This window comes from Streptomyces axinellae (assembly GCF_039532135.1).
GTDB classification, from domain to species: Bacteria; Actinomycetota; Actinomycetes; order Streptomycetales; family Streptomycetaceae; genus Streptomyces; species Streptomyces axinellae.
On the sequence record NZ_BAAARJ010000017.1, the window covers coordinates 100,732 to 155,824 of the forward strand.

Consider the following 55,093-nt stretch of genomic DNA (forward strand, 5'->3'; position numbering starts at 1 on the left):
CGCCCACCGCGGCCGAACCGCAGACCTCCGCCGCCTGGACCTCCGCCGCCTGGACTCCTGCCGACTGGACACCTGCCTCCTGGACACCCGCCGCGCCCGAACCGCAGACAGCCACCGACTGGTCCGCTGCCGCCTGGACGCCCACTGCGGCCGAACCGCAGACAGCCGCCACCCGGACGGCTGCCGCCGAGCGGCCGGAGGCCCCGGCTAAAAGACGGAAGCGCTGACCAGCCGAGCACACCGGGACCGAGGAATATCCGGTTGCGTATCGCTCCCAAAAAACGGGCGGCTTCCCGGGAATGGGCCTCGCCGTTTTCCGTTGGGATGCCTCCCTCAGAGGTCGTTTTCTCCCAGTGCCTTATTCTGGAATCTACTGTTCCCAACGGCTAATGCAGTGAGGTGGGTTGGTCCTGATGGCCGCGCCCGGGGGCGGGAGTCGCAGTCGAAACGAGGGCAGCAACACGCCCTATGTTGGCCTGAAAATTCATACCCCCTATTCCGGTATCTGGACCAGAGGACCGTAGCCCGACCCCCCTCGTTCAGAAGCGGGTTCAAGGGGCCGGGCATCATCCGGGCACTCTCCAGTGCGGCTGCGCCGTGGGGGCACGCTGCCCCGAGCATCGGATGCGCCGTCCGGGAGCCTCGCCCCGTCCCTCCATACCGCCAGTGGCTCAGTCCGTCAGCCCGTCAGCCCGTCAGCGGCAGCTGAGCCAGCATCACGGCGAAGAGCGGCGAGTCCGGGAACGGCTGGCGCTCGCCGACCTTGCGGTACCCCCACGACTCGTACAGCGCCTGCACCTTGGGGTGGGTGACGTCCACCAGCAGCACGGCCAGCGCCTCGTCCCGCCCGCCCATCAGCGCCCGGTGCAGCCCCTCCCCCGCCCCGGTCTTGCGCCACTGCTCCCGCAGCATCAACTCGGAGAATGCGAAGGTACGGTCCCGCTCCGGCGCCGGGTCCAGATGCTCCCGCCACCACTCGCGCCCCGGCGCGGCGGGCGCCCCGTACGCGAATCCGACCGGCTCGTCCCCGTCGTAGCCGATGACGCACGAGAAGCCCGGCATCCCGCCCCAGTGGTCCACGAACCAGGGGAAGCGCTGCGTGAACTCGTCGTCCGCCAGGCGCTCGGCGTACACGTCGTCGTGCACGTCGATCAGCGTCTGGCGGATCGAGGGCAGGTCGGCGCGGGTGAAGTGGCGCAGGGCCAGGGCGGGTTGGGTCATCGGGTTCGCTCCGTTCGGACCGGCCGCAGCATTGCCGTCAGCACCGGGCCGTCCGGGGACGGCTGCTGGGTGCTGACCTCCTTGTAGCCCCACTTCTCGTACAGCGCCTGCACCTTGCCGTCCCCGGCGAGAGGGTTCACCAGCAGGGAGACCTGTTCCTCCGGCCGGGCGGCGAGGAGTTCGTCGTGGATACGCAGCGCGGTTCCCGTGCCTCGCCATGGTCCTCGCAGCAGCATCTCCTTCAGAGCGACAGTGCTCTTGTCCGCACACCCATCCGGCAAAGGTGATCTCATACGCTGCCACCACCGGTCTCCGGGCTGAAGAGTGTTGGCGTAGGCGTAGCCGACCGGCTCCCTCCTGGCGAATGCGATGACAGCCTCCCAGCCGGGTTCGGCGCCGTGCCGGGCCAACCGCTCCCCGTACCGCTCCACCGAGTAGTGCGGCTGGTGGAGCCGGTCGGCACGGACCTCCGCGTACACCTCGATCAGAGTGGTCCATACCGAATCAAGGTCGGTCGCGCGGCGCAACTCGATGACGTCGCTGGTCATAGCGGAATCCTCCGTGAATCTTGGACGAACTGATCCCAGGTTCGGGCGGGCTCGCTGGACGGTGCGATGAGGCGCAGAACGCTGCCGAAGTCCTGCAACATGGTGGAAACGCGCGGGTGTTGGCCGGTTGCGTCCCTCGGGATCGACATCGCGGCAACCACCGCGGAGTCCATCGCTCCTTGTCCGAGCTGGGCGCGGGCCAGCCGCGCCGTGGTGATCGCCCGTGTGCGCTGCATTTCGGGGCGCAGCAGCGCCAGGCTCCGGTGGGCATGGGCTTCTGCTGCCTCGTAGTCCCCCAGGGCCAAGCAAGCGGCCAACGCCAGGTTCTCCAGTTCGGCCTGGTCATAAAAGGCGGTCATCCACAGCGGTCGCCACTCGTCCGGGGCGGCTTGCCGGAGGGCGTCTTGCGCGTGCCCGATGGTGTGACGCACCGCTTTGGCGTCTCCCGTGAGTCCATGGATCGCCGCATGCCGAGCGTGACCGAGGGACGCGAACAGCGGGTCCCGGCGCGTGCAGGACAGGTTGCGGGCGACATCGTTCGCCGCCAGTGCGTCCACCGGACGCTCCATGTGGCGATACATGCTCCCGGCGTGTGACCAGATGCGGAACTGGATCGTCGGGTCGCCGGACAAGGTGGCAAGGCTGGATGCCCGCTCGAAATGCCGCTGCGCGGCATCGAACCGACGGCCGTCGATGGCAGCCCACATTGCGCTGGAGAGGAACGACGCGGCGCAGCCGTACAACGCGCCCCGTACTCGCTGGCCTGCCGCACCTCGGGCCTGGAGTGTCAGTGCCTCGCCAGCCAGGGCCACAGCTTGGGTTTCGATGGTGAGCTTGCCGCCATAACGGTGATCGCTGGCGACGACCACCGCGAACTTGGCCAGCAACCGCTCCACATCACCCATGCCCACGCGTGGCGGGGCCGCGTGGGCGGCGAACGGCGCGGCGGCGATCGCCGTACCCGTCGCGGCGGTGAGGAATCGACGGCGGTGCACAGGGTCCTCCGGTGTTGCCAGGCCCGAGGAAGGTTCTCGGGGCACAAAGCCAAGCTCCTCCGCCGGGCAGTCGAATACTGCCTCCAACGCCGCCCGTTGCCGAGGGTGCGGCCACCTCGTCCGGCCCGTCAGCCAGTGACGAACCGTCCGGTCGCTGACCGTCCCCTCGTGGCCGTGCGCGCGCAGGTGGCGGTTCACCGCTTCGGCCAACTCCACTTGCGTGAAGCCCACTTCTCTCATGGCGCCCGCGAGGCGCTCGTTCGCCTTCACACACCGACCGTAGCGAGCCGGATCGTCCGGGTGAAAATCTTTGTCGCCGAAATTTCCGGTTCGGTCCGCGTCGCCGCCCGGTGGCCTTTCCTCAATCGGCCGCGCCGACGGTCGTTGACTGGGGCACGGAGCGGGCCATCGTGCCGCGCCCCGCACGTTCTCTACGACGAGGATCCGATGACCGTGAGCGCCACACGCCACCCGGGCCCGCCGGGACGACCGAGCCGACCGGGCCTCACCTGCCGTTCCAGCGACACCGGCCACCCCGCCTACAGCGAGACCCTGCCGCGTGAGCCGGAGAGCGCGCGGGCCGCCCGCGCGCTCGTGCGGACCGCGCTGGCCGCCTGGGGGCTGGACGAACTGGCGGACGACGGCGGCGTGGTCGTCTCGGAGCTGGTGACCAACGCCGTCCGGCACACCCGGTGCCATGCCCTCCGCGTCACGGTCGCCCGGACCGGCCCCGGGACCGTCCGGATCGGGGTCGTGGACCGGTCGACGGTCCGGCCCGTCCTCCGTGCCGCCGGTCCGGAGGACACCCGCGGGCGGGGGCTCGCCCTGGTCGCGGCGCTGACCCGGCGGTGGGGCACCGACCAACTCCCGTGGGGCAAGCGGGTGTGGGGTGAGCTGCGCCGGGAGGGCGGGCCGGGTGCCCATCGGGCGAAGGCGTCCTCCGACAGCTGTTGATTTTCGATAGATAGCCATCGACAATCGATACATGCACCGTCTCTTCATCACCGCGCTCCGCGTCGCTGTCGCGGCGGCGATCCTGGTCGGCCTCTTCGGGCAGCTCCTCGTCATACCGAACACGGCGGCCAACACGGTCGAGAACTTCCCGCCCTACGCCCCCTATGAGGTGCCCTACGTGACCGTGGCGGTCCTCGGCGTCGCCTGCGTCCAAGCCGCCCTCGTCGCCACCTGGGTGCTGCTCGGCATGGTCGAGCGCGAGGCGATCTTCACCCCGCGCGCCTTCCGCTGGGTGGACGTCATCATCGGGGCCTCGGTCGTGGCGACGCTGCTGGCGTTCGGAGTCATGGCGCACCTGTTCCTGGCCTCCATCCCCTCGCCCGGCGACGGCATGGACACCATCGGCGTGATGATGGGCGCGACCACGTGCGTGGGCGTGGGGACGGCGTTCGCGATGCTGGTCGTCGTCATGCGGGGGCTGCTGCGCAAGTCGACGGAGTTGCAGACCGAGATGGCCGAGGTGGTCTGATGGCGATCGTCGTCGATCTCGACCTCCAACTCGCCAGGCGCAGGCTGTCGGTCGGCGAGTTCGCCGAGGCCGTCGGGATCACCCCGGCCAACGTCGCCGTGCTGAAGAACGGACGCGCGAAGGCCGTACGGTTCACGACGCTCGACGCGATCTGCCACGTCCTGGACTGCCAGCCCGGCGACATCCTGCGCTGGGTGCCCGACGAGGGCGCTGACCAGGTCGGCGGATGAGCCCGCGTAGCGGGGCGGCGCGTTACGGGCCGTAGGCCCCGGGCCCCGCAGGCGCGTTACACCTGCGGGGCCTGTTACGGCCGCGGGTCCGTTCGCGGGCCCGTTCGCGAGCCCGTTACGCCTGCGGCTGAGGCAGCACGCAGCGGCGCGCGTCCAGGTCGAGCTGGTTGCCGCGGCCGAAGCAGGAGTTGACCAAGTAGGTCTGCTGGCCGTAGGCGTTGAGGTAGCGGACCACCACGTGGCCCTTCTCGTTCACCTCACACGGGTTGTTCAGGGTGCACATCTCCCCGTCCTCGTTGTGGGTGTTGTTGATCCCCACGACCTTGTTCGTCCGGTTGTCGATCACCGGGGAGCCGGAGGTGCCGCCCTTGGTCTGGCAGTCCATCGTTTGACTTCCGCTCCCTGGGCAAAAGTCCGGGGATTCCTACCACGGTCGGCTGACCGTCTCGGTGGGTTCCTGTTTCGCTGCGCTGGGCCGGTAGGAGTACCGGTCTTATCTGCGCTCCGCAGGCTGAGACCGCCAGTCCGGCGGCCTTGGCGACGTTGACCGCCGCGTTGATGTCCCGGTCGAGGACGGCGGCGCAAGCTCCGCATTCCCACACGCGAATGTGCAGGGGTTTGGGGCCGTCCTTGACGCCGCACTGCGAGCAGACTTGGGAGGTCGGCTCGAATCGCCCGATGCGGAGGAAGCCGCGGCCGAACTTCGCGGCCTTGTACTCCAGCATCGTCACGAACGCGGACCATCCGGCGTCGTGGATGGACTTGGCCAGGCGCGTACGGGCGAGCCCGTTCACCGCCAGGTCCTCAACGGCAATCGCTTGGTTGTCGCGAATGATCCTCGTTGAGAGCTGGTGGTGGAATTCGCGTCGTGCGTCGGCCACCTGCGCGTGAGCGCGGGCGACCTTGATGCGGGCCTTGTCCCTGTTCCTCGATCCCCTGGCCTTGCGGGACAGGCGGCGCTGTTGCCTCTTGAGTTTCTTCTCGGCCCGGCGCAGGAAGCGCGGGGCGTCGATCTTCGTGCCGCCGAAAGTTGCCCTCTCCAAGCTGGTCAACAGCCTCAAGGGCGTCAGTTCCCGCAGGCTCCGCCAGGAGTATCCGGAACTGGTCCGACACTACTGGCGGGCACAGCGGCTGTGGTCCGGCTCGTACTTCGCCGGGTCCGCCGGCGGGCCTCCACTGTCGATCGTGAAGCAGTACATCGAGCAGCAGAACCAGCCCGTCTGAGCTGAGGCCGACAGCGCGGACCCGTGCACACAGCGCCAGTCAGAACACTTCTCAGAACCGCTTCACCACCGGGCTAAAGCCCGGTGCACTGCGATGAGACCCGGTAGCGGAGGGAGTCCTTCCAGGTCCAGTCGGCCTCCTTGAGCCGGTAGGCGAAGCCGTCCACCGCGCAGCCGAAGGTCTCCTTCCAGTACCCGGAGACGACGGTGATGTCGCGGCCCGCGCGCGGGTGCCGGGCGTCCAGCTCCAGCGCGTCGATGCCGTACTTCTTCTTGATCTCCCTGTACGTGGACGTGGACTCGTAGACCGAGATGTCCGTGTCCGTCATCGTCGCGTAGGCGATCTTGTCGGAGTGGATCTTCCCGGCGTCGCTCCGTCCGCGTTCAGGAGCGTGAAGTCGCGGCTCGTCTTCTTGTCGACGATCACCTCACCGGCGCCCGGCATGCCCTCTTGCAGGCAGTGCCCGTTGGACAGGACGAGCGCCGGATCGCTGTCCTTCGAGTTCTTCAGCTTGACGACCGAACCCGAGCAGTTGCTGAGCGCGACCGTGCCCTCGAAGGTGGGCTTCTTGTGCGCGGAGGCGGACGCGGAGGTGGGCGCCGACGCCTCGCCGGACCCGGATGTCGCGGCGGCGGAGGCGGGCGCGGCCGATATGCCGGCCAGCGCGGCGGCGCCGAACAGCGCCGCCGCGACCGTGCTGATCAGGGGCTTTCTCATGGGCGACCCTTCTGAGGAGGAATACAGCGGTACGGACGCGCCGTGCGCTGCATCTCCCACTCCACAGCGCCGCCCCAACGTCCGGGCTGGGACTACGGCTTGGGAAGCGTGCAGCCCTCACGGCTGAGGTCGATCTGGTTTCCCGCTCCCACGCACGGCGCGATGATGTAGGTCTGCTGGCCGTAGGCGATCTGGTCGTGCACGGTGACCTTGCCGCTCTCGTCCACCTCGCAGGGGTTGTTGAGCGTGCACTCCTCACCGTTCTCGTTCCGGGTGTTGTTCACCCCGACGACCTTGCCCGAGGCGTTGTCGACGACCGGGGAGCCCGACGTCCCGCCCTTGGTCTTGCAGTCGGCGGTGTAGCGGAGCGAGTCCTTCATCGTCCAGCCGTCTTCCTTCAGCCGGTACGCGAAGCCGTCGATGGCGCAGCCGTAGGTCTCCTTCCAGTACCCGGAGACCACGGTGATGTCATTGCCCTGCGTGGGGTGGGCCGCCTCCAGGTCGAGCGCCTTGATGCCGAACTTGGACTGGATGTCCTGGTAGGTGGAGCCCACCTCGTACAGGGAGATGTCCGTGTCGGTCATGGTCGCGTAAGCGATTTTGGTGGCCTTGACGGTGCCCGCGTTGCTGCCGTCGGCCTTCAGCAGGGTGAAGCTGCGGCTGGACGGCTTGTCGGTGATCACTTCACCGGGCTCGGGCATGCCCTCTTGCAGACAGTGCCCGTTGGAGAGCACCAGCGCCGGGTCATCGGGCTGGGAGTCCGGCATCTTGACCACCGAGCCGGAGCAGTTGCTCAGCGCGACGGTGCCCTCGAAGCTGGGCGCGGCGGCTTTCTCGACGTTCGGCGCGCCCATCGGGTCGGGGGCCTCGCGCCCTGCGGGGGCCTTCGCGGCCGACATGTGGGTGGGGGTGGCGTCGTCCGGCGCCGGAGTGGCCGCGGCGGCCGGGGCGGCGGCTATGCCCGCGAGGGCGGCAGCGCCGAAGAAGGCCGCTGCGAGAGAGCCGACGAGAGGTCTTTTCATTGTGGGGGTTCCTCTCTGGGTACCGAAGGTCGATTCGGTCTGACGCCGTGCATTCTTGGACCCGTTGGGTGCGGACACAAGAGTGCCCCCGGAAGCGGTGGACGCGATTCCGGGGGCTGTGGGGGGATGGGGTCTACGGGGTACGCCAACGTGGCGCGCGGGTGGGCGGGGGCGAGGCCGGGTGGCCGGGGCCGTCGGCGCCTCACCGCGTGCGCCTCAGCGGCCCGCGCCGCCGCTTCCCCTTCCGCGGCCCCGCGGATTTGCTCCCATCCCCGTATTCTGGCCGTACCGCACTGCCCGGGCCCGGCTCAGCCCCCGTGTGACGGAGTCCTCCGGTTGGGCTGTCCCGTCCCTGCCCCCACCCGCCTGCCGTGAGCTTTCTCTGGCCTGCGCGGCCAATGGGTTTTGAGACGGGACCCCCGTGTACGCCTGGAACTGGCCCTCGTGCTGTGGGACGGGAAGGGACCATGCGCCCTCGTAGGTTTGACGCGCGTGGTGCTGAGGCTGCGCGTCACTCTGAGGCTGCGGCGCAGGGGCCTGGCCCTGGCCCTGCGATCCCATCTGGGACTGAATCCACGCGATCTGCTGCGGACTGAGCGTCGACTCGTCGATCCAGGGAGCGTTGGAAGCGCTCGGAGCCGTCGGAGCCAGAGGCGCTGGTGCCGGGGGCCGAGTCGGGGACATCGGCGACTGAGCCGCCTGGAACCCCGGGTGGAACTCCGGGAGCGCCGCAGCAGCTAGTTCGTCCGGTTCAAACTCGTCTCCCGAGTGCGACGAGGACTGGCCCGCCTGCTGGGCGTAATACGCGACCTGTTCCGGACTGAGCGTCGGGCCCCCGTACTGCTGGACCTGGGGCGGCTGGGGGTTGCCCGCATGCCCCTGGTACGGAGACTGCTGGGGGTTCGCCGAGTATCCCTGCGAGGGCCCCGCATATGTCTGGTAATCCGGAGGCGCGGCGGACGGGTAGCCTGCCGCCGGGTACTGGGTCGGCTGGTATTGCGGCTCCATCGATTCCGCTGCCGCTGCCGCTGCCGCAGCCGCGTTCGGGTCCAGGGTTCTTTCGGCCCATTGGCTCTGGTCACGCTGCCACTGTGCCCACTGCTGCTGGTCGATTCCAGCCCTGACGGTGTCCGTTACCTGCGGCGCTCCAGAAGGGGGGAGCGTTTGGTAGGGAGGCGCCGCTGTCTGCCCCGGCTCCTCTTCCACCACCGGCCCATGTCGTTCCACGTGCGCCCTGCCCACAGCTTCAAGCCGCTCGAGCATCCGCCGCTGACGCTCCTGATCTTGCCGTGCTGCCTCCACCTCCGCCCAGTGTTGCTGAGCCTGAGCCCCATAAGGGTTGTTCGAGCCAAGACCCTGGCCCTGGCGCCGCCGCCCATCCTCATCTGCCATGCTGCTACCTCCCCCTCATCGATCGGGTCGCCATCAAGACCAGCAACGTGTGACCGGGGCGGTCGTTCACCGGTCCGTTGTTGCCCGTGCGCTCCGCTCGCCCAAACCGGTCAGGCCGGACACTTCCTCAACGGGCGGGGCCCGCACATGGTTCAGCTCTCGGCCGCATCGTCCGGGCACCGCGCCCATTTGCCAGGCACCACGGCCCGGGGAAGCCCTCCCCGGGCCGCCCTGTGCCCACCCCCGGGGGCCGCCCCGCCCAGGGGCTCCGCTCAACCACCCACACCCCGGCGAGGCGCAGCCACCCGCCACGCGATCAGCAGCGCGGAGGCGAGCAACACCGCGCCGGAGACGGTGAATACGGTCAGGACGCCGCCAACGCCGAAGAGCACGCCGCCCGCCGCGGCACCGCCCGCGATCGCGGACTGGACGCCCACCACCACGAGGCCGCCCGCGCTCTCCGCCTGGTCGGGCACCATGCGGGTGGCCCAGTTCGACCAGGCCACCGATACGCCGCCGAAAGCCAGGCCCCAGAGGATCACCAGCGCCACATAGCCGATCTGACCGGCAGGGAAGAGCGCGACGCCCAGGGCCGCGAGGCCCATCAGCGCCGGGGTCAGCGCCAGCGTCAGGCGGAGGCTGTATTCCAGGAGGCGGCCGGCCGCCAGCGTGCCGGCGAAGTTGGCCACTCCGAAGACGAACAGCACCAGGGTCAGCTTGCCGGTATCGACCTGCACCACGCTTTCCAGGGCAGGCCGGATGTAGGTGAACAGTGCGTAGTGCCCGATGTGGACCAGCAGCATCCCGGCGATGCCCAGCCCGAATCCCGGGCGGCGCAGCACCTCCCACAGCGTGCCCAGCCGGGCCGTGTTCCGGGGTTTCATCGTGGGCAGCGCGAAGAACTGGAACACCAGCGTCAGGACTCCGAGCCCGGCCGCCGCGAGGAAGGTGCTGCGCCAGCCGGCCAGGTCGCCGAGGTAGCTGCCGAGCGGTACCGCCACGATGGTGGCCACCGCGATGCCGCTGAAGATGACCGATACCGCACGCGGCACCAGCGCCGCGGGCACCAGGCGCATCGCCACCGCCGCCGCCATGCTCCAGAAGCCGCCGAGCGCGATGCCCAGGAGTATGCGCATCAGCATCAGTACGGTCATGGTGGTGGCCGTGGCCACCAGCAGGTTGGAGACGATCAGCAAGGCGGTGAAGCCGAGCAGCACGAACCGCCGGTCGAGCTTCCTCGTCAGGCTCGCGGTGAGCAGTCCGGACAGCATCGCTGCGACCGCCGTGACGGTCACCGCCTGTCCTGCCATGGCCTCCGAGACTCCCAGGTCGGAGGCCATCGGGGTCAGCAGGCTGGCCGGCAGGTACTCCGCCGTCAGCAGCCCGAAGACGCCCACCGCCAGCGAGAACACCGCTGCCCAGGAGGACCGGACCGGTTCGGGTGGCGCCGGTACCGCGCCGGAGGATTCACCAGGGCCGGTGTCGGTCACCGTGCCGCGCACATCACTGCTCAACTTCTTTACTTCCCCTGAGTCGCGTGAAAGGTTCGAGTCAAGCCTGCACGCGCGATTCAGGATGAGCTATGACAGTAAGTCCGCGATATTTGACCGAAACCCCGGCCGGGCACTCCGAAGACTCCTCGGACGGCTCCCGGGGCGGGGCCCCGGAGAGCGCCCCCGGCGCAGGGACCGCAGACGCAGGGACCGCGGAGCACTACGCGCTGTCGTCGGACCTCATCAGCGAGCTGCTGACAAGCATGCGGCTGCGCGGGGTCCGGTACCGCCGCGTCCAGGTCGGCCCGCGGTTCGGCCTCCGTTTCGAGGCCAAGCCCGGACGCGCCTCCTTCCACTTCCTCGCCGTCGGCTCGGCCGTCCTGCGCACCGAGGACGGGACGTGCCACGAACTCACGGCCGGAAACGCCGTGTTCATGCCGCAGGGGGAGGCCCACCAACTGCTGTCCGGCCCGGACATTCCCGCCCGGGCCATCGAGAGTTTCGACGCGACCCCCCTCGGTGACGCGGTGAGCGGCGTGGACACCTGCCCGAGCACCCACCCGGACCCCAGCGCGATCCTCTTCACCGGCTGCATGGACTTCGACCTCGGCGGAATGCGGGGCCTGAGTGCGCTGATGCCCGACGTCATGCCGGCCGACGCTACGGGAACGCGGTATTCCGGGCTCATGCCGATCCTCGCGTCCATGAAGCGGGAGGTCTGCTCGGGGCGGGTGGGCTTCGCCGGGGTGCTCGCCCGGCTGGCCGAGGTGGCGGCGGCGATGATCGTGCGGGGCTGGGTCGAATGCGGCTGCGACAACTCGGCGGGGCTGGTGGCCGCGCTGCGCGACCCGCGCCTGGCCCGCGCGATCCTGGCCCTGCACCGGCGCCCTGAACACCCGTGGACCGTGGCCGAGTTGGCGGCGGAGTGCCATGTCTCCCGGTCCGTGTTCGCGGACCGGTTCCAGGCCACGATCGGTATGCCGCCCCTCCGTTACGCCACGGAGCTGCGGATGCTCCTCGCCGACCAGTGGCTGGCCCAGGGCACGCTGCCGATCCAGTCCGTGGCCGGGCGCCTCGGCTACACCTCGCAGGCCGCCTTCAGCCGCGCCTTCAAACGCGTCACCGGGCGACCGCCGGGTGCCAGCCGGACCGCTCCGCGTTCGTAGGTCCCCGTCCACCGGCGCCGGTGCACGCGCGTTGTCGCCCCGGGGCGGGAGACCATCCCGGGGCGACAGCGCTCACGCGCGACGCGTAACCCGCAACGCACGCCTAGACGACGATGCTCACCAGCGCCGCCACCGCGAACCCGGCGACGGAGAGCACCGACTCCAGCACCGTCCAGGACTTGAGGGTGTCCCGTTCGGAGATGCCGAAGTACTTCGAGACCATCCAGAAGCCGCCGTCGTTGACGTGCGAGGCGAAGATCGAGCCCGCCGAGATGGCCATGATGACCAGGGCGAGGTGCGCCTGGGAGGGGTCGCTCTCGGCCAGCAGCGGGGCGACGATGCCCGCCGTCGTCACGATGGCGACCGTCGCCGAGCCCTGTGCCACCCGCAGCACCAGCGAGATCAGGTAGGCCAGCACGATCACCGGCAGGCCCGCGTCCCCGAACACGTCGGCGAGCGCCTTGGCGACGCCCGAACCTTGCAGGACGGCGCCGAAGATGCCGCCCGCGCCGACGACCAGCAGGATGTTGCCGACCGGCTTGAGGGAGGCGGTGGAGACCGTCTCCAGCGACTTGCGGCTCCAGCCCCTGCGCAGGCCCAGCAGGTAGTAGGACAGCAGCAGCGCGACGGTCAGCGCCACGAAGGGGTGGCCGATGAACTCGATGACCGAGCGGCCGGTGGAGGGGTCCAGGGCGATGGAGGAGAACGTCGCGGCCAGGATCAGCAGCAGCGGGGTGCCGATGATGGCCAGTACGGTGCCGACGCCGACCGGCTTTTCCTCGGCCGTGGCCCCGCCTGCCCGCCGCTCCTCGGAGACGGCCCGCCGGGCTTCCTCGGCGGCCTCCAGCATGTCCTGCGGTACGGGGACGAAGACCTTTTCGCCGATCCACGCCGCGTACGCCCAGGCGGCCAGCACGGCGGGGATGCCGCAGACGACGCCCATGAGGATGATCCAGCCCAGGTCCACGTCCAGCAGTCCGGCGGCGGCCACCGGGCCGGGGTGCGGGGGCAGGAACGCGTGGGTCATGGACAGGCCCGCCAGCATCGGCATGCAGTACAGGAGCACCGATTTGCCGCTGCGCTTGGCGGCGGCGTAGACGATCGGCGCCAGCACGAAGATGCCGACGTCGAAGAAGACGGGGATGCCGAAGATCAGGCCGGTCAGGCCCATGGCGAGCGGGGCGCGCTTCTCGCCGAAGAGTCCCAGCAGCCGCGCCGAGAGCGCCTCGGCGCCGCCGCTGACCTCCAGGATCGCGCCGAGCATGGTGCCGAGACCGATGATGATGGCGACGTGCCCGAGGATGCCGCCCATGCCGGACTCGATCATGGAGACGGCGTCGGACTTCTGGACGGTGCCGAACAGTTCGGTGACGGAGAGGCCCGCACCCAGGCCGACGGCTATGGACACCGTCAGCAGCGCCACGAAGGGCTGGATGCGGACCTTGATGATCAGTACGAGCAGCAGGACGATCCCGAGGGCGGCGACGGTCAGCAGGCCCCCGGTCCCGGGTATGAGCGCGAGCAGGCCGCCCGTGTGGGGCGGGGTGTCAGCGGCGAGCAGCATGGGGAACTCCATTGTTCAGAGCTGTTTTCCGGGGGGCCTCCGCCCCAGGGCCCCGAACCCCTCAAGCGCCCGGGACATTCGAGGGGGCGCTTGAGGGGGCGGGGCAGGCGCTCAGCCGAGGACGGCGAGCGTGTCCACCTCGACGAGAAGACCGGCGGGCAGGCCGACGTACACCGTCGTACGCGCGGCCGGGGCCTCTTGGAGCGAGGCGAAGTACTCGTTGTAGATCTCGTTGAACTCCGCGAAGTGCGCGGTGTCCGTCAGGTACACCCGCACCATCACCGCGTCGTCCCAACTGGCGCCGCCCTCTTTGAGGATGGCCTCGACGTTGGCGAAGGTCTGGAGGGTCTGCTCGCGCAGTCCGGGCCCCACGGGGGTGGGTGCCTGGCCCTCAGCTGCCGGGCCGAAGCCGACCTGCCCGGCGACCTGGAGGATGTTGCCCTTGCGCACGCCGTGCGAGAACTTCGCGGGCGGCGTGGTGTGCGTGGCCGGGGTGAGGGCGGTCTTGGGAAGCTTCTCGCTCATGGCGCTGCTCTCTTGTCTCGTTGCGGATTGGTGCCTCGTTGCGGATTGGTGTCCCGTCGCGGGGTGCTGTCCCGTCGCGGGGTGCTGTCCCGTCGCGGGGTGCTGTCCCGTTGCGGGGTGAGGGGCCGGCCCACGTACTCGGCGCTGATGGCGTCAGCGGTGCGGCGTACGCGCGGCAGGAGGGTGAGGAGTTCGTCCGCCGAGACGACGACGTTCGGCGCGGACACCGACATCGCCGCCACCGCCCGCCCCTCGGCGCCCCGGATGGGCGCCGCGACGCAGTTGATGGACTCCTCGTGGCCACCGAGGTCGGTGGCCCAGCCCTGTTCGCGCACCGTGGCCAGCTCGTTGAGGAAGGCCGCGGCGTCGGGTGTCGAACGGGCCGTGTAGCGGGGGTAGTCCAGCCGTTCGGCGACGGCGCGCCGCTCCGGCTCGGGCAGGTCCGCGATCAGCAGCTTGGCGACGGCGGCGACGGTGATCGGCACTGTCTTGCCGATGCGCGAGTACATCCGCACCGGGTAGCGGCTCTCGACCTTGTCGATGTAGAGCACCTCGTCCTCCTCGTAGACGGCGAGGTGGACGGTGTGCCCGCAGGCGGCGTTCAGCTCGGCGAGGTGCGGGTGGGCGATCTCGCGCACGTCGAGGTTCTCCATCGCCTCCTGCGCGAGCGCGAACAGCCGCGCCCCCAGCCGGTAGCGCTGGTCGGGCTGGCGGTAGACGATGCCGTGCTCGTGCAGGGTGCGCAGCAGCCGCAGCGCGGTGGACTTGTGCACCTCCAGCCTGGTGGCGACCTGCTCCAGGTTGGCGGGCCCCTCGGCGAGCAGGGGCAGAATGCTCAGCGCCCGGTCCACGGTCTGGCTCATGCGGAACGTACCTCCGGCTCGTCCTTCTCGGGGTTCTCGGGCCCCCGCGCGGTCCAGCCGGGGCCCAGCCGAAGTCTGTCCCACGCCTCGGCGTCCAGGGCGACAAGCGCGTCGGCCCGCTCCCGCGCTGCCGGGGGCGCCAGGTCCCCGGCGGCGGTCAGCGCGGCGGCGGCCATCAGGTGGCCGTGCCGCAGCCGCTCGCGTACGGGCAGCCCGCGCAGCGTCCCGGCGAGGAACCCGGCCGCGAAGGCGTCCCCCGCACCCACGGGCGAGACGACGTCCACGCGCAGCGCGGGCGCGAAGACGCCGGGCTCGTCGCCGACGAACGCGGTGGCCCCGGCGCTGCCCTGCTTGACGACGAGCACGGCCGGCTCGGGCAGCGCGGCGCGGACGGCCTCGGGCCCGCCGTGCATGCCCCAGGCGGCTGCCGCCTCGTCCTCGCCGACGAAGACGAGATCGCTGTGGCGGGCGAGTTCGAGCAGCACGCGGGGGCCGGGCCGGTCCCCGTGCCCGCTCCCGTGCCCGTGCCCGTGCCCGTGCCCGTGTCCGTTTCCGTGTCCGTGTCCGGCGCGCCACAGGCTGACGCGGTAGTTGACGTCGAAGGAGACCAGCGGCCCCCGCCTGCTGCCGCCGCGCGCCTCGGTCAGTGCCCGCATCAGGGCGAGGCAGTCGGCGGAGAGCGCGGCGGTGATCCCGGTCAGGTGCAGCACCCGGCCCGAACCGAGCGCGGCCGGTGCGACGTTGGTGGGCGACATCGCGGAGGCGGCCGATCCGGCGCGGTAGTAGAGCACTTCGGACAGGGCGGGGGGCTCGGTGCGGGGGTCGGTGCCGGGCTCGGTGCGGGGATCGGTGCGGGGGTCGGTGCCGGGCTCGGTGCCGGGCTCGGTGCGGGGTCCGGTGCCGGGTCCGTCTTCCGTCCCGCCGCCCGCGGGGGTGTGGCCCGTGGGCCGCTCGGCGTCGGTGCGGAAGTAGATGCCGGTGGGCCGCACCGGGTCGCGCTCGACGGCGGTCGTATCGACCCCGTGTCCGGCTATCGTCCGCACCAGATGATCGCCGAAGCCGTCGTCGCCGACCCTGCTGACCCAGCGGGTCCGGTATCCGGCGTGGGCCAGGGCGCAGGCCACATTGGACTCGGCCCCGCCGATCGACCGGTCGAAGGAGGGCACATCGGCGAGCGGCCCGGGGCGGGAGGGCAGGAAGGTGACCATGGACTCGCCCAGGCAGACGACATCGACGTCGGGGGTGGTGGTCACGATCCGAACCGCTCCTTGAGACGAGGGGGTGGGGGCGAGGGGCTGGCGGTGGCTGCTGCCGGTTCCGCTACCGGCGGACGGTCTCCGCTGACCGGCGGCGGCCGGCGACCGGTTTCCATTGACCGGCCGTTCGGCGGGATGCTAGACAGCGACAAGCGTCATACGCAATGGTCGTTGCAAGATCTGCAACATAATCTTCTACGGAGTCCGCATGGCCGCCGCCGACAACGCCGTCACCCGCCCCGCCGACGCCCGTCCCGCCGCATCCGACGCCCGTCCGGCCGCGTCCGACGCCCGTCTTGCCGAGGCCGTCGCGCGTCTCGCCGACGAGCCCGCGGACCACCGGTTCAAGGCGCTGCCGCCGGACACCGCCGCATCCGGCACCACCCTGGGCGAACTGGCGGCCGAGCGGCGCTCCCTGTTCACCGGCGGCTTCACCACGCCCGTGCTCGCCCTCTCCGCCGAGCGCCTGGAGCACAACCTGGCGCTCCTCGCCGACTACACGCGGCGGCACGGCCTGACCTTCGCCCCGCACAGCAAGACCCACATGGCCCCGCAGGTCATCGCCCGCCAGCGGGCGCACGGCTCCTGGGGCATCACGCTCGCGGTCCCCCACCAGGTGCGGGTGGCCCGCGCCTTCGGCGTGCGGCGGATCTTCCTCGCCAACGAACTGGTGGACGCGGCGGCCCTGCGCTGGCTCGCCGCCGAGCTGGACGCCGATCCGGACTTCCGCTTCCTGTGCTACGTGGACTCCCCGCAGGGCGTCGCCCTCATGGACGAGGCCCTGCGCGCGGCGGGTGCGCGCCGCCCGCTGGACGTGGTGGTGGAGCTGGGCGCGGGGGACGGCGCGCGCAGCGGCGCCCGTACGGAGGCCGAGTGCGCGGCGCTCGCGGACGCGGTGGCCGCCACCGGCACCCTGCGCCTGGTCGGCGTCGCCGGGTACGAGGGCGAGGTGCCGGACGCCACTTTGGAGTCCGTCGCAGCCTGGCTGGAGCGGCTGACCGCGCTGGCGGTGGCCTTCGATACGGCGGGGCGGTTCGCCGGGCTGGACGAGATCGTGGTGAGCGCGGGCGGCAGCGCCTGGTTCGACGCGGTCGCCGACGCCTTCGCCCGCCTCCCCACGCTGTCGGCACCGGCGTTGAAGCTGCTGCGCTCCGGCGCGTACGTCTCGCACGACGACGGCCACTACCGGGACGTGACCCCCTTCAACCGGCACCCGGAGGAGGGCGGCCTCCAGGCCGCCTTCACCCTGTGGACCCAGGTCGTCTCACGGCCCGAGGCCGGGCTGGCGTTCGCCAACGCGGGCAAGCGGGACGCGCCCTACGACCTGGCGCTGCCGGTGCCGCGTGTGGTGCGGGGCGCGGACGGAACGGAGCGTTCCGCGCAGGGCGTCACCCTCACCGCGCTGAGCGACCAGCACACCTGGCTGCGCGTCGAGGAGGGCGTCACCCTCGAAGTCGGCGAGTGGATCGGGCTGGCGCTGTCCCACCCCTGCACGACGTTCGACAAGTGGCAGGCCATCCCTGTCGCGGACGCCGACGGCACGGTGGTCGAGGTGATCCGCACCTTCTTCTGACCCGCCTTCGGTCATTTGCCCCTACGTGTGGCTTCCAGAGAGGAGCCGGCAGTCATGGACCTGGTCATCCGCGACACCCGCGTCATCGACGGCACGGGCGCGCCCGCCTACCGGGCGGACATCGCCGTCCGGGACGGCCGCATCGCCGCCATCGCCCGCGAGGGCGACCCGCGCCCCACGGCACCGGACACCATCGAAGCGGACGGCCAGGCGCTGGCGCCCGGCTTCATCGACATGCACGCCCACTCGGACCTGGCGATCCTCCGCGACCCCGACCACTCGGCGAAGGCCGCCCAGGGCGTGACCCTCGAAGTGCTGGGCCAGGACGGCCTGTCCTACGCGCCCACCGACGACACCACCCTGGCCGCGGTCCGCGAGGCCGTCACCGGCTGGAACGGTGACGGCACCGATATCGACTTCGACTGGCGCACCGTCGGCGGCTACCTGGACCGCATCGACCGCCAGGGCGCCGCCGTGAACGCCGCGTACCTCATCCCGCAGGGCAGCGTGCGCATGCTGGCGGCCGGCTGGGACGACCGCCCCGCCACCCCCGGCGAACTGGCCACCATGAAGCGCCTGGTCGCCGAGGGCATGGAACAGGGCGCCTTCGGCATGTCCTCGGGGCTGACGTACACCCCGGGCATGTACGCCTCGGACGCCGAACTGACCGAGCTGTGCCGCGTGGTGGCCTCCTACGGCGGCTACTACTGCCCCCACCACCGCTCCTACGGCGCGGGCGCGCTGGAGGCGTACGAGGAGATGGTCGCGCTCACCCGCGAGGCCGGCTGCGCGCTGCACCTGGCGCACGCCACCATGAACTTCGGCGTCAACAAGGGCCGGGGCCACGAACTGCTCGCGCTGCTGGACAGGGCGCTGGCCGAAGGCGCCGACATCACGCTCGACACCTATCCCTACACCCCGGGCTGCACGACGCTCGTGGCGATGCTGCCGAGCTGGGCCAACGAGGGCGGCCCCGAGGCGACACTGGCCCGGCTGCGCGACCCGGCGGCCACCGCGCGCATCCGGCACGTCATGGAGGTGGAGGGCGCCGACGGCTGCCACGGGGTGCCCATCGAGTGGGACGCGATCGAGATCTCCGGCGTCAGCAACCCGGCGCTGGGCGCGTATGTGGGCCATACGGTCGCCGAGTCGGCCGCCGCGCGCGACGAGGACCCGTGGACGACGGCACACCGGCTGCTGACCGAGGACCGGCTCGGCTCGACGATCCTCCAGCACGTGGGCCACGAGGAGAACGTCCGGACGATCATGCGGCACCGCGTGCACACCGGCGGCAGCGACGGCATCCTCCAGGGCGCGAAGCCGCACCCGCGCGCCTATGGCACCTTCCCGCAGTATCTGGGCCGCTACGTCCGCGAGTTGGGCGTGCTCTCGCTGGAGGAGTGCGTCGCGCACCTGACCGGCCGCCCGGCGGCCCGGCTGCGGCTCCCGGACCGGGGCCTGGTGCGCGAGGGGTACGTCGCCGACTTGGTCGTCTTCGACCCCGCGACGGTCGCCGCGGGCGCCACCTTCGAGCGGCCCCGCACGCTGCCCGTCGGCATCCCGCACGTCCTGGTCGCGGGCCGCCCGGTCATCCAGGACGGCCGCCGCACGGATGTCCTGGCCGGACGGGCGCTGCGGCGTACGTGAGCCTGGCTGCCGGGCGGTGGCACCTGGCTGCCGGGCGCTGAGCAGGGGGTGCCCCTGCTTGCGCTGTGCAGAGTGCGGGTGCGCTTGTGGCTGGTCGCGCAGTTCCCCGCGCCCCTTTGGGGCGCCCCTGCCCGTGCTGTGCAGAGTGCGGGCGCGTGCGCTGGCCGCGCCCACGCGGCGGAGCCGCATATCGACGCAGTCCCGCGCCCCTACGGGGCGCCCCGCTCAGGAGGCGGCCGACCGCTCCGCCGCGTGGGCGGCGAGGCCGTCGGCCATCCGCTGCATGACATCGCGCAGCGTGCGCTCCATCAGCGGGCCCATCCCCCAGCGGGTGGCGAAGGTGCCGTGCCAGTGGATGTCGGTGCCTCCGGCGTTGGTGGGGGCGAGGTCGATGACCGCCCGGTAGTCGTGGAGGTACGGGTTGAAGGCGTCCTCGTAGGTCAACTGCTTCTCCTCGACGAGCCCGGTCAGCCGCTCCCCGGTCACCGTCCGCCCGGTACGGAACGCGCGCACGGCCCCGACCGGGTCCCGGCCCTCCGGATCGAGCCCGCTGGAGCGTTCGGTATCCAGACTGTCAACGGTCGACCACTCGGGCCAGGTCCGCGCGTCGAGGAGCAGGCTCCAGACCACGGCTGGAGGCGCTGTCGAGGTCGCGGTCACATCGTAGGTGCGCATGTTCTGCATCCCGTTCCTTCGTTCTCCGCCACGTAGTCCGCCGCACGGCTCCGTCCGACGCTAGGCGGCCGGGACCGCCCGCGGCCATGCGCGGAATTGCCGCTCAGCGGTTCGTTCTTGCGGTACGGGTCAGTTCGTGCGGTAGACCGACGGCCGGACCCCGACCTGGCTCAGGAACGCGGCGGACAGCGCACCCGGACTCGCGAAACCGCAGCGCGCGGCGATCTGGGCCACGGTGAGGGTGGTGCCGGACAGCAGCCGCCGCGCCCGCTCGATCCGCAGCCGGGTGAGGAAGCGGTGCGGCGTCTCGCCCGTCGCCGCCTTGAAGACGCGGATGAACTGGTAGACGCTCAAGTGCGCTTCGGCGGCGATGTCGGCCAGCGTCAGCGGCTCGGCCAGCCGCTCGCGCATAACGGCGATCCCGACGCGGACCGCCGCGTGCTCGGGCCCGGGCGGTCTCTCGTGCCGCCCCCGGGCCAGCAGATGCGTGGCGAGGAAAGCCGCGGCCGACTCCGCGTACACGTCACCCGCTCCGGCGGCGTCGGGCAGCGCGCGTATCAGTTGCTCGACGACCGGATCGCCCGCCTCCCCGGCCGCCGCCAGCGCTTCGAAGTCCGGCTCCGGCCCGCCGAGATGGGCCGCGGCGCGCTCCACAGCCGCCGAGGGGATGTGCACCTGGACGGTGCGCAGCACGGAGGCCGTCCGGTAGTCGCGCTCACTCGCCCTGCCGGGAACCATCAACTCCAGCGTGCCGGGCAGCCAGCGCCGGCGCACCGCCCGCCCGCCGCCGGTCCGCGTCCTGAGGTCCACGTCCCCCGCCACGCAGAGCACCAGGTGCAGGTCCCGGACCCCGGGCAGCCGGAACTGCTCGACCTCGGGCGCGTGGTCGAAGCACTGCACGAGCAGTGACCGCCACCCGGCGTCGTTCCAGCTGCAATAGGTGCGCCGCGCTGTGGGAGTCCCCGGCTCCGCGGCCGGGTCCGACTCCGCGTACGGGGCCAGGTCGAAATCGGGCGAGTCGAACACGCCACCAGGCTAATGCCGGGGCGGCACTCCGCGGGGCGACGCCCGTGATCAAGAACCGCCCCTGTGCGGAGCGTTGGCATGTGAACTACCTGGACGCCGGATACGTATGACCTCTCGTCTGCAAGACGGACCGACCCCCATAGCGGTCCGAAGTGCGTACCACCCGCAGGAGAAGCCATGCCACTGGATCAGGCCACGTATGAGTGGAAAAGCGCGCTGGCGGAAATCCGCCAGGTCGCGGTGCGAAATCTCGACATCGTCCCCCCACTGCTGAATCGATGGGGCGATAAGCAGGCTAATGCCGAGTTCCAGAGCGCCCGCAACAATCTCTACTACCTGGACCATCATCGACTGAACAAAACCTTCGAGCAAGCACAGGTGGACCCTGAGTACGTGCGGCTCGACAGCACGGAAAGGGCGAGCCAGGACAGGTTCATCGCGCAGATCGATAATGTCATCGAAAAATGCGGAGCTCGCGAGCTCGAGCAGCAAGCGTTCGCCCTGGAGGCATTCAAAAAATTCTTCCAGAAACAAGCGCAGAAGATCAATACAGTCCCCACCCCCCTGGCACTGCCTCCGGCCGACCCTCTTATCGCCGCTCACGCGCAGAATACGCGGCCTGTGCAGAACATGCAGTCCTCGCAGCCGAGTTCGATGCCACCTGGCCAATACAGCCAATATCAGATGCCACGCGCCGTGGGCAACCAGCCAAACACCCCGGGCGCCCAGAGGCCCGGAAGAAAGTAGCGGCATACATCGCGACTGAGCACCGGGCCCTGGCAGGCCCCCGCGAATTCGTCACCCCCCAGACCGGTGACGTTCTCGCAGGGCGACCTCAAAGGGCCCGGCGCCGTACCGCACCACGCCCGGAAGGGGCACCGGCTACGTACGCACCGGGAAGTCCGAGGTGTCGATCTCGACCCGCTCACCGGTGACGAGCCGCAGGGTGACGGGCTCCCCGTACGGAACCTCCTCCACCTTGGCGTACCCGGTCGCATGCGACTCGGTCATCACGGTGCAGACCTGCTTGAAGGGGTCGGCGATCAGGTAGCAGTCGATGCCGAACCGGCCGTACTTGCGGACGTTGCGGACATAGTCCTTCTCATCGTCCGGCCGCGAGGGGACCTCGACGACGGCGAGGACATCGAGGCAGTCGTAGCTGTTGCCGTGGCGCGCGGCCCCGTCGGCGACGATGGTCAAATCCGGCGCCGCCTCGTTCTCGCCGGGAAACCTCACCAACACGTCACCCAAGAGGCGCTCCCGGGGAATGTGTGCCGCCCTGGCCGCAGCCTGTACCTCTGAAACGGTCCAGAACTGCTCCGGACTCCGCGGGGTCATGATCACTTCCCCGTCGAAGATCGCGACCTTGTACCCCTTGGGGACAGCGTCACGTGCGAGCAGATCGTCCATCGCCGTCACGTCGGTCCACCTCCTGGTCACATTATGCGTGCACCGGGCCCGCCCGGCGGGCCTACGTGTGCTGGTACGCCACGATCGAGATGCCCACGTAGTGCACGACGAACGCGGCCAGCGTCAGCGAGTGGAAGACCTCGTGGAAGCCGAACCAGCGGGGTGACGGGTTGGGGCGTTTGATGCCGTAGATCACGCCGCCGACGCTGTAGAGGATGCCGCCGACGATCACGCAGACGAGCACCGCGATGCCGCCCTGCCGCATGAAGTCGGGCAGGAAGAAGACCGCCGCCCAGCCCATCGCGATGTAGCAGGGGGTGTAGAGCCAGCGGGGGGCGCCGACCCACAGGACGCGGAAGCCGATGCCGAGCGCCGCCGCGACCCAGATCCCCCACAGCAGCAGGTCGCCTCTGCCGTCGGGCAGCAGCAGGATCGCCAGCGGCGTGTAGGTGCCCGCGATGATCAGGAAGATGTTCGCGTGATCGAGGCGCCGCAGCACGGCGTTGACCCGCGGGCTCCAGTTGCCTCTGTGGTAGAGGGCGCTGATGCCGAACAGCAGACAGGCCGTGAGCGTGTACACGGCGCACGCGACGCGCCCTCGGGTACTGCCGGCGAGGGCGGTCAGGAACATTCCGGAGACCAGCGCAGCGGGGAACATGCCGGCGTGCAGCCAGCCGCGCAGCTTGGGCTTGATCACCTGCGCGGCGGAGGCCGCTGACGCTGACAGCCGTTGGGCTGCCGCCGAGGATGACGACGGGGGCGTCGTGGCGGCCGGCTCCGGGGACGGGGACGCGGAGTCGTTCATCAAGCCATCGTACCCACGGCCTACTCAACCGTAGGTTTCGGGCGGCCTCCTCCCCGTATGACGGCACGTGGCCACGGACACACAGCTCCCATCTGGACAAGCTCCCTCCTGGCTCGCATGATCAGATGAGCTCAAGCGGCACCGGATGAGCGAAGACAAGAACGACCGCCACGAAAGCATCCGGGTCGCGGCCCCCAAGGGGCGCGCTGATAGTCGAACAAAACCCTCAAAACGTCTGGAGCGATCGTGGCGCGCAGTTCTGCGGCTCCCACCACCTCACCCTCGGCCGTCCCCACCCGACACCAGGAGCTGATCTCCTGGGTCGAGGGGATCGCCGCCCTCACCGAACCGGACCAGATCGTGTGGTGCGACGGCTCCGAGTCGGAGTACGACCGCCTGTGCGAGGAGCTGGTGGCCAAGGGCACGTTCAGGAAACTCGACCCCGTCAAGCGCCCCAACTCCTACTACGCGGCCTCCGACCCGTCCGACGTCGCACGGGTCGAGGACCGCACCTTCATCTGCTCACAGCGAGAAGAGGACGCGGGTCCGACGAACCACTGGAAGGACCCCGCGGAGATGAAGGCCCTCTTCGTGGGAGAAGAGGGGGGCGCCGGGGACGCCGGACAACAGGGCATCTTCCGCGGCTCGATGCGCGGGCGCACGATGTACGTCGTCCCGTTCTGCATGGGCCCGCTCGGCTCCCCGCTCTCCGCGCTCGGCGTGGAGATCACCGACTCCGCCTACGTCGCCGTCTCCATGCGCACCATGACCCGGATGGGACAGGCGGTCCTGGACGAGCTGGGCGAGGACGGCTTCTTCGTCAAGGCCGTGCACACCCTGGGCGCCCCGCTGGCCCCGGGCGAGCAGGACGTGCCGTGGCCCTGCAACTCCACCAAGTACATCTCGCACTTCCCCGAGACCCGCGAGATCTGGTCCTACGGCTCCGGCTACGGCGGCAACGCGCTGCTCGGCAAGAAGTGCTACGCGCTGCGCATCGCCTCCGTGATGGCGCGCGACGAGGGCTGGCTGGCCGAGCACATGCTCATCCTGAAGCTGACGCCGCCGCGCGGCGGCACCGAGGCCGTCAAGTACGTCGCCGCCGCCTTCCCCTCGGCCTGCGGCAAGACCAACCTGGCCATGCTCCAGCCCACCGTGCCGGGCTGGACGGTCGAGACCATCGGTGACGACATCGCCTGGATGCGCTTCGGCGAGGACGGCCGTCTCTACGCGATCAACCCGGAGGCGGGCTTCTTCGGCGTCGCGCCCGGCACCGGCGAGGACACCAACGCCAACGCCATGAAGACCCTGTGGGGCAACTCGGTCTTCACCAACGTCGCCCTCACCGAGGACGACGACGTGTGGTGGGAGGGCATGACCGAGGAGAAGCCGGCCCGCCTGACCGACTGGAAGGGCAACGCCTGGACACCCGAGTCCGGCACCCCCGCCGCACACCCCAACGCGCGCTTCACCGTCCCTGCCGGACAGTGCCCGATCATCGCCCCCGAGTGGGAGGACCCGCGCGGCGTCCCGATCTCCGCGATCCTCTTCGGCGGCCGGCGCGCCACGGCCGTACCGCTGGTGACCGAGTCCTTCGACTGGCAGCACGGCGTCTTCCTCGGCGCGAACGTCGCCAGCGAGAAGACGGCCGCCGCCGAGGGCAAGGTCGGCGAGCTGCGCCGCGACCCGTTCGCGATGCTGCCGTTCTGCGGCTACAACATGGGCGACTACTTCGCCCACTGGCTGGAGGTCGGGGAGGGCGCCGACGCGGCCAAGCTCCCCAAGATCTACTACGTCAACTGGTTCAAGAAGGACGAGAGCGGAAAGTTCGTCTGGCCCGGCTTCGGCGAGAACAGCCGCGTCCTGAAGTGGATCGTCGAGCGCCTCAACGGCGAGACGGAGGGCGTCGAGACACCCATCGGCATCCTGCCGCGCAAGGAGGACCTCGACACCGAGGGCCTCGGCCTCTCGGACGCCGACCTCGACTTCCTCCTGGCCGTCGACAAGGACGTCTGGCGCGAGGAGGCCGCGCTGATCCCCGAGCACCTCAACACCTTCGGCGACCACACCCCGAAGGCCCTGTGGGACGAGTACCGCGCCCTGGTCAAGCGCCTGGGCTGACCCCTGAAAGAGCCGCAGGGCGCCCCCGAAGGGGCGCGGGGAACTGCGCGACCAGCCACGAATCAGCCGCAGCCAAAAGCGCTCCGAAAGCCGCACGGCGCTGGTCCAAGAGCCCAACGGCGCTGATTCAGGGCGCAGCGCGCTCTTACACCGGTACCGCCACAGCCGAGGCATGGTCCTCAAGGCGCTCCGTCGCCACCGCGGTGGCGACCTCGTCCCCACGCGAGGTCGCCACGGCGAGGGCGTTCCCCGCAAGCGTGCGGGCCCGCGCGTGAAGCGAGGCGACATGCGCGGCGTCAGCCCGCAGGGCGGAGGGCTCGGCACGCAAGGGGGCCCGCCCCCCGGACAGCCGGGTCACCAGCGCGGCCAGCTCCCCCGCGGCGCGGTCGAGCGAGGCATCCGGGGCGAGAACCCGCAGCTCGTCGGTCACGGTGAGCAGCGCGGTCAGCTGCCCCGCGAGACGGATGTCCAGCTCTTCCTCGCGGGTGCGCTGCGGCAGCGGCCCCCGCAGCGCGTCGTCGGCCAGGCTGTGGACCGACTTGGTGCGGATCGGTTCGTACATGGTGGGCCTCCTGGCAATGCGTTCAGGAACCCATCCTAACTTGGACTCCGTCTAAACTTGTCCCGCATTCACCGCTCTCCCGGACGGGCCCGCGGCCACCCGCAACCCCGGGGCCGCGCTCACCAAGGCGTCGGCCCGCCCCTCACATCTGGCTGTAGCCCTCCAGGAAGCGGCCGATGCGCGTCACGGCATCGGTCAGCTCGCTCACCCCGGGCAGGTTCACGATGCGGAAGTGGTCGGGCTCGGGCCAGTTGAACCCCGTCCCGTGCACGATCATGATCTTCTCGGCCCGCAGCAGGTCGATGACCATCTGCCGGTCGTCCTTGATCTTGTAGACCTTCGGATCGAGCCGGGGAAACGCGTAGATGGCCCCCTTGGGCCGCACGCATGTCACCCCCGGAATCCCCGTCAGCAGCTCGTACGCGGTGTCGCGCTGCTGCCGCAGCCGCCCGCCCGGCAGCACCAGGTCCTCGATCGACTGCCGTCCCCCCAGCGCGGCGGCGACCGCGTGCTGGGCCGGCATGTTCGCGCACAGCCGCATGTTGGCGAGGATGGTCAGGCCCTCGATGTAGCTGGCGGCGTGCGCCTTGGGACCGCAGACCGCGAGCCAGCCGCTGCGGTATCCGGCCACGCGGTAGGACTTGGAGAGCCCGTTGAAGGTGAGGGTCAGCAGGTCGGGTGCGATGAGCGTGCTGGGGGTGTGGGTCACCCCGTCGTAGAGGATCTTGTCGTAGATCTCGTCGGAGCAGACGATCAGATTGTGGCGGCGCGCGATGTCGGTGAGGCCGCGCAGCATCTCGTCGTCGTAGACCGCGCCCGTGGGGTTGTTGGGGTTGATGATGACGAGCGCCTTGGTGCGGTCGGTGACCTTGCGCTCGACGTCGGCCAGGTCGGGCATCCAGTCGGACTGCTCGTCGCAGCGGTAGTGCACGGCCGTGCCGCCGGCCAGCGAGACCGACGCGGTCCACAGCGGGTAGTCCGGGGCGGGGACCAGCACCTCGTCCCCGTCGTCCAGCAGGGCCTGCATGGACATCTGGATCAGCTCGGAGACGCCGTTGCCGAGGTAGACGTCCTCGACGGACAGCTCTATGCCCTGCTTCTGGTAGTGGTTCGTCACCGCGCGGCGGGCCGAGAGCAGGCCCTTGGCGTCGCCGTAGCCGTGGGCCGTGCCCACGTTGCGGAGCATGTCCTCCAGGATCTCCGGCGGGCAGTCGAAGCCGAACGCCGCGGGGTTGCCCGTGTTGAGCTTCAGAATCCGGTTGCCTGCCGCCTCCAGCCGCGTCGCCTCCTCCAGGACCGGGCCCCGGATCTCGTAACAGACATTGGCGAGCTTCGTCGACTGGATCACCTGCATAGCGCCAGCCTAAGCGCGCCCTCCACAGGGCGCCCCGTGTTTTCCCTCACCCCGGTGACGGGCCGGCGACCCTGCGGTACCACCGGGCGGAGCGGGCCCGCCGAACCCCCATGTACCGGGGATACCGAACCCACGGGTAACGGGGGTGGCACAACCATTGACACGAACATGGCCCGGCCGGGGCCCATACCCGAGAATGAGGTCCATGGCCCCCGCACCTACAGACTCCGCCCACGCCACCGGCGCGCCCGCGGATCTCCCCACAGCCACAGGTCTCCCCACGCCCGCGGATCTCCCCACAGCCGCAGGTCTCCCCACGCCCACAGGTCTTCCCACGGCCAAGCTCGGTCTGCGCGAGCGCAAGAAGATCCAGACCCGCCAGGCCATCCGGCGGACCGCCTACCGCCTCTTCAAGGAACAGGGCTACGACGCGACGCCCGTCGATCAGATCGCCGACGAGGCGGAGGTCTCCCCCAGCACCGTCTTCCGCTACTTCCCCACCAAGGAAGACATCGTGCTCACCGACGAGTACAACCTCCTCATCGAGAGCGCCCTGCGCGAGCGTCCGCCCGGCGAGCCGCCCGTAGCCGCGCTGCGCGAGGCGCTGTTCGACTCCCTCGCGCGCATCTGCACCAGCGACGCCAACGAGACCTGCCAGCGCATCCGGCTCATCCGCGAAGTCCCCGCGCTGCGCGGCCGAATGAGCGAACACTCGGCCGAGACGATGCGGCTGCTGCTGAGCGCACTGGCCGAGCGGACGGGCAGACCGGGCGACGATCTCGAACTGCGCATCGTCACCGGGGCGATGCTCGGAGCCCTCACCGAGGCCATGTACGCCTGGGTGGACGCCGGGCTGACCGGCGACCTCGACGCCCTCCGCGACCTGGTCACCCGCTCCTTGGCCGTACTGGAGCGGGGCCTCACCCTGTAGGGCGCGCGGTGCGAGGCGGCAGCGCACCCGGGCGCCTCCCGGGCGGGCCCGCACCGGGCCCGCCCGACGCGGGACTCACTCCCGCAGCGCCGCCTCCAACGCGTCCGGCTCCGTCACCGGCGCCGCGCACACGAAGCCGCGGCACACATACGCGGCAGGCCGCCCGTCCACCAGCCCCCGCCCCGCCAGCAGCGGAACGCCCCCGGGCTCCGGAGAGCCGGGGCCCTCCGAGGACATCGACGTCCCGGCCGAGGACGTTGGCGTTCCGGCCGAGGACGTTGGCGTTCCGGCCGAGGACGTTGGCGTTCCGGCCGAGCCCGGCGCCCCGGCCGGGCCGGACGTCGCTGCCGAGCCGAACGTCCCGGAGGGGCCGGGCTCACCCACGGCGACCACCGCACCCGGCGCCGGAGCCAGCAGCGCCGTCCGGTGCAGCGCCTCCCCCACCGGCCCCACGACGGCGACCTCCCGGGGCCCGTCGAGCAGCGCCTCTCCCACGGCCAGCCCCCATCCCACGAACCGCGGCACCCGCCCGGCCAGCTCGCGTACGACGCCCAGCGCCCGCGAGGCCGCCTCACGGTAGCGGTGGTCACCGGTATAGGCGCCGTAGGACAGCAGCGCCCCGGCCGCCGCGTTCCACCCCGACGGCACCGCGTTGTCCGTGGGGTCCTGCGGACGCCGGATCAGCCGCTCCGCGTCGTCGGCCGTGTCGTACAGCGTGCCGTCCTCGGCCGCGAACCGCTCCAGCACCGTGCCGAGCAGCGCGCCCGCGTGCTCCAGCCACTCGCCCTCGCCGGTCACGGCATACAGCGTCAGATAGCCCTCGGCCACATCGGCGTAGTCCTCCAGCACACCGGCACCGGAACCGGGCACCCCCGCGCGGGAGGTGCGCACCAGGCGGCGGCCCTCGTCGCGGGTGTGCGTCCCGGCCAGCAGCCGCGCCGCGCGGCGGGCGGCCTCCACCAGGTCGGGGCGCTCGAAATAGGCGCCGGTCTCGGCGAGCGCGGCGACGGCCAGCCCGTTCCAGGCGGACACGATCTTGTCGTCCCGCGCGGGCCGGGGCCGCTTCGCACGCGCCTCGAACAAGCGGCGCCGTACGTCCTCGAAACGCGCGTCGGCACCGGCGTCGTCCGGCCGGGAGCCGGCCTCGTCCGCAAGTCCGGCAGGCCCCGTAGCTCCCGAAGGCCCCGAAGGCCCCGAAGGCCCCGAAGGCCCCCTTTCCGCCGAAGGCTCCTCCGTCTCCGGGAGCCGCAGCACGGAGGCACCGCCCTCGAACGTGCCGGCTTCGGTGACCCCGAACCAGCGTGCGGCCAGCGCCCCGTCCTCCTCGCCGAGCACCTGCGCGAGCTGCGCGGGCGTCCACACATAGAAGGCGCCCTCGGCGTGGCCGCCCGCCGCCTCCTGCGGGTCCTCGCTGTCGGCGTCCAGCGCGGAGGCGAAGCCGCCCTCGGCGGTGCCGAGTTCGCGCACCATGAAGTCGGCCGTCTCCAGCGCGACCGCGCGCGCCTGCGCGGCGCCGGTGCTGCGCCACAGGTGGGCGTAGACGCGGCACAGCAGGGCGTTGTCGTAGAGCATCTTCTCGAAGTGCGGAACGACCCATTCCGCATCGACGGAGTAGCGGGCGAAACCGCCCCCCAACTGGTCGTAGATACCGCCCCGCCGCATCGCCTCGCAGGTGGCCCGCACCATCTCCAGCGCCCCGTCCGACCCGGTACGGGCGTGGTGGCGCAGCAGGAACTCCAGCACCATCGACGGCGGGAACTTGGGCGCACCGCCGAAGCCCCCGCGCACGGCGTCGAAGTCCCGCGTGAGCCCGAGCAGCGCGGCCCCCATCTCCTCGGCCCCCGGCGGCTGCGGCGCATCGACGCTGATGGTGCGCGCGGCCAGGTCACGCGCAATCCGCCCCGCCACCTCGTCAACCTCCCCGCGCCGCTCCCCCCACGCACTGCGCACCCCCTCCAGCACCTGCCGGAAGGAGGGCATACCGTGCCGGGGGGCGGGCGGAAAATAGGTACCGAAGTAGAAGGGCCGTGCTTCAGGCGTCAGAAACACCGTCATCGGCCAGCCCCCCTGCCCGGTGGCCGCCTGCACAGCCTCCATGTAGACGGCGTCCACATCGGGCCGCTCCTCGCGGTCCACTTTGACGGACACGAAGTGCTCGTTCAGGTACGCGGCAGTGTCCTCGTCCTCGAACGACTCGTGCGCCATGACATGACACCAGTGGCACGCCGCATAACCGACCGACAGCAGTACGGGTACATCACGCCGCCGAGCCTCCTCGAACGCGGCAGGCTCCCAGGGCCACCAGTGGACGGGGTTGCCGGCGTGCTGGAGGAGGTAGGGCGACTGGGAGTCGGCCAGACGATTCATACCGGCATCGTCGCATGACGAGGATCGCGGCGCGTGATCACCTGCGCACGAAGCACGACCGCCGCGAGCGCCCCCGCGATCGGCCCGCTCCAGGCCGACAACGGTGGTCTGAAGGGTGCGCGGGTGCGCGGGCAACGGGCCGGCTCGGAGCCGTCGGTGCCGACTTTCAGCGGTTCTCGGCGGTCTCCCCCGTCTCGGCCCTGCGTACGTCCGCCACAGAACGGCCGCCGTCGTCATTCCACCGCTCCACCCCGTTGATGCTGTACCCGGCCAGCACGCCGGCAGCTGGGGGTGGGTGAGTGAAGGTGTACGCCTGTGCGATGTAATAGTGCTTGTCATACACTTTGGACATGAAGCCGACCCGAGCAGGAACCACCGAGAACATCTCCGTATCCATGCCCGCCGAGCTGGTCAGCGAGCTCCGCTCCCGGGCCGGTCGTCGTGGACTGTCCGGTTACGTGACAGAGGCCGTCAGGCACCAGCTCGCCATGGACGGGCTCGCTGAGATCGTCGCGTCCCACGAGGAGGAGCACGGCGCGCTCACGGAGCAGGAGGTCGAAGCGGCTCGCCGTGAGCTGTTCGGAGAAGAGAACGCCGACGCCGTGGAACGGGGCGCTGCGTGAAGGGGCAGCCGGCCCGCTCGCTGGTGCTCGACTCCGAGGCACTCTCCCTGCTCCTGCGCGACGACCGCAGGACGGCGGCTCGCATCGAGGCATCCCGGCAGGTCGGGATCCCCGTCCTCGTGTCCGCGCTGACCATCGTCGAGGCTGTGCAGGGAAAGACCGATCTGGCGCGTTTGAGGTGGCTGCTCTCCCGGCTGCGGGTGGAACCGGTCAGCCAGGAGGACTCCCTGACCGCGGTGGCGCTGCTTCGGGACGCAGGCGGGCCGCACGGACACAAGTACGCGATCGACGCTCTCGTCGCCGCGCTCGCACTCCGCGTCCCGGCTCCCGTGATCGTCCTGACCTCCGACCGCGACGACTGGTCGAAGCTCTGCGGGAGCCGCGTGATCACCAAGGAGGCGTGAGCACCGCCGACTACCGGGTCCGCGAGTTCACCGGCACCAGTGGCAGGCCGCGCAACCGACCGACAGCAGCACGGGTACGCCGCGCCGCCGAGCCTCCTCGAACGCGGCGGGCTCCCAGGGCCACCACCGGACCGGTACAGCTCACTTCCCCCCGAGCGGCGATCTGGGCCGCGCCGATGCCGGTCCGCCTTGCCTACCGGGCGCTCCCCGCACGGCGTGCGGCACCTGTGGGGGCACGGCGCCGGGAGCCTGGGGCTGCGCCCCCTGGGCGGGCCGAGCGGGCGCGAACTGCCGCAGCGACTGCCGGGCGGCCTTCGCGATGGACTCCTGTCCAGCGCCCTGAGACCCATATGCCTGGGTATAGGTCGCCAGAAGACGCTGGGCGTTGATGTAGAGTTCGAGGAATTTTGGGCGATTTTCCGCCTCGTCCCAGGTCCGAATGGGCTTCTGCCTCGCGTCGGCCCTCGTCAGCAACATATTCACCCGCTCCCACGCATTCATCACCTCTTTGGCGTGGCCCCTGCGTTCGGAGAGCGGACTCGCCCCGTGTGCCTTACTACTCTGGGGACCGCCACCTCGTTGAGATTCCGCATGCTGTTTGTCGAGGCCCGAGAATTCCTTGCGGGTCCAGTCCAAGGCGACTCTCACTGCCACCCGGGGTTCCTGGCGACGGTAGAACTGCTGCTGCTCAAGCTCCTGCTCGGTGGGGGGTCGGCCGTTGGGCGCCGGATCGGGTACCAGTTCAGGCATCGATGCCGCGGAAGGCTCACTTTCGGCACCCCCGTGCTGTCGGGCGTTTCGCAGCATCGCATTCTTCCGCAGCTCTTCGGAAGGATCACCGCCGTTCGGCATTCTCTCTCCCCTTCTCCATATCGAGCTCGCTGCGGTAAAGGACGTCGCCGAACCGGCTTTCAGGAGTACGGGTCACCGCTTGCGCGGCGGGGGAGAAAGCCTCCCGCCCGGCTCGCTGTTGTTCGGGCGCTTCGCCGGCACGGTGCCGGTCGGCTTCGCCTGCGCGGCACCGGGGCTCACAGGCTTCTGCCCGGGCTGGTCAAGGGTGAGCTGACGGGAAGCACGGGCGGCCTGCACGACGGACTCGGGTGCGGATGCTACGGGCTGCTGAGTCCCGTAAACCCGCAGGTAATTCCGCTGAAGTTCACGAGCCTTCTCGTAGGATTCACGCATGTCCTCGTCGGCCCGCACCTCTTCCCATGTCGAGAACGGGATCGAGCTCATTTCAGAAGCCTCATAGGCAGCGACATCAGCAGCCACCTCACGAGTTTCCCGGATATATTCCTTCAACTGACTCCACGCTTTCGCCACCTCTCCGGCCCGATCCGCCCGGATGTTCGCCGCGTCCTCGGCCGGATTGTGCTGACCATCACTCAAAGGGGAGTCAAGAAGTTTGTCGCAAATATCCAGTGCAACATCCTCTTCCTTGCGAGCCATTATTTCGGCCTCCTCCAGGGCCTTCATAGGCTCTTTCTCCTCCATCGTCCTGAGGAAATCCTGCGGGGAGATGTCTTGAGCGGCAGCACTTTTCTGCGTCTCCCCCTGCCGCTCGGCACGAAGTCTTGCGAGATGGTTCTGGACTTCAGTTTCATTCCGCGCGACCCGTTCCCTCTCCTCATGTTCCTGTGCGGCCCGGGCCTGGTCGGCTTGGGCCTGCGCAGCCTCATGGGCTGCAGGATCCCTCGCGTAAGACTTCTGGTAAGCGTTCCGGTTCACAGCTTCGCGCAGCAGATTTTTATCATCCGGCATGACAATGACTTCCTTTCCAGCCGCAGGACGTCGCCCCGGGCGCACCGCATCCAGGACCGCCCTGACCGTTTCGGCTGTTTCCGACCTGAGCTGACGAATAGGGATGCGGCGCTGAATCAAATTCTCCGACAAGCCACAACGGGCCCGCAGCGCGTCCGGTTCATCGGGAATCCCGGCACGTCTTCTTCCTCAGACCCGGCCCGTGAGCTCGCGTAGACCCGGCCCGTGCCCTCGCCTGTGTACCGGTTCCCGCCCCTCGCGCTCGGCGCCACCGGCGCCCCCGTCGCCGCTGCCCTGAGCCCCATCAGGCCCGCCCAGCAGGATCAGGGAGGCCCCCGTGGGCGCGGAGATGATCGTCCGCGAGTGATGCACGCCCGGGTGGCTGCCGAGCAGTACAGCTCCTGGAGCGAAGAGCAGTGTGCGGGCATCGAGACTGGCGGGTCGAGCAGGGCGCCACCGGCGTCCCCCCGTCCACACCTGTCTCCTGGATCAGGCCGCACACGCCTACCGGGAGGGTGACGTGTACGCGCGGGCACGGTGAAGGCGGTCGCCCCCTTCTCCGTGGAGATCGACCTCACGGTTTTGCGACCTGGCGGCCGACCGCGCCCGGCGCCGCGTACTGCAGCTCGTCCACAGCTGCCAGGTCGATGTCGATGTCGATGTCGAACGGTTCGTCAAGCGTCAGCCGCCCGCGGAAGATGCCGCGCGGGGTGTAGCCCCTGGCCACCGGGTCGAGTTCGTAGACGCGGACGACCGGGTGCGGGCTCTCCCCCGCGCGCTCCACCAGCCAGAAGTGCGGGACGCCGACTGCCGCGTACTTGCGGGGCTTGGTGTCGCGGTCGCGCTCCTCGGAGTCGGGCGAGACGACCTCGACGGCGAGCAGGACGTCGGCGGCCTGGTACGCCGTCTGGCCGGGGCCCCGGACGGACTCGGCCCGGACGGCGAGCACGCCCGGCTCCGGGCCGTTGCGCCGGTTCAGGACGACGGTCATCTCCCGCCTGACGCGTACTCGGTCACGAGGCGCGGCGGCCCGCAGCCCGCTCAACAGCATGTCGATCACGTCCGCGTGCAAGAGGCGTTGCGGGCTCGCGAAGACCAGGCCCCCGTCGATCAGCTCGGTGTGCGGCGGGAGGTCCGGCAGGGTCAGCAGGTCGTCCACGGTGTAGCCGTTCGGCGGCGGCACCGGCCAGGTGATCGTGTTGATCTCGGGAGCCGGTTCAGCGGTCGTGGTCCCTCCCATGGACGGGATCCCGCGCGCCACTCGACGTGACCGGGCGGGATGCCGGGAGCGGGTACCCGAAAGAGCGAGCGACGGCCCTCAGTGCGGGGTGCGGGCGCCGCCCGTGGACTCGTAGCCGGCGACCGCCAGGGCGCGGTACGCGGCGTAGGCGGCGGCGGGGTCGCCCTCGTCCACCCAGGGGACGGCGCCCACGTGGCCGTCAACCGCCGCCAGGGCCTCCAGCGCCTCGGCGTAGCGCTCGGCGCGGACGAGGAACCACACCAGCAGGTGCAGGACGTGCGGGCGGACCGGATGGTCGTCCTCGACCTGATCGACGGCGAACTCGGCGGCCTCGATGGCCTGGGCGATCTCCTCGCTCTGGTAGAGGCCACGGACCATGTTGACCTCGGGCAGATGGTCGTAGGCCGCGAAGAGCGGAAGGGCGGGCAGCAAGGTGCCCTCGGGGGCGTGGGAGGCGGCCGTGCGGGCGAAGGCGTCGGCCTGTTCCTTGGAGCCGGCCCACTTCGCCGACCAGTAGGGCAGCGCCGCCAGGTGGGCGCCCATGTGGTCGGGGGCCAGGCGGCGCACGCTCGACCAGAGGGACTCGAAGTCGGCCTCGCGGTATTCCAGGTGGCGGGCGATGAACAGCTCGGTCAGGTGCGGTGTCGGGTCGGCGGGGTCGAGCTCGGCCGCGTCGTGGGCGACGTTGCGGGCCTCTTCCAGGATGATGCGGCGGTCATCGGAGCCGCCGGGCTCGGCCAGGGCCTGGAAGACGAGGAACTGCGCGTACACCTGGGCGCCTCCCGGGTCGCGGGGCTGCTGGGCGCGCCAGTCCCGCAGCCAGCGCGCGTCCTGCTGCGGCGAGGGCTCCTGCCGGCTGAAGTCCTTGCTGAAGGAGACCGCGTCCCGCGCCCCGCCGGGCCCGGAGGCGCCAGGTCCGGACGCATCCGCTCCGAAGGTGCCCGTCCCGGGCGCGCCCAGTTCGCGGGAGCGGGCCGGCTCACGGGAGCGCGCCAGCTCCATCGCGGCGGCGCCCGCCAGCGACTGCACACGCTGCCAGCGCAGCTCGTACTCGTCACCGGTAAAGGCCAGCAGCCGCGCCACCGGCTCCCACTCCTGGCCGCGCTGGGTCTCCTCCAGTGCTTCCACCAGCTCGCGGTCGGGCCCCGGCAGGCGAACGTCCAGCTGGTCGGAGGGCACGAAGCCGTAGCCGGCCGACGGGTCGAGGGCCTGCGTGAACCCGCGCACCCCGTCCCGGTGGCCTTGGCCCAGCCGCCTGCGGCGCATCGCGGGGTAGGCCACCGCGCCGAAGACGGCGGCGAGGGCGATGAGGAGAAACAGGGCTTCCATGGCGTCGGGTCTCCACACTCGGTGACCTCCCGGCCAGTGGCTGGGGGGTCGGTCGTCGGCTCGGCGGGGCGGCCTCGCTGAGTACGCCCTGACTCCACCGTACGGCCCACTAGTCTCGCTCTCATGAGTGAGCAGCGCGACAACGGCATCAAGGGCATCAAGAACAGCAGCGGCGAACCCGGCGAGACCGGAGCCGCCGGGCAGCACCCCGGGGGCTTCGAGACCCTGGCCATCCACGCGGGCCAGGCGGCCGACCCCACGACAGGGGCGGTCGTGCCGCCCATCCACCAGGTTTCCACGTACAAGCAGGACGGCGTCGGCGGGCTGCGCGGCGGCTACGAGTACAGCCGCTCGGCGAACCCGACCCGCACCGCGCTGGAGGAGAACCTCGCGGCGCTGGAGGGCGGCAGGCGCGGTCTGGCCTTCGCCTCGGGTCTGGCCGCCGAGGACTGCCTGCTGCGCACGCTGCTGACGCCCGGTGACCACGTCGTCATCCCCGACGACGCGTACGGCGGCACCTTCCGCCTCTTCGCGCGGGTCGCCGAGCGGTGGGGGGTGCGCTGGTCGGTGGCCGACTCCTCGGATCCGGCCGCCGTACGGGACGCGCTGTGCGAGCGCACCAAGGTGGTGTGGGTGGAGACGCCCTCCAACCCGCTGCTGGGCATCACCGACATCGAGGCCGTCGCGGAGGTGGCGCACAGCGCCGGGGCGCGGCTGGTCGTGGACAACACCTTCGCCAGCCCCTACCTGCAACAGCCGCTGGCGCTGGGCGCGGACGCCGTCGTGCACTCGACGACGAAGTACATGGGCGGCCACTCGGACGTGGTGGGCGGCGCGCTCGTCGTCTCCGACCCGGCGCTCGGCGACGAACTGGCCTTCCACCAGAACGCGATGGGCGCCATCGCCGGCCCCTTCGACTCGTGGCTGGTCATGCGCGGCATCAAGACACTCGCCGTCCGCATGGACCGGCACGGCGCGAACGCGGCCCGCGTCGCCCAGCTTCTGGAGGCGCACCCGAAGGTGAGCGAGGTCTTCTACCCGGGCCTGCCCACCCACCCCGGGCACGAGATCGCGGCCAAGCAGATGCGGGGCTTCGGCGGGATGGTGTCCTTCCGGGTGGCGGACGGCGAGGAGGCGGCGGTCCGGGTGTGCGACCGGGCGCGGCTGTTCACGCTGGGTGAGTCCCTCGGCGGCGTCGAGTCCCTCATCGAGCACCCGGGCCGCATGACGCACGCCTCGGCGGCGGGCTCGGCGCTGGAGGTCCCCGCGGACCTGGTGCGGCTGTCGGTGGGCATCGAGTCGGCGGACGACCTGCTGGCGGACCTGACCCAGGCCCTGGACTAACGGACCCCGGCGGGGCGGGAGGGGCTCGGCGGCGCGGTCGCCCCTCCCGCCCTGTGCGCCCGCTTCCTCTGTTACCAAGCGCGGACAGAACCCGGTGAACAACTTCCGCCCGGGGGCCATCTCACAGGGTGCAGCGAACAGCAGACCCGGCCGGCCGCCCTGCGGATGAAGGCGGGGGCACCGCAACCTGAGAGCCCATTGGGGGACTTCCATCATGACCGCTCGCCGTATCCGCCGTACCCGCCGTACCGTCCGCTCCGCCACCTTGGTGGCCGTGGCCGCCGCTGCCGCGTTCTCCCTGACCGCCTGCCAGAGCGGCAGCGACGACGCCGCCGGCTCCCAGAAGAAGGACTCCGCCTCCGCCTCCCACGCCACCGGCGGCGGCGCGGACAGCGGCGAGACCTCGCGCGCCGGCTCGGGCAAGAACCAGACCGATGTGCGGACCCAGGCACAGGGCGACAACGCCTCCTCCGCCACGTCCACGTCGGCGGCGTCCCGGGCCCGCTCCGAGACCCTGGTGGACGGCAGCACGGCCAAGATCTACAAGCTCGGCAGCCAGCACTACCGGGCCAAGATCGTCAATGATGGCGACGTCCTGGCCACCCTGGAGACGAAGCAGAGCGATGCCGGGCTCGACGCCAACGGCATGTTCGTCACGCTCACGCTGGACGGCCAGATCCACTCCTGGATGGGCGGCGACCAGCAGGGCCCCGGCACCTTCGACCTTGAGGGCGGCTGGACGGCCAAGGTCACCAAGGCCGGCGAGAACCACTACCGCGCCAAGATCATCGGCCATGACGGTGTGGCCGCCACGCTCAACGCGAACCAGCACGACGTCGGGCTCAACGCCAACGGCGTCTACATCGTGCTCAGCGCCGGGGGCGTCATCAGCGCCCACGCGTAGCGCCCGTACCGGGCGCGGGGGATCGCGCCAGCAGACCTGAGGCGCCCGCGGACGGCGCCGTCCGCCTGCCGCCCACGGCTCCCCGCCGCCCGGGCTCGGCTCGTGTCCCGCCTGCCGCCCTCAGGTGGCTGAGCGCGCAGTTCCCCGCGCCCCTGAAGGGGCACCCCCGCAGGAGGCGACGGATGCCAGGGCCCAGGGCGGCTCCCCGCCCCCAGGCCCAGCCCGCCTCCCGCCTGCGGCCGTCAAGTGGCTGAGCGCGCAGTTCCCCGTGCCCCTGACGGGGCCGGGGCCGCTACCACCCCACCGTCGGCGAGGTGGCGGGCGGTGGCTGGGACCAGGGCCGGTCGGCGAGCAGCCACCCGGCCAAGGCGGCCAGGCAGAGCAGCGCGCACAGCCAGGTGACGGTCCGCAGTACCCGGCGGCGCCTCAGCAGCCGGGCCCCCCGCCGCAGCGCCCGCTCGGCCAGGTCGGCGGGGACGGGCTCCCCAGGGAGCTGCGCCAGCAGCTTGCGCACCTCGGCCTCCTTGCGGTCCGGCAGGCTCACCTCGGCGCCGCGCTCTCGACAGGGCGGCTCAGGAGCGTCGCCATGGCGCGGGTGTGCAGTGCGCGCACCCGCTCGACCGGCAGGCCGAGGGACGCGGCGACCTGCTCGTCCGCCACACCTTCGAACAGCCGCAGCACCAGCACCAGCCGTTCTTGCGGCGGCAGTACGCCCAGCAGGCCGCCGCGTGGGCGGCGGTGGCGCCATCCGGTGTGGGCGAAGCGCCTGGTGAGTTCCTGCCGGGTGCGCTCGTAGGGGTCCTCGCCGCGCAGCCGTGACCAGTCGGCGCGCGTGTGGGCGAGGGCGCCCACCAGGAGCCGCTGTGCTTCGGGCGCGGCTCCTGGCGGCTCGGCCGTCAGCAACGTGGCGGCATGCAGCAGCCGGCCGCCCGCGCCCGCGACGAACGCCTCGAACTCCCGGGCGCGGAGGCTGTGTTGATTACGTTGATTGCGTTGATCGCGTTGGCTGCCTTGGATGCGTTGACTGCTGCGGCCGTCCTGGCGGCCTTGGCCGCGCCGACCGCATCGGCTGCCTCGGCCGTCTTGCCGTGCCTGTGGCTCGCGCACGCCGCCTCCCGCCGCCTATGGGACGGCAGGCGCCCTGATCAAATCAAGAGGCGGGCGTGCCCTGGCCGCCCTCGGCGGGCGGCTGCGGGGACGGGGCGAGGCTGGCGGGGTTCAAGTCGAGCATCGCGGTGTTGAACCGGGTCAGCAGCTTGCAGAAGACGCCGCGTTCCTCCGCCGTCCAGTCCTGGGTGATCAGCTCCATCAGCCTGCGCCGCGAGGAGCGGACCTCCTCCAGCCTGGAGTGGCCGCGCGGCGAGAGCTGGAGGACGACGGCGCGGCCGTCTTCCGGGTGGGAGGTCCGCTTGACCAGGCCCGACTCGACCAGCGGTGCGACCTGCCTGGTCACCGTCGAGGAGTCGATGCCCATGCCTGCGGCGAGCGCCTTGACGCCCATCGGGCCTTCCTGGTCCAGCCGGTTGAGCAGCAGGTAGGCGGCCCGGTCCATGGAGTTGCGGGCCTGGCCGAGTCCGCCGAGCCGGGTCTGTTCGGCGCGGCGCGCGTACACGGCGAGCTGGTGCTGGAGCGCGTCGAGCACCGGGGCCGCGGCGGGGCCGGGTTCTGAGAGGGCACTGCCTTCGGCAGGCACCGCGCGGTGGTCGTCTGTGGTGTCTGTCGTCATGTCCGGGGGCGTGGGCATGGCCGGTGTGCTCACTTCGTCGGTCTGCGGGAGGTTTCGAGTGTTCGGGTCTTCCGTGAGGAACGGAATCCGGGGTGTGGTGCGGACAGGGTACGCGCAGCGGGAGCAGGACGTACCTTCAGTGCACAAACCAGTGACCTGAGCTACCCGAAGTCAGCGGCGGAACCGGCGTACGGGCCTTACATGTCCGGCGCGGACCCGCGCACGGCTGCGAGACTGGAGCACATGGTCACCAGCACAGCAGGGGACACCACGGCGTCGCTTCCGGTGTCTTTGGACGAGGTACGCCTCGCGTACAAGACGCTCTCGGGCGTCGCCCGGACGACCGCGCTGGAAGGCAGCAGACACCTGTCCGCGCTGGTGGGTGCGCCCGTGCACCTCAAGTGTGAAAACCTCCAGCGCACGGGCTCGTTCAAGCTGCGCGGCGCCTATGTGCGCATCGCGGGCCTCTCCCCCGAGGAGCGGCGGCGCGGGGTGGTGGCGGCGAGCGCGGGCAACCACGCGCAGGGGGTCGCGCTGGCGGCGTCCTTGCTGGGGGTGACCTCGACGGTCTTCATGCCGGTGGGCGCCCCGCTGCCCAAGGTGGCGGCCACCCGGGAGTACGGGGCGCGGGTGCGGACGCACGGCCAGGTCGTGGACGAGACGCTGGAGGCCGCGCGGGAGTACGCGCACGCCACGGGTGCGGTCTTCATCCACCCCTTCGACCACGCGGATGTGGTGGCGGGCCAGGGCACCGTGGGGCTGGAGTTGCTGGAGCAGTGCCCCGAGGTGCGCACGATCGTGGTGGGCATGGGCGGTGGCGGGCTGATCGCGGGGATCGCGGTGGCGGTCAAGGCGCTGCGCCCCGACATCCGGCTGGTGGGCGTGCAGGCCGAGGGCGCGGCGGCGTATCCCCCGTCACTGGCCGCCGGGGAGCCGGTGGCGCTGGAGTCGGTCTCGACCATGGCCGACGGGATCAAGGTGGGCCGGCCCGGGGACATCCCGTTCGGCATCATCCGCACCCTGGTCGACGAGGTGCGCACGGTGTCCGAAGACGCCCTCTCCAGCGCGCTGTTGCTGTGCCTTGAGCGGGCGAAGCTGGTGGTGGAGCCGGCCGGGGCGAGCCCGGTGGCGGCGCTGCTCTCGGAGCCGGGCGCGTTCCCGGGCCCGGTGGCGGCGGTGCTGTCCGGGGGGAACGTCGATCCGCTGGTGCTCCAGCGGACGCTGCGGCACGGGATGGCGGCGGCCGGGCGCTATCTGTCGCTGCGGCTGCGGGTCTCTGACCGGCCGGGCGCGCTCGCCGCGCTGATGAGCGCGTTGTCGGCGGCCGACGCCAACGTCCTGGACGTGAGCCATGTCCGCACCGATCCCCGGCTCGGGCTGGACGAGGTGGAGGTGGAGTTGCACCTGGAGACGAAGGGGCCCGAGCACTGCGTCGAGGTCGCCTCTTCGCTGCGCGCGGCGGGCTACCGCGTCATGAGCTGACGTCCGCGCACACGAACGCGGACGCGGACGCGGTCCGTCGTCCGTCCCCCCTCCGTCCCTCCGTGACGCGGCGCGCGGACGCGGCCCTTCCGTAACGCGAGCTATCGCGTATTACTTGACGCGATACATCGCGTCGCTCATACTGCTGTGCGCCGGGCCCGGCGGTCCGGTGCCACCTCGCATACCTGCCGTACGTGCCGGAACTGCCCGGCGGACCTAGCATCTTCACAGGTCCAGAGTTCTCATCCGATTTCGCAGCATCCACTCTCCACACCACTGGGAGACCACCAATGCCGGGTGCCATCTACGCCGAGGGTCTGGTGAAGACGTTCGGCGACGTCACGGCTCTGGACGGCGTCGATCTCGACGTTCCCGAAAGCACCGTGCTGGGCCTGCTGGGGCCGAACGGCGCGGGCAAGACCACCGCGGTCCGGGTACTGACCACGCTCCTCCAGCCCGACAGCGGCCGGGCCGTCGTCGCGGGCATCGACGTGCTCAAGAACCCCACGGCGGTCCGCAGGTCCATCGGCCTGTCCGGCCAATTCGCCGCCGTGGACGAGTATCTGACGGGCCGTGAGAACCTTCAGATGGTCGGCCGCCTCTACCAGATGTCCGGGCGCGACGCGAAGAAGCGCGCGAACGAGCTGCTGGAGCGCTTCAACCTGGCCGACGCGGGTGACCGTACGGCCAAGACGTACTCGGGCGGCATGCGCCGCCGTCTCGACCTCGCCGCCGCGCTCGTGGTCAGCCCGCCCGTGATGTTCATGGACGAGCCCACCACCGGGCTGGACCCGCGCAACCGGCAGCAACTGTGGGAGGTCATCGAGGAACTGGTCGCCGGCGGTACGACGTTGCTGCTGACCACCCAGTACCTGGAGGAGGCCGACCGGCTCGCACACGACATCGCGGTCGTCGATCACGGCAAGGTCATCGCCCGCGGCACCTCCGACCAGCTCAAGGACCGGACCGGCGGCGAGCGCATCGAGGTCGTCGTCCACGAGCGCGCGCACATCGACGCCGCCCGCGAGATCCTCGACCGCCACGGCCTGCGCGGGACGACCCAGGAGGGCTGCACCGTCGAGTCGCACACCCGCAAGCTGACCGTCCCCGTGGCCGGCGGCGCCAAGCTGCTGGCCGAGGTGATCAGGGAACTGGACAGCCGGGGCATCGAGATCGACGACATCGGACTGCGCCGCCCCACCCTCGACGACGTCTTCATCTCCCTGACGGGCCACGCGGCCGAGGACGAGCCGGAGTTGAAGTCCGGGACCGCGGCGACGCAACAGGACGGCACCGAGACCGAGGAGAGGGCCAAGTGAGCGGCACCACCAGCACAGCAGCGTCGAGCGCGGCACCCAGCGGACGCGGCGGCTTCGCCCAGTCCGTCACCGACTCCCTGGTGATGGCCAAGCGCAATCTCATCCGTATGGTGCGCATCCCCGAGGTCGTCATCTTCGGCCTCATCCAGCCGATCATGTTCGTGGTGCTGTTCAGCTATGTCTTCGGCGGCTCCATCAAGGTCCCGGGCGCGGGCACCGACGCCGGGACCTACCGCCAGTTCCTGATGGCGGGCATCTTCGCGCAGACCGTCACCTTCGCCACGGCGGGCGCGGGAGCGGGCATCGCCGAGGACATGCACAAGGGCCTCATCGACCGCTTCCGGTCCCTGCCCATGGCCCGCGGCGCGGTCCTGACCGGCCGCACACTCGCCGACCTCGTGCAGACGGCGCTGACACTGGTCGTCCTCGCCATCGTCGCCGCGATCGTCGGCTGGCGGGCCCACGACGGCATCCTCAACGCGCTGGCCGGCTTCGGCCTGCTGTTGCTGCTCGGCTACGCCTTCACCTGGATCGGCGCGCTGATCGGTCTGACCGTGCGCACACCCGAGGCGGCCACCTCCGGCGGGCTCATCTGGCTCTTCCCGCTGACGTTCATCTCCGTCGCGTTCGTGCCCTCGCAGAACATGCCGGCGTTCCTGCGGCACATCGCCGAGTGGAACCCCTTCAGCGCGACGGTGGTCGCCTGCCGCGACCTGTTCGGCAACTTTCCGCCCCACTACCCGGTGCCGGACGCCTGGCCCATGCAGCACCCGGTGCTGGCTTCGCTGATCTGGTCCGTGGTGATCGTGCTGGTCTTCCGCACCCTGGCGGTGCGCAAGTACCGCTCGGCGGCGGTCTGACGCCTGCCGGGCGGAACCGGCGCCCCCGGAAGCGGACGCTCCGGACGGGCTCTGTCCGAGCCCGTCCGGAGCGGAGGGCGGAGTGAGGCCGAGGGCGGGGCCGGAAGCTCAGCGCAGCCGCAGGGCGCGGGTCACGGTGCCGAAGAGGTCGGTCTGGTCGGTGACACCCGTGACGCGGTCGGAGGAGGGGCCCATCGCCGCGATGCGAACCTGCGTACCGGTGTGCTCCTGGTCCTCGGCGGGGTCGTTGTCGGAGTAGCTGACCTGGAGCGGCTGCCCCTCGTCGGTCACGAGCGTGGAGGACAGCCCCGCCGGCTTCGCGTCCACCGGCACGATCTGGCTGGCGTGCGCGTGGTCGGCGGTGGTCACCACGAGCGTGTCGGGGTGCTTCTTCGCGTACTCCTGAGCCACCCGCACGGCGCGGTCGAACGCCGCCGTCTCCCCTATCTGACCGCAGGGGTCGGCCGCGTGGTCCTGCTTGTCGATCGAGGCGCCCTCGACCTGGAGGAAGAAGCCCTTGCCGGACTTCTTGGCCCGCTGCCTGGCCTCCAGCAGGTCGATGGCCTTGCTGGTCTGCTGGGCCAGGGCCGGTGTGGTGGCGGGGCGTGCGGGGTTGCCGGTGGTGCAGCGCTGCGGGTCGGTGCCGCCCTTGGCGGCCTTCTTGCCGGTCCACTCGACGGGCACGGTGCCCGGTGCGAACAGCCCGAGCAGCGGGGTGCCCGGCTTGGCCGAGGCGAGCCCCTTCTTGTCCGTCACCAGCCGGTAGCCGGCCTTACGGGCCTGCTCGGTGACGGTCTTGCCCTTGTACCGGCCCTCGCTGATCTTCTGGTCGAAGCGGGCCTTGCCGCCGCCCATGAGGACATCGGCGCCGGTGGTGACCGTCTGTTCCGCGATGGAGCCCTCACCGCCCTTGCCGATCGTGTCGGCCGGGCACTTCTTCATGTCCTCGGGGCCCTGGCAGTCGCGGTCGGTGACGTGCGCGTTCTGCACGGCGGGCGTGGCGTCGGTCAGTTCGGCGGTGGTGACGTCGCCGGTCGCCATGCCCTTCTTCTTGGCCAGCTCCAGCATGGAGGGCACCGGCTTGCCGGTGTGGGTCTTGGAGATGCGGCCGTTGACCGTCTTGTTCCCGGTGGCCCAGCCGGTGCCGCTGGCGGCCGAGTCGGTGACGTAGTCCGGCTTGCCCTTCTCATCGACCGAGTAGGTGGTGTAGGCGCCGGTGGCGGGGAATCTGTCCATGTTCAGCCGCCCGCCCGCGCCCACGGTGTAGTCGCGGGCGAGCGTGATCTCCGAGTCGCCCATACCGTCGCCGATGAGCACGATGACGTTCTTGGCACGGTGACCGCTCTTGGCCGCTGCGGAGCCCTGGCCGCCGCTGGGCCCGGCGTAGGCGAAGCTCGGCACGGCGACGCCCGCGGCCAGGACGGCGGCGGTGCCCCAGGCCAGCCTGCGGCGCGTGGTACGGGAGAGGCGCTGAGCGCGTGGCGTGGACATGTGCGGTTCCTCCGGTGCGAGCGATGGTCTCTCGTGTCGGAGCCAGCCGAACAGGTTGTCCTTTACACCTAATGCTGTGCGGGTGTACGCCCGGTGCTGCGCGGGTGTACGGCCAGTGCGGTACGGGCGCGGGCCGCGCGCCGCCCCGCGACGACGCGCCAACGGCGGGCGGCGCCGCGCCGGAGCGCGGGCCGCCCGCCGTTGGCGGAAGTGGGGCTTGCTCAGCCCTGGTAGGGCTTGGCCTTGAGGATCCGTACGGACGCCATCTTGCCGTTCGGCAGCTCGTACTCCGCGTCCTGGCCGACCTTCTTGCCCATCACACCGACGCCCAGCGGCGACTGCGGAGAGTAGGTCTCGACCTCGGCGCTGGCGTATTCGCGGGACGCCAGGAGGAAGGTGATGGTGTCGTCCTCGTCGCCGTCGAAGGCGATCGTGACGACCATGCCGGGCTCCACCACACCGTCGTCCGCCGGGGCCTCGCCGACCTTGGCGTTTTCCAGGAGTTGCTGGAGCTGGCGGATCCGCAGCTCCTGCTTGCCCTGCTCCTCCTTGGCCGCGTGGTACCCGCCGTTCTCGCGGAGGTCACCCTCTTCGCGAGCCGCCTCGATCTTCTTGGAGATCTCGGTGCGTGCAGGACCCGACAGGTACTCCAGCTCGGCCTTGAGCTGGTGATACGCCTCCTGGGTCAGCCAGGTGACGTTGTCGCTGGTCTGGGTCACAGGTGCTCCTCGTCGGTACTGGGAATCAACAGCAAATGCAGGAAACGCCCTACCAGGAAGGCTGCGCCTTCACAGGTGGGCGAAACCACGAGCTTAACAATTCCGGCGGAAAAGGGAAGAAGCCGGTGGCGCCACTCCTGGTCAGAGCCCCGCGCACCCCGAACGCGACACCGCCGCCCCTCTCTCACAACCGTCACCGGTTCAACCGGTGACGACACGGAACCGGCACCCGGGCGCGGATCCGGCGCGGCATGATGCTGCCATGCCGATACCGCAGGGAACGACGCAAGAGCCCGAGCCCCAGGAGCAAGGGCAGCCCGCCGATCGCACCCAGCAGCAATTACGGAAAGCGTCGGGACAGCTGCGAAAAGTGCTGGCGCAGCGCGAGAACCTGCTGGAGTTGCGCGCGGCGCAGCCGACGCGGACGGCGCTCTCCCCGGCCGAGACGCAGGAGGAGCAGCTCCAGCGGCTGCTCGCGCAACGGCAGGAACGCGGACGGCGGCAGAAGCTGCAAGCGCTGGGCGACCGGCTCTTGAAACTGGCCGGGACACTGCGGCCAGGCCCCGATGACCAGCGGTGGCTACAGGAGACCGAGGAGCGGTTCCAGGAGCTGGCCGGGCGCGAGGGCCTGCGGCAGCGCGAGGAAGAGCTGTCGGAACAGCCCCTGGAGGACCTGCTGCTGGAGCGGGAGCGAGGGCAGCCGCTGCCCCGGGTGCAGCAGCGGATGCAGGAGGTGGGAGACCGAGTTCAGCGAGTGACCAGCGAACTGGAGCGGCTCCCGGGGCAGTCGGCCCCCGGGCCCCCGGAATCTCTCGCCGCGGCCGTGCACCGCTGGCAGCCCCCGGGAGCGCCGGACAGGGCCGCGGCGGCGACCGCTGCGGCGACACCACCGCTGGGCGAGGCCCGCCAGGCCGCCGTACCCGGCCCGCCCGGTACCGCCCCGTCCCCCCGCAGGGGGAACCGGCGTTCGCTCTGAGCGCCGGCGGCCCACGCGGCGGCGCGCACGGCGCTCCCGCTCAGGCGGGTGCGATGCCCACGGGGCAGGAGACGCCCGTGCCGCCGATGCCGCAGTACCCGGCGGGGTTCTTGTCGAGGTACTGCTGGTGGTACCCCTCGGCGGCGTAGAACGGGCGGCCCTCGGCGGGGAGGATCTCGGTGGTGATGGTGCCGTGGCCGGAGCCGGTCAGTACCCGCTGGTAGGCGTCGCGGGACGCCTCCGCCGTGGCGGCCTGGGCGGCGGAGTGGGTGTAGACGGCGGAGCGGTACTGGGTGCCCGTGTCGTTGCCCTGGCGGAAGCCCTGGGTGGGGTCGTGCGCCTCCCAGAAGCGCTTGAGCAGCTCCTCGTACGACACCTTCGCGGGGTCGTACACGACGCGCACCGCCTCCGTGTGGCCGGTGAGGCCCGAGCAGACCTCCTCGTACGAGGGGTTCGGGGTGGAGCCGCCCTGGTAGCCGACCAGGGTCGTCCAGACCCCGTCCGCCTGCCAGAAGACGCGCTCGGCGCCCCAGAAGCAGCCCATGCCGAAGTCCGCGGTCTCCAGACCTTCCGGGTACGGGCCCTGGAGGGGCGTGCCGAGGACGGTGTGGCGCTCGGGCACCGAGTAGGCGGGCTCCGGGCGGCCCGGGAGGGCCTCCTCGGGAGCGGGGATCTGGTTCTTGAACCTGCCGAACAGCATGAGTGCTCCTGTCCGAGGGGATTCCGGAAGATCCGGGAGGGTTCCGGAAGACCGGAAGAGGGTGCCCCTCAGCCGGTTGTCTTGGGCTTGGGCGCGGAGGGCGCCGCCGTTGCGGCCCGCTCCTTCTTGGCCGCCGGCTCCGCCCCGTCACCGAGGGTGCCGGACGTGCCGGGGCCGGCGGAACCGGCGGGACCGGTGGACACGGACTTGTCCTCGAAGTCCACCCGGTTCATGTGCTTGTTCATCGACTTCATCAGCATCCACACCGCGATGCCGATCGCCGCGAAGACGAGGAATCCGAGGACGCCGGGGGTGACCTTGTTCTCGTCCAGGTCCTTCGCCGCGAGGGGGAGGACCTGGACCAGCGTTGTCTGCGTCGGGCTCATACCGTCAATTCTCGCGGATGCCCGCGAAGAGGTCGCGCTCGGGGAGGGAGGTGTCCACGAGCGACTTCGCCAGCTCGTACTCCTCGGTCGGCCAGACCTCCCGCTGGATGTCCAGCGGGACCCGGAACCAGCCCCCGTCGGGGTCGATCTGGGTGGCGTGCGCGATCAGCGCCTTGTCGCGGATCTCGAAGAAGTCGCCGCAGGGGATGTACGTGGTGATCTCCCGCGCCTTGATCCCCATCTTCTCCCAGCGCTCCAGCCACTCCGTGTACGGGGACTCCAGGTCCCGCTCCAGCATGGCGTTGTGCATGGCGAGGGTGCGCTCGCGGTTGAAGCCCTGGTTGTAGTACACCTTCTGCGGCTGCCAGGCGGGGCCGAACTCCGCCTCCGGGTACCTCTCGGTGTCCGCCGCGTGCTCGAAGGCCAGCATCGTGATCTTGTGGGTCATGATGTGGTCCGGGTGCGGGTAGCCGCCGTTCTCGTCGTAGGTCGTCAGGACCTGCGGCCGGAACTCGCGGATGAGCCGCACCAGCGCGCCCGCCGCCACGTCCTCGTCCTGGAGCGCGAAACAGCCCTCCGGGAGCGGGGGCAGCGGATCGCCCTCGGGCAGACCGGAATCGACGAAGCCGAGCCACGCCTGCTTGACGCCGAGGATCTCCCGCGCCTCGTCCATCTCCTTCTTGCGCACCTCGTGGATGTGCTCCTCGACGTACGTGTCCCCCTGGAGCTTTGGATTGAGGATGGAGCCCCGCTCTCCGCCAGTGCATGTCACGACCAGTACGTCCACCCCCTCGTCGACGTACTTCGCCATGGTCGCCGCGCCCTTGCTCGACTCGTCGTCGGGGTGCGCGTGCACGGCCATCAGTCGCAGTTGCTCAGTCAAGACTCAATCCTCGTAAGGTCACAGCGGCCCCGCCTCAGCCCGCCCTCAGCGGCCCGCCCTCGGGACTTTCCCGTGCGGCTTCTATAGTGACCGAATCAGCCCCCCGATTATTCCCGGTATCGCCGGACCGCCCCGGCCCCGGGCCCCGCTGAGAGGAACGGACCATGGCCGACCTGCGCCAGGACGTACCAGAGGTCCCGAAGGCCCCGAAGGCGCCGGAGACCCCGGGCACTCCGGGGGCCACGAAGGTTCCGGAGGGGCGCTACGGCCGCACCCCCAGCACACGGAACACAGCGCGCGGCGGCAGCGGCGGCAGCACCGACACGGACCGCGGGCTCAAGATCACCGGCGGGGTGCTGGGCGTCCTGATGCTGGCCCTGATCGCCTGGCTCGGCTCCTCCTACATCGCGGGCCAGGAAGTCAGCGGCGAGATGATCAAGTTCAAGGTCGTCTCGGACAGCGCCGTAGAGGTCCACCTGGAGGTCCGCAAGGACGCGGGCACGGCGGGCGTGTGCACGCTGCGCACCCAGGCGGAGAGCGGCAACGAGGTCGGCCGCAAGAACGCGGCGATCCCCGCGGCCAAGTCCCGCGTGGACACGGTGATCACCGTCCGCACGACCGCCCGCGCGACCAGCGCGGAGCTGGTGGGCTGCGAGAAGAAGTGACGCGCCCGCAAGCGCCCTGACCCGGGAGACCCCAGACGTCCTGACCCGGGAGACCTGAGTCAGAGGTTCGTCGGGCTTCCGCACCAACGCCGTGGGCCCCCTCCGCTTTCACGGAGGGGGCCCACGGCGTTGGTGTGCGGTGTGGCACGGTGCGGGAGCGGATCAGACCGCGGAGCCCGCCTTCCACTTCGCCCAGTCCATGTTCCAGCCGTTGAGGCCGTTGTCGGGCTGGATGGTCTTGTCCGGCGAGCCCTTGACGACGACCACGTCGCCGATCAGGGACCCCTTGAAGAACCAGCCACCGTCCGTGCTGGTGCTGCCGGCGCCCTGGGTGTCCTTCAGGCCGACGCAGCCGTGGCTGGTGTTGCCGGTGCCGAAGGGCGCGCCCCAGTAGTTGCCGTGGATGAAGGTGCCGGAGGTGGACAGCCGCATGGCGTGCGGGACGTCCTTGATGTCGTAGCCCTCGGAGCCCTTGCGGCCGAAGCCGACGGTGTTGCCGTCCATCCGGGTCTCCGTGTGCTTCTCGGAGATCACCATCTTGCCGTTGTACGTGGGGTTGGACGCGCTGCCCGCGGAGATCGGCACGTTCTTGAGGGTCTTGCCGTCGCGCTCGACCTTCATCGTGTGGTTCGTGACGTCCACCGTGCTGATCTGCTGGCGGCCGATGTTGAAGGTGACCTTCTTGTCCTGGACGCCGGTGTTGCCGTTGCCCGCGTCCACGCCGTCGAGCTTGAGGTCGAGGGTGACCTTCGAGTTCGGCTTCCAGTACTCCTCGGGACGGAAGTCGAGGCGGTCGTTGCCGAACCAGTGGCCGACGACTTCCTGGCCGCTGGTCGAGCTGACCTTGATCGCGGACTGGACGGCCTTCTTGTTGGCGATCTGCTTGTCGAACGTGAGGGAGACCGGCATGCCCACACCGACGGTGGCGCCGTCCTCACCGGCATAGGTGCCGATGAAGCTCTTGTCGGGGGCGACCGTGGTGAAGGTGGCGTTCTCGACCGCCTTGCGGCCGTCGCTGTCCTTCGCCTTCGCCGTGATCTCGTACTTGGTGGCCCGCTCCAGCGGCTTGGTGGGCTTCCAGCTCGTGCCGTCGTCGGCGAGCGTGCCCTCGACAGTGGTACCGCTCTGCGCCGCCTTCATGGTGACGCCGGTGAGCTTGCCCTTGCTGACGGAGACATCGCCGCCGCGGTTGATGCTGGCCCTGTCGGAGCCGTCTTTGGAAGAGAGCTTTATTCGTGCGGCCGAAGTGTTCTTTTCGGCGGATATGTCGGACTTCGCCGAGGACTTCTCCGTACCCCCGTCGTCCCCGCCGCATCCACTCAGCGTCAAAACTCCGCCCAGCAGCGCAGCTGTCACCGCAAGTCCCTTGCGGCGCTTCCCCACCGTTATCACTGGCTTCTCCATATACCTTCGGAACCCATGTCTCCCCGGTTTCAGCTGCGTACGCCCCCACAGCGCCCGAAAACGGACATGTGCGCCCCAGCTCTCTGCATCAGAACGCAAATCTGACTATGACCGGTTCCACACGGGGCGAAACTGTGGGCTAGGACACGTAGGGCGTCCTCGCGTCCTTGCCGGGTGCCCGCGGACGGGCCTGTTCACACCCGTCCGCACCTCAACCATGCACCCCCTCCCGGCTCCGCTCGCACCCGCGTACGGGAACGCGAGCGGAAGCACGGCTTCCCCCTGGCCCTGGGATCTCAGTAACATCAGCCCGCGTGCGGGCAGTTCGCGTTCCCCGACGAGAGCCGCACGCCATATCCGCGCGCACCCACGGAGGGGCCTTCAACGTGTCCGGAGCCGGACTCTCCAAGCTGTCAGCCCACCGGCGCCCCCTGGCCACCGCAGCGGCGGCCGGAGGTGTCCTGTGTGCCTTGTGGTTCGTCCCCACGGCCAACGCCACCGCCGACAGACCGGACGGCCCCGCCCCCCGGCAGGGCGCGGTGACCCAGCAGGACCAGCAGCACGGCGGCAACGAGGAGAGCGGCCACAACGGGGGCGCGCCGAACGGGGAATGAGCCCGCGCACCGCCCGTACCGCCCGCACCGTGCACGGCGTCCGCGCCGCCCGTACCCCGCCAGGCGCCGCTACGCCAGCGGGCCGGTGGCCTTCTCCGCCGCGGCGACCAGCGCGCCCGAGCGGACGAACTCCTCGGCGGCGGCCAGGTCGGGGGCCAGGAAGCGGTCCTCGCCCGGACCCTGCGCCCCGGCCTCCCGCAGCCCGGCGACGACGGCCCGCGCCGCGCCGCCGGGGGTCAGCCCCCCGGCGGAGGCGCGCAGTTCCACCGCGCGCGCCGCCGTGTACAGCTCGACGGCGACGACGCGGGTGAGCCCGTCCAGCGCGGTGCGCAGCTTGCGCGCCGCCGACCAGCCCATGGAGACGTGGTCCTCCTGCATGGCCGAGGAGGGGATGGAGTCGGCCGAGGCGGGCACCGCCAGCCGCTTCAGTTCGCTGACGAGGGCCGCCTGCGTGTACTGGGCGATCATCAGCCCCGAATCGACGCCCGCGTCGTGCGCGAGGAACGGCGGCAGTCCGTGCGAGCGGTTCTTGTCGAGCAGCCGGTCGGTGCGGCGTTCGGCGATGGAGGCGAGGTCGGCGACGGCGACGGCGAGGAAGTCGAGGACGTAGGCCACGGGCGCGCCGTGGAAGTTGCCGTTGGACTCCACCCGCCCGTCGGGCAGCACCACCGGGTTGTCCACGGCGGCGGCCAGCTCGCGTTCGGCGACGGTGCGCGCGTGGGCCAGGGTGTCGCGTCCGGCACCCGCCACCTGTGGGGCGCAGCGCACGGAGTAGGCGTCCTGGACGCGGGGCGCGTCGTCCTGGTGGTGGCCGGTGAGGCCCGAACCGTCCAGGACTTTCAGCATGTTGGCGGCGCTGGCGGCCTGGCCCGGGTGCGGGCGGATGGCGTGCAGCTCGGGGGCGAGCACCCGGTCGGTGCCCAGCAGCGCCTCCAGGGAGAGGGCCGCGGCGATGTCGGCGGAGGTGAACAGCCGCGCGAGGTCGGCGCAGGCCATCAGCAGCATGCCGAGCATCCCGTCGGTGCCGTTGAGGAGCGCCAGCCCCTCCTTCTCGCGCAGTTCGACGGGTGTGATGCCGTGCGCGGCCAGCAGTTCGCCGGAGGGCGCCAGGGTGCCGTCGGGGCCTTCGGCCTCGCCCTCGCCCATGAGCGTGAGGGCGCAGTGCGAGAGGGGCGCGAGGTCTCCGGAGCAGCCGAGGGAGCCGTACTCGTGCACGACCGGGGTGATGCCCGCGTTGAGCACGTCGGCGATGGTCTGCGCGACCTCGGGGCGTACCCCGGTGCGGCCCGAGGCGAGGGTCTTCAGCCGCAGGAACATCAGCGCGCGCACCACTTCGCGCTCCACGCGCGGGCCCATTCCGGCGGCGTGCGAGCGGACGATGTTGCGCTGGAGCTGGGCGCGCAGGCCGGGCCCGATGTGGCGGACGGCCAGGGCGCCGAAGCCGGTGGAGACGCCGTAGACGGGCTCGGGCTTGGCCGCGAGGTCGTCGATGAAGCCGCGTGCGGTGCGCAGCGCCCGTACCGCGTCCTCGTGCAGTTCGACGCGGGCCCCGTCGCGGGCGACGGCGAGGACGTCCTCCGGTGTGGTCCCCTCGTCCTTGACCAGCACCGTCTTCACCGCCGCAGTGTGCATATTCATATTCACGCACCCTAATGAGTGAATTGCGATCTGTCACGATCGACCCCTCGCCCCCCAGGACAAGCGGCCCCTCATGACAAGCAGGACCTACCGGTTCCGGAAGCGGCGGCGCTCCGGGGGCCGGGGCGGGGCCTCGGCCGCCGCCAGGCGGAGGGTGGGGTCCGCCTCGGGCGGGCCCTCGCGCCCGGCCACCACGGGCCCGGCCGACCGGAGGCTCTTCGCGCGGTACTGGGCCGCGTCGGCGAGACGGAAGAGGCGGCGGGCCGAGCGCACCTCCCCCACCGGGTCCCCGGTGGAGGCCACCCCGCAGGCGACGCCCTCGCCCAGCTCCAGCCCGGCCGCCCGGCCGCACAGCTCGTCGGCGGCGCGCACCACCTCGTCGGCCGTGGGCCCGACGGCCAGCAGGCAGAACTCGTCGCCGCCCAGCCGCCCGGCCAGCGCCCCGCTCAGCATCGCGCCGCACAGGGACAGGATGTCGCCGAACCGCTCCAGCAGCCGGTCTCCGGCGTCGTGGCCGTGTGCGTCGTTGACGCGTTTGAGGCCGTTGATGTCGCACACGGCGAGGCTGACGACGGTGCCCAGCTCGCGGTGGACCTCCAGCGCCTCCTCCAGCCGGGCGTCGATCGCCCGGCGGTTGGCGAGCCCGGTGAGGGGGTCGGTGAAAGCCAGGCGGCGCGCCTCTTCCAGGTGCTCGTTCTGGGCGATGCCCGCCGCGATGATCGCCGCCAGCACGGTGGCGAAACCGGCGTCGCCGGAGTCGAAGACGGGCCCGGCGACACCGCGTGCCACATACAGCTCGCCCCAGGGCCGCCCGTGCAGCACGATCGGCGCGACCACGCACGAGCCCCGGCCCCGGCGGCGCAGTGCTTCGGCCCGCCGGTGGCCGGGGCCCTCGCTGGTCCCGATCCAGGCGGGCGGTATGCCGCCGCCGGCCCACTCCTCGTGCGGGAGCCCGGCGATCTCGGGAAAGGCGTGCACGGGATAGGACTCGTCCTCGGGGAACTCCGCCTCCTCCGGCGCCCGCTCCCCCACGTTCGCCAGCACCCGCAGCATCCCCCGGTCGCGCTCCCAGACCGATATCGCGGCGAAGGAGCCGCCCATCGCCTCGCAGGCGCCCAGCGCGGCAGCGTGCGCGAGGTCCCGGTGCGGCAGCGGCCCGGCGGCCTCGTGGGGGCGCGGGACCGAGGCCGCGGGCGACGAGGTCTGGGCCGCCGCCATGGCCTGGGACAGCCCGACGACCGCGCCCAGCCGCGCGTCCGCGTCCTCTCCCATTCGGCCCATATCGCCAAGGTTAGGAGGATTCGCCCTGTTCTGCCGCACGGATCTCAGGGGTTCACCTCACTCCCCGTACCAACCGGAGGCCCGGACTCTGCCTCATCGCCGCACCGGACCTCCCGGGTACCACCTCGGACGCCCGCCCACCGCGCCGGAAATCCGGCCGCCGCCTCGCACGCCCGCCCACCGGAGCGTCGGACGGCCGCCGGGGATCAGACGCCCGGCCACCGGGGTGCGCGCTTCTCGTTGAACGCCGCGACCCCCTCGGCCCGGTCACCGGAGAAGGCGACCGTGCGCCAGGCGGCCTCCTCGACCTCCAGGCCCGCGCGCAGATCCATGCCCCAACCGGTGCGCAGCGCGCGCTTGGCGGCCCGCAGCCCCACCGGGGAGTTCGCGGCGATCCGGCCCGCCAGCGCCAGCGCCTCGGCGCGGTCCTCACCCGGCCCCACGAGCTGATCGACCAGGCCCAGCGCGTGCGCCTCGGCCGCCTCCACCCGGCGGGCGCTGAAGATCAGCTCGGCGGCCCGCGCCGCCCCCACCCGGCGCGGCAGCAGCTGCGTGCCGCCCCCGCCGGGCACGACCCCCACGGACACCTCGGGCAGGCCGACGACCGCCGTCGGGTCGGCGACGATCAGGTCGCAGGAGAGGGCGAGTTCGTAGCCGCCGCCCAGCGCGAAGCCGTGCACGGCGGCGATCGTGGGCATCGGCAGCTCCAGCACACCCCCGTAGGCGGCGCGGGAGCGCGGGCGCCGGGCACCCAGCTCGGCGTCGCTGAGCGTGTTGCGCTCCTTCAGATCGGCGCCGACACAGAAGGCCCGCTCGTGCGTGGAGGTGAGCACCGTGGCCCGCACCCCGTCATCGCCGGCCAGCGCGGCGCACGCCTCGGCGAGCGCGTCGCCGAACGCGGTCGAGACCGCGTTCATCGCCCCCTTCCGGTCCATCACCAGCTCCGCCACGGGCCCGTCCCTGCGGACCCGCACCCACTCCCCGAACGCCTGCTCGCTGTGATCCATGGGGCTCACGATACGGCCGGAGGGCGCCCTTCAGGAGGCCGGAAGACGCCCTTCAGGAAGCGGGACGGCGGCGCAGCAGCCAGGGTTCGACGACGCCCAGGCCGCGCACCGGACGCTGGTAGAGCGGCTGGAGCGCGAAGCGGTACCCGGACAGGTCCTCGCTCTCCTTC

Annotated in this window: 54 protein-coding genes and 5 pseudogenes (1 of these 59 cut by a window edge); 21 read left to right on the top strand and 38 right to left on the bottom strand. The window is 71.0% G+C overall.

Annotated elements, in window-relative coordinates:
- Positions 1-227: pseudogene (locus ABD339_RS24135) on the top strand (2-oxoglutarate dehydrogenase, E2 component, dihydrolipoamide succinyltransferase); the annotation flags it as partial.
- A 460-nt stretch (positions 228-687) separates the two neighbouring features.
- Here ABD339_RS24135 and ABD339_RS24140 read toward each other — a convergent pair.
- From ABD339_RS24140 to ABD339_RS24150, 3 genes are read right to left on the bottom strand one after another with little or no spacing between them, the layout of a single operon-like run.
- Positions 688-1,221, bottom strand: a complete 534-nt coding sequence (locus ABD339_RS24140) for a GNAT family N-acetyltransferase (RefSeq protein WP_344568588.1) — start codon at positions 1,219-1,221, stop codon at positions 688-690.
- A complete protein-coding gene (locus ABD339_RS24145) occupies positions 1,218-1,769 on the bottom strand; it encodes a GNAT family N-acetyltransferase (protein WP_344568589.1) in 552 nt (183 codons plus the stop codon). The genes ABD339_RS24140 and ABD339_RS24145 overlap by 4 nt, the downstream gene beginning before the upstream one ends.
- Positions 1,766-3,034 (bottom strand): NsdA family TPR-like regulatory protein, encoded by a 1,269-nt coding sequence (locus tag ABD339_RS24150; protein WP_344568590.1) that lies wholly within the window; start codon positions 3,032-3,034, stop codon positions 1,766-1,768. Before ABD339_RS24150 ends, ABD339_RS24145 begins: the two co-directional genes overlap by 4 nt.
- 183 nt (positions 3,035-3,217) lie before the next feature.
- Between ABD339_RS24150 and ABD339_RS24155 the strand changes: the two genes are divergently transcribed.
- From ABD339_RS24155 to ABD339_RS24165, 3 genes are read left to right on the top strand one after another with little or no spacing between them, the layout of a single operon-like run.
- Positions 3,218-3,718: an ATP-binding protein gene (locus ABD339_RS24155; RefSeq protein ID WP_425576078.1), complete on the top strand. Its 501-nt coding sequence runs from the start codon at positions 3,218-3,220 to the stop codon at positions 3,716-3,718.
- Between the two features lie 31 nt (positions 3,719-3,749).
- Positions 3,750-4,247: a DUF2975 domain-containing protein gene (locus ABD339_RS24160; RefSeq protein WP_344568591.1), complete on the top strand. Its 498-nt coding sequence runs from the start codon at positions 3,750-3,752 to the stop codon at positions 4,245-4,247.
- Positions 4,247-4,477: a helix-turn-helix domain-containing protein gene (locus tag ABD339_RS24165; RefSeq protein ID WP_344568592.1), complete on the top strand. Its 231-nt coding sequence runs from the start codon at positions 4,247-4,249 to the stop codon at positions 4,475-4,477. Before ABD339_RS24160 ends, ABD339_RS24165 begins: the two co-directional genes overlap by 1 nt.
- Before the next feature lie 115 nt (positions 4,478-4,592).
- On the opposite strand, the pseudogene ABD339_RS24170 reads toward ABD339_RS24165, so the two are convergent.
- Positions 4,593-4,865 (bottom strand): annotated as a pseudogene (locus tag ABD339_RS24170) (serine protease); the annotation flags it as partial.
- A gap of 34 nt (positions 4,866-4,899) precedes the next feature.
- Positions 4,900-5,499, bottom strand: a pseudogene (locus ABD339_RS24175) (RNA-guided endonuclease TnpB family protein); the annotation flags it as partial.
- Between ABD339_RS24175 and tnpA the strand changes: the two are divergent.
- Positions 5,498-5,701, top strand: a pseudogene (tnpA, locus tag ABD339_RS24180) (IS200/IS605 family transposase); the annotation flags it as partial. The pseudogenes ABD339_RS24175 and tnpA sit on opposite strands and share 2 nt — an antisense overlap.
- A 73-nt stretch (positions 5,702-5,774) precedes the next feature.
- On the opposite strand, the gene ABD339_RS24185 reads toward tnpA, so the two are convergent.
- From ABD339_RS24185 to ABD339_RS24200, 4 genes are all read right to left on the bottom strand, one after another.
- On the bottom strand, positions 5,775-6,029 hold the full coding sequence (locus tag ABD339_RS24185) for a hypothetical protein (protein ID WP_344568593.1): 255 nt from the start codon (positions 6,027-6,029) through the stop codon (positions 5,775-5,777).
- Positions 6,026-6,418 carry a hypothetical protein gene (locus tag ABD339_RS24190; RefSeq protein ID WP_344568594.1) on the bottom strand — a complete coding sequence of 131 codons (393 nt, stop codon included), beginning with the start codon at positions 6,416-6,418 and terminating at the stop codon, positions 6,026-6,028. Before ABD339_RS24190 ends, ABD339_RS24185 begins: the two co-directional genes overlap by 4 nt.
- A gap of 92 nt (positions 6,419-6,510) precedes the next feature.
- The gene (locus ABD339_RS24195; protein WP_344568596.1) at positions 6,511-7,440 is read right to left on the bottom strand and encodes a S1 family peptidase; all 930 of its coding nucleotides are present in this window, start codon (positions 7,438-7,440) and stop codon (positions 6,511-6,513) included.
- 1,664 nt (positions 7,441-9,104) lie between these two features.
- A complete protein-coding gene (locus ABD339_RS24200; protein WP_344568597.1) occupies positions 9,105-10,346 on the bottom strand; it encodes an MFS transporter in 1,242 nt (413 codons plus the stop codon).
- 68 nt (positions 10,347-10,414) lie between these two features.
- Between ABD339_RS24200 and ABD339_RS24205 the strand changes: the two genes are divergently transcribed.
- Positions 10,415-11,491: an AraC family transcriptional regulator gene (locus tag ABD339_RS24205; RefSeq protein WP_344568598.1), complete on the top strand. Its 1,077-nt coding sequence runs from the start codon at positions 10,415-10,417 to the stop codon at positions 11,489-11,491.
- 103 nt (positions 11,492-11,594) lie between these two features.
- Here ABD339_RS24205 and ABD339_RS24210 read toward each other — a convergent pair whose 3' ends face one another.
- From ABD339_RS24210 to ABD339_RS24225, 4 genes are all read right to left on the bottom strand, one after another.
- Positions 11,595-13,055: a GntP family permease gene (locus ABD339_RS24210; protein WP_344568600.1), complete on the bottom strand. Its 1,461-nt coding sequence runs from the start codon at positions 13,053-13,055 to the stop codon at positions 11,595-11,597.
- 111 nt (positions 13,056-13,166) lie between these two features.
- Complete coding sequence (locus ABD339_RS24215; RefSeq protein WP_344568602.1) at positions 13,167-13,580, bottom strand: RidA family protein; 414 nt, start codon at positions 13,578-13,580, stop codon at positions 13,167-13,169.
- Positions 13,577-14,443 carry an IclR family transcriptional regulator gene (locus ABD339_RS24220; RefSeq protein ID WP_344568603.1) on the bottom strand — a complete coding sequence of 289 codons (867 nt, stop codon included), beginning with the start codon at positions 14,441-14,443 and terminating at the stop codon, positions 13,577-13,579. Before ABD339_RS24220 ends, ABD339_RS24215 begins: the two co-directional genes overlap by 4 nt.
- Entirely contained in the window at positions 14,440-15,696 is a 1,257-nt protein-coding gene (locus tag ABD339_RS24225; protein WP_344568604.1) for a sugar kinase, read from the bottom strand. The genes ABD339_RS24220 and ABD339_RS24225 overlap by 4 nt, the downstream gene beginning before the upstream one ends.
- A gap of 211 nt (positions 15,697-15,907) precedes the next feature.
- On the opposite strand from ABD339_RS24225, the gene ABD339_RS24230 reads away from it, so the two are divergent.
- Both ABD339_RS24230 and ABD339_RS24235 read left to right on the top strand, forming a co-directional pair.
- On the top strand, positions 15,908-17,272 hold the full coding sequence (locus ABD339_RS24230; protein ID WP_344568605.1) for an alanine racemase: 1,365 nt from the start codon (positions 15,908-15,910) through the stop codon (positions 17,270-17,272).
- Between the two features lie 27 nt (positions 17,273-17,299).
- Positions 17,300-18,919: an N-acyl-D-amino-acid deacylase family protein gene (locus tag ABD339_RS24235; RefSeq protein ID WP_344568606.1), complete on the top strand. Its 1,620-nt coding sequence runs from the start codon at positions 17,300-17,302 to the stop codon at positions 18,917-18,919.
- 225 nt (positions 18,920-19,144) lie between these two features.
- Here ABD339_RS24235 and ABD339_RS24240 read toward each other — a convergent pair whose 3' ends face one another.
- Both ABD339_RS24240 and ABD339_RS24245 read right to left on the bottom strand, forming a co-directional pair.
- Positions 19,145-19,603: an SRPBCC family protein gene (locus ABD339_RS24240; protein WP_344568607.1), complete on the bottom strand. Its 459-nt coding sequence runs from the start codon at positions 19,601-19,603 to the stop codon at positions 19,145-19,147.
- Positions 19,604-19,723: 120 nt separating this feature from the next.
- Positions 19,724-20,620: a helix-turn-helix domain-containing protein gene (locus ABD339_RS24245; protein WP_344568608.1), complete on the bottom strand. Its 897-nt coding sequence runs from the start codon at positions 20,618-20,620 to the stop codon at positions 19,724-19,726.
- A 177-nt stretch (positions 20,621-20,797) separates the two neighbouring features.
- Between ABD339_RS24245 and ABD339_RS24250 the strand changes: the two genes are divergently transcribed.
- Complete coding sequence (locus tag ABD339_RS24250; RefSeq protein WP_344568609.1) at positions 20,798-21,367, top strand: hypothetical protein; 570 nt, start codon at positions 20,798-20,800, stop codon at positions 21,365-21,367.
- Positions 21,368-21,502: 135 nt separating this feature from the next.
- Here the strand turns inward: ABD339_RS24250 and ABD339_RS24255 are convergent, their stop codons facing one another.
- Positions 21,503-22,030 (bottom strand): Uma2 family endonuclease, encoded by a 528-nt coding sequence (locus ABD339_RS24255; protein WP_344568689.1) that lies wholly within the window; start codon positions 22,028-22,030, stop codon positions 21,503-21,505.
- A 61-nt stretch (positions 22,031-22,091) separates the two neighbouring features.
- Positions 22,092-22,835, bottom strand: a complete 744-nt coding sequence (trhA, locus tag ABD339_RS24260; protein WP_344568613.1) for a PAQR family membrane homeostasis protein TrhA — start codon at positions 22,833-22,835, stop codon at positions 22,092-22,094.
- Between the two features lie 246 nt (positions 22,836-23,081).
- On the opposite strand from trhA, the gene ABD339_RS24265 reads away from it, so the two are divergent.
- Positions 23,082-24,953, top strand: coding sequence for a phosphoenolpyruvate carboxykinase (GTP) (locus tag ABD339_RS24265; RefSeq protein ID WP_344568616.1), 1,872 nt, complete (start codon positions 23,082-23,084; stop codon positions 24,951-24,953).
- A gap of 145 nt (positions 24,954-25,098) precedes the next feature.
- Here ABD339_RS24265 and ABD339_RS24270 read toward each other — a convergent pair whose 3' ends face one another.
- Both ABD339_RS24270 and ABD339_RS24275 read right to left on the bottom strand, forming a co-directional pair.
- On the bottom strand, positions 25,099-25,515 hold the full coding sequence (locus ABD339_RS24270) for an SCO4983 family protein (RefSeq protein WP_344568618.1): 417 nt from the start codon (positions 25,513-25,515) through the stop codon (positions 25,099-25,101).
- Positions 25,516-25,657: 142 nt separating this feature from the next.
- Positions 25,658-26,869, bottom strand: coding sequence for a pyridoxal phosphate-dependent aminotransferase (locus ABD339_RS24275; RefSeq protein WP_344568620.1), 1,212 nt, complete (start codon positions 26,867-26,869; stop codon positions 25,658-25,660).
- Positions 26,870-27,074: 205 nt separating this feature from the next.
- Between ABD339_RS24275 and ABD339_RS24280 the strand changes: the two genes are divergently transcribed.
- Positions 27,075-27,800: a TetR/AcrR family transcriptional regulator gene (locus ABD339_RS24280; RefSeq protein ID WP_344568622.1), complete on the top strand. Its 726-nt coding sequence runs from the start codon at positions 27,075-27,077 to the stop codon at positions 27,798-27,800.
- 75 nt (positions 27,801-27,875) lie between these two features.
- On the opposite strand, the gene ABD339_RS24285 is transcribed toward ABD339_RS24280, so the two are convergent.
- Both ABD339_RS24285 and ABD339_RS24290 read right to left on the bottom strand, forming a co-directional pair.
- Entirely contained in the window at positions 27,876-30,167 is a 2,292-nt protein-coding gene (locus tag ABD339_RS24285; RefSeq protein ID WP_344568623.1) for a thioredoxin domain-containing protein, read from the bottom strand.
- Positions 30,168-30,333: 166 nt separating this feature from the next.
- Positions 30,334-30,519 (bottom strand): DUF4357 domain-containing protein, encoded by a 186-nt coding sequence (locus ABD339_RS24290; protein WP_344568624.1) that lies wholly within the window; start codon positions 30,517-30,519, stop codon positions 30,334-30,336.
- On the opposite strand from ABD339_RS24290, the gene ABD339_RS24295 reads away from it, so the two are divergent.
- Positions 30,518-30,790: a hypothetical protein gene (locus tag ABD339_RS24295; protein WP_344568625.1), complete on the top strand. Its 273-nt coding sequence runs from the start codon at positions 30,518-30,520 to the stop codon at positions 30,788-30,790. The genes ABD339_RS24290 and ABD339_RS24295 overlap by 2 nt on opposite strands.
- The gene (locus ABD339_RS24300) at positions 30,787-31,194 is read left to right on the top strand and encodes a PIN domain-containing protein (protein ID WP_344568626.1); all 408 of its coding nucleotides are present in this window, start codon (positions 30,787-30,789) and stop codon (positions 31,192-31,194) included. The genes ABD339_RS24295 and ABD339_RS24300 overlap by 4 nt, the downstream gene beginning before the upstream one ends.
- A 33-nt stretch (positions 31,195-31,227) precedes the next feature.
- On the opposite strand, the pseudogene ABD339_RS24305 reads toward ABD339_RS24300, so the two are convergent.
- The 4 genes and pseudogenes from ABD339_RS24305 to ABD339_RS24320 form a co-directional block, all read right to left on the bottom strand.
- A pseudogene (locus ABD339_RS24305) lies at positions 31,228-31,329 on the bottom strand (DUF255 domain-containing protein); the annotation flags it as partial.
- A 789-nt stretch (positions 31,330-32,118) separates the two neighbouring features.
- Positions 32,119-32,955: a hypothetical protein gene (locus tag ABD339_RS24310; protein WP_344568627.1), complete on the bottom strand. Its 837-nt coding sequence runs from the start codon at positions 32,953-32,955 to the stop codon at positions 32,119-32,121.
- Positions 32,956-33,529: 574 nt separating this feature from the next.
- On the bottom strand, positions 33,530-34,195 hold the full coding sequence (locus ABD339_RS24315; RefSeq protein ID WP_344568628.1) for a Uma2 family endonuclease: 666 nt from the start codon (positions 34,193-34,195) through the stop codon (positions 33,530-33,532).
- A 78-nt stretch (positions 34,196-34,273) separates the two neighbouring features.
- Positions 34,274-35,524: a hypothetical protein gene (locus ABD339_RS24320; RefSeq protein WP_344568629.1), complete on the bottom strand. Its 1,251-nt coding sequence runs from the start codon at positions 35,522-35,524 to the stop codon at positions 34,274-34,276.
- 123 nt (positions 35,525-35,647) lie between these two features.
- Between ABD339_RS24320 and ABD339_RS24325 the strand changes: the two genes are divergently transcribed.
- Positions 35,648-36,868, top strand: coding sequence for a cystathionine gamma-synthase (locus ABD339_RS24325; protein ID WP_344568631.1), 1,221 nt, complete (start codon positions 35,648-35,650; stop codon positions 36,866-36,868).
- Between the two features lie 214 nt (positions 36,869-37,082).
- A complete protein-coding gene (locus ABD339_RS24330) occupies positions 37,083-37,772 on the top strand; it encodes a hypothetical protein (RefSeq protein ID WP_344568633.1) in 690 nt (229 codons plus the stop codon).
- A 292-nt stretch (positions 37,773-38,064) separates the two neighbouring features.
- Here ABD339_RS24330 and ABD339_RS24335 read toward each other — a convergent pair whose 3' ends face one another.
- The 3 genes from ABD339_RS24335 to ABD339_RS24345 form a co-directional block, all read right to left on the bottom strand.
- Positions 38,065-38,316: a hypothetical protein gene (locus ABD339_RS24335; RefSeq protein ID WP_344568635.1), complete on the bottom strand. Its 252-nt coding sequence runs from the start codon at positions 38,314-38,316 to the stop codon at positions 38,065-38,067.
- Positions 38,313-38,789: a sigma factor-like helix-turn-helix DNA-binding protein gene (locus tag ABD339_RS24340; RefSeq protein WP_344568690.1), complete on the bottom strand. Its 477-nt coding sequence runs from the start codon at positions 38,787-38,789 to the stop codon at positions 38,313-38,315. The genes ABD339_RS24335 and ABD339_RS24340 overlap by 4 nt, the downstream gene beginning before the upstream one ends.
- 133 nt (positions 38,790-38,922) lie before the next feature.
- Positions 38,923-39,516 carry a MarR family winged helix-turn-helix transcriptional regulator gene (locus tag ABD339_RS24345; protein ID WP_344568637.1) on the bottom strand — a complete coding sequence of 198 codons (594 nt, stop codon included), beginning with the start codon at positions 39,514-39,516 and terminating at the stop codon, positions 38,923-38,925.
- A 225-nt stretch (positions 39,517-39,741) separates the two neighbouring features.
- Here ABD339_RS24345 and ilvA point away from each other — a divergent pair, with 225 nt between their 5' ends.
- The 3 genes from ilvA (at position 39,742) to ABD339_RS24360 (ending at position 43,159) form a co-directional block, all read left to right on the top strand.
- Positions 39,742-40,980 (top strand): threonine ammonia-lyase, encoded by a 1,239-nt coding sequence (ilvA, locus tag ABD339_RS24350; RefSeq protein ID WP_344568639.1) that lies wholly within the window; start codon positions 39,742-39,744, stop codon positions 40,978-40,980.
- 290 nt (positions 40,981-41,270) lie between these two features.
- Positions 41,271-42,299, top strand: coding sequence for an ATP-binding cassette domain-containing protein (locus tag ABD339_RS24355; protein WP_344568640.1), 1,029 nt, complete (start codon positions 41,271-41,273; stop codon positions 42,297-42,299).
- A complete protein-coding gene (locus tag ABD339_RS24360) occupies positions 42,296-43,159 on the top strand; it encodes an ABC transporter permease (protein ID WP_344568641.1) in 864 nt (287 codons plus the stop codon). The genes ABD339_RS24355 and ABD339_RS24360 overlap by 4 nt, the downstream gene beginning before the upstream one ends.
- 108 nt (positions 43,160-43,267) lie before the next feature.
- Here the strand turns inward: ABD339_RS24360 and phoA are convergent, their stop codons facing one another.
- A complete protein-coding gene (gene phoA / locus ABD339_RS24365) occupies positions 43,268-44,650 on the bottom strand; it encodes an alkaline phosphatase (RefSeq protein WP_344568642.1) in 1,383 nt (460 codons plus the stop codon).
- 221 nt (positions 44,651-44,871) lie between these two features.
- Positions 44,872-45,369 (bottom strand): transcription elongation factor GreA, encoded by a 498-nt coding sequence (greA, locus tag ABD339_RS24370; RefSeq protein ID WP_344568643.1) that lies wholly within the window; start codon positions 45,367-45,369, stop codon positions 44,872-44,874.
- A 262-nt stretch (positions 45,370-45,631) separates the two neighbouring features.
- On the opposite strand from greA, the gene ABD339_RS24375 reads away from it, so the two are divergent.
- Positions 45,632-46,345, top strand: coding sequence for a hypothetical protein (locus tag ABD339_RS24375; protein WP_344568644.1), 714 nt, complete (start codon positions 45,632-45,634; stop codon positions 46,343-46,345).
- A gap of 40 nt (positions 46,346-46,385) precedes the next feature.
- On the opposite strand, the gene msrA is transcribed toward ABD339_RS24375, so the two are convergent.
- The 3 genes from msrA to mca form a co-directional block, all read right to left on the bottom strand.
- Complete coding sequence (msrA, locus tag ABD339_RS24380; RefSeq protein WP_344568645.1) at positions 46,386-47,045, bottom strand: peptide-methionine (S)-S-oxide reductase MsrA; 660 nt, start codon at positions 47,043-47,045, stop codon at positions 46,386-46,388.
- A 68-nt stretch (positions 47,046-47,113) separates the two neighbouring features.
- A complete protein-coding gene (locus ABD339_RS24385) occupies positions 47,114-47,431 on the bottom strand; it encodes a hypothetical protein (protein WP_344568646.1) in 318 nt (105 codons plus the stop codon).
- 4 nt (positions 47,432-47,435) lie between these two features.
- Positions 47,436-48,314 (bottom strand): mycothiol conjugate amidase Mca, encoded by an 879-nt coding sequence (gene mca, locus ABD339_RS24390; protein ID WP_344568648.1) that lies wholly within the window; start codon positions 48,312-48,314, stop codon positions 47,436-47,438.
- Positions 48,315-48,478: 164 nt separating this feature from the next.
- Here mca and ABD339_RS24395 point away from each other — a divergent pair, with 164 nt between their 5' ends.
- Positions 48,479-48,979 (top strand): DUF4307 domain-containing protein, encoded by a 501-nt coding sequence (locus tag ABD339_RS24395; RefSeq protein ID WP_344568650.1) that lies wholly within the window; start codon positions 48,479-48,481, stop codon positions 48,977-48,979.
- Positions 48,980-49,141: 162 nt separating this feature from the next.
- Here the strand turns inward: ABD339_RS24395 and ABD339_RS24400 are convergent, their stop codons facing one another.
- Positions 49,142-50,383: a L,D-transpeptidase gene (locus tag ABD339_RS24400; RefSeq protein WP_344568652.1), complete on the bottom strand. Its 1,242-nt coding sequence runs from the start codon at positions 50,381-50,383 to the stop codon at positions 49,142-49,144.
- A 386-nt stretch (positions 50,384-50,769) separates the two neighbouring features.
- Between ABD339_RS24400 and ABD339_RS24405 the strand changes: the two genes are divergently transcribed.
- Positions 50,770-50,997, top strand: coding sequence for a hypothetical protein (locus ABD339_RS24405; protein ID WP_344568654.1), 228 nt, complete (start codon positions 50,770-50,772; stop codon positions 50,995-50,997).
- A gap of 69 nt (positions 50,998-51,066) precedes the next feature.
- On the opposite strand, the gene hutH is transcribed toward ABD339_RS24405, so the two are convergent.
- The 4 genes from hutH to ABD339_RS24425 all read right to left on the bottom strand — a co-directional run.
- On the bottom strand, positions 51,067-52,635 hold the full coding sequence (hutH, locus tag ABD339_RS24410) for a histidine ammonia-lyase (RefSeq protein WP_344568655.1): 1,569 nt from the start codon (positions 52,633-52,635) through the stop codon (positions 51,067-51,069).
- A gap of 87 nt (positions 52,636-52,722) precedes the next feature.
- Entirely contained in the window at positions 52,723-53,907 is a 1,185-nt protein-coding gene (locus ABD339_RS24415; RefSeq protein ID WP_344568691.1) for a GGDEF domain-containing protein, read from the bottom strand.
- 215 nt (positions 53,908-54,122) lie between these two features.
- A complete protein-coding gene (locus ABD339_RS24420) occupies positions 54,123-54,923 on the bottom strand; it encodes an enoyl-CoA hydratase/isomerase family protein (protein ID WP_344568656.1) in 801 nt (266 codons plus the stop codon).
- 52 nt (positions 54,924-54,975) lie between these two features.
- Positions 54,976-55,093, bottom strand: partial view of an adenylate/guanylate cyclase domain-containing protein gene (locus ABD339_RS24425; protein WP_344568657.1) — the 3' end only. 1,250 nt of this gene lie beyond the right edge of the window; 118 of the gene's 1,368 nt are visible here — the last part of the coding sequence; its start codon lies beyond the right edge, outside the window; its stop codon occupies positions 54,976-54,978.

Bases quoted from the DNA above. Each gene is read 5' to 3' on its own strand.
- trhA (WP_344568613.1), bottom strand. From the start codon at position 22,835: ATGAACGACTCCGCGTCCCCGTCCCCGGAGCCGGCCGCCACGACGCCC.
- ABD339_RS24325 (WP_344568631.1), top strand. From the start codon at position 35,648: ATGAGTGAGCAGCGCGACAACGGCATCAAGGGCATCAAGAACAGCAGC.
- ABD339_RS24270 (WP_344568618.1), bottom strand. From the start codon at position 25,515: ATGTACGAACCGATCCGCACCAAGTCGGTCCACAGCCTGGCCGACGAC.
- ABD339_RS24355 (WP_344568640.1), top strand. From the start codon at position 41,271: ATGCCGGGTGCCATCTACGCCGAGGGTCTGGTGAAGACGTTCGGCGAC.
- ABD339_RS24280 (WP_344568622.1), top strand. From the start codon at position 27,075: ATGGCCCCCGCACCTACAGACTCCGCCCACGCCACCGGCGCGCCCGCG.
- msrA (WP_344568645.1), bottom strand. From the start codon at position 47,045: ATGCTGTTCGGCAGGTTCAAGAACCAGATCCCCGCTCCCGAGGAGGCC.
- ABD339_RS24320 (WP_344568629.1), bottom strand. From the start codon at position 35,524: ATGGAAGCCCTGTTTCTCCTCATCGCCCTCGCCGCCGTCTTCGGCGCG.
- ABD339_RS24385 (WP_344568646.1), bottom strand. From the start codon at position 47,431: ATGAGCCCGACGCAGACAACGCTGGTCCAGGTCCTCCCCCTCGCGGCG.
- ABD339_RS24215 (WP_344568602.1), bottom strand. From the start codon at position 13,580: ATGAGCGAGAAGCTTCCCAAGACCGCCCTCACCCCGGCCACGCACACC.
- ABD339_RS24330 (WP_344568633.1), top strand. From the start codon at position 37,083: ATGACCGCTCGCCGTATCCGCCGTACCCGCCGTACCGTCCGCTCCGCC.
- ABD339_RS24345 (WP_344568637.1), bottom strand. From the start codon at position 39,516: ATGCCCACGCCCCCGGACATGACGACAGACACCACAGACGACCACCGC.
- ABD339_RS24310 (WP_344568627.1), bottom strand. From the start codon at position 32,955: ATGCCGGATGATAAAAATCTGCTGCGCGAAGCTGTGAACCGGAACGCT.
- ABD339_RS24145 (WP_344568589.1), bottom strand. From the start codon at position 1,769: ATGACCAGCGACGTCATCGAGTTGCGCCGCGCGACCGACCTTGATTCG.
- ABD339_RS24195 (WP_344568596.1), bottom strand. From the start codon at position 7,440: ATGAAAAGACCTCTCGTCGGCTCTCTCGCAGCGGCCTTCTTCGGCGCT.
- ABD339_RS24165 (WP_344568592.1), top strand. From the start codon at position 4,247: ATGGCGATCGTCGTCGATCTCGACCTCCAACTCGCCAGGCGCAGGCTG.
- ilvA (WP_344568639.1), top strand. From the start codon at position 39,742: ATGGTCACCAGCACAGCAGGGGACACCACGGCGTCGCTTCCGGTGTCT.
- ABD339_RS24290 (WP_344568624.1), bottom strand. From the start codon at position 30,519: ATGTCCAAAGTGTATGACAAGCACTATTACATCGCACAGGCGTACACC.
- ABD339_RS24240 (WP_344568607.1), bottom strand. From the start codon at position 19,603: ATGCAGAACATGCGCACCTACGATGTGACCGCGACCTCGACAGCGCCT.
- ABD339_RS24285 (WP_344568623.1), bottom strand. From the start codon at position 30,167: ATGAATCGTCTGGCCGACTCCCAGTCGCCCTACCTCCTCCAGCACGCC.
- ABD339_RS24205 (WP_344568598.1), top strand. From the start codon at position 10,415: ATGACAGTAAGTCCGCGATATTTGACCGAAACCCCGGCCGGGCACTCC.
- ABD339_RS24255 (WP_344568689.1), bottom strand. From the start codon at position 22,030: ATGGACGATCTGCTCGCACGTGACGCTGTCCCCAAGGGGTACAAGGTC.
- ABD339_RS24400 (WP_344568652.1), bottom strand. From the start codon at position 50,383: ATGGAGAAGCCAGTGATAACGGTGGGGAAGCGCCGCAAGGGACTTGCG.
- ABD339_RS24295 (WP_344568625.1), top strand. From the start codon at position 30,518: ATGAAGCCGACCCGAGCAGGAACCACCGAGAACATCTCCGTATCCATG.
- ABD339_RS24140 (WP_344568588.1), bottom strand. From the start codon at position 1,221: ATGACCCAACCCGCCCTGGCCCTGCGCCACTTCACCCGCGCCGACCTG.
- ABD339_RS24275 (WP_344568620.1), bottom strand. From the start codon at position 26,869: ATGCAGGTGATCCAGTCGACGAAGCTCGCCAATGTCTGTTACGAGATC.
- ABD339_RS24210 (WP_344568600.1), bottom strand. From the start codon at position 13,055: ATGCTGCTCGCCGCTGACACCCCGCCCCACACGGGCGGCCTGCTCGCG.
- ABD339_RS24420 (WP_344568656.1), bottom strand. From the start codon at position 54,923: ATGGATCACAGCGAGCAGGCGTTCGGGGAGTGGGTGCGGGTCCGCAGG.
- ABD339_RS24160 (WP_344568591.1), top strand. From the start codon at position 3,750: ATGCACCGTCTCTTCATCACCGCGCTCCGCGTCGCTGTCGCGGCGGCG.
- phoA (WP_344568642.1), bottom strand. From the start codon at position 44,650: ATGTCCACGCCACGCGCTCAGCGCCTCTCCCGTACCACGCGCCGCAGG.
- ABD339_RS24185 (WP_344568593.1), bottom strand. From the start codon at position 6,029: ATGACGGACACGGACATCTCGGTCTACGAGTCCACGTCCACGTACAGG.
- ABD339_RS24375 (WP_344568644.1), top strand. From the start codon at position 45,632: ATGCCGATACCGCAGGGAACGACGCAAGAGCCCGAGCCCCAGGAGCAA.
- ABD339_RS24395 (WP_344568650.1), top strand. From the start codon at position 48,479: ATGGCCGACCTGCGCCAGGACGTACCAGAGGTCCCGAAGGCCCCGAAG.
- ABD339_RS24315 (WP_344568628.1), bottom strand. From the start codon at position 34,195: ATGGGAGGGACCACGACCGCTGAACCGGCTCCCGAGATCAACACGATC.
- hutH (WP_344568655.1), bottom strand. From the start codon at position 52,635: ATGAATATGCACACTGCGGCGGTGAAGACGGTGCTGGTCAAGGACGAG.
- ABD339_RS24250 (WP_344568609.1), top strand. From the start codon at position 20,798: ATGCCACTGGATCAGGCCACGTATGAGTGGAAAAGCGCGCTGGCGGAA.
- ABD339_RS24415 (WP_344568691.1), bottom strand. From the start codon at position 53,907: ATGGGAGAGGACGCGGACGCGCGGCTGGGCGCGGTCGTCGGGCTGTCC.
- ABD339_RS24220 (WP_344568603.1), bottom strand. From the start codon at position 14,443: ATGAGCCAGACCGTGGACCGGGCGCTGAGCATTCTGCCCCTGCTCGCC.
- ABD339_RS24190 (WP_344568594.1), bottom strand. From the start codon at position 6,418: ATGAGAAAGCCCCTGATCAGCACGGTCGCGGCGGCGCTGTTCGGCGCC.
- ABD339_RS24230 (WP_344568605.1), top strand. From the start codon at position 15,908: ATGGCCGCCGCCGACAACGCCGTCACCCGCCCCGCCGACGCCCGTCCC.